Genomic DNA, 57671 nt, shown 5'->3' on the forward strand with positions numbered 1-57671 from the left:
CACTTTGGTTTCCAGCATCAGGTTGAATTTCTTACTGATGCGCTTGGTGAAGACTTTCACCACGTCTTTATCGGCAGCCGGGATAACCTGGTCGAACATTTCAACCACGTCAATCTCTGAACCCAGCGCATGGTATACGGTACCCATTTCCAGACCGATGATACCGCCGCCCATAACCAGCAGGCGTTTTGGTACGGTTTTCAGCTCCAGCGCATCGGTGGAGTCCCATACGCGCGGATCTTCATGCGGAATGAACGGCAGTTCGATCGGACGGGAGCCCGCCGCGATGATAGCGTTGTCGAAGTTGATGACGGTTTTACCGTTTTCGCCTTCCACTTCCAGGGTGTTAGCGCCGGTAAATTTACCCAGACCGTTAACCACCTTCACTTTACGCCCTTTGGCCATGCCAGCCAGACCGCCGGTCAGCTGAGTGATGACTTTTTCTTTCCAGGTGCGAATCTTGTCAATGTCAGTTTTCGGTTCACCGAAAACGATGCCGTGTTCGGCCAGCGCTTTCGCTTCTTCGATAACTTTAGCAACGTGCAGCAGTGCTTTAGAAGGGATACAGCCGACGTTCAGGCAAACACCGCCGAGGGTGCTGTAACGTTCTACGATGACGGTTTCCAGACCTAAATCAGCGCAACGGAAGGCAGCAGAATAACCTGCGGGGCCTGCCCCAAGTACCACGACCTGAGTTTTGATTTCAGTACTCATCATGACCTCTGTTATTTGTATCCGGCGGGTCTGACGCTATTGTTTTTACGCCCATGTCCACCGGGACGTTCTATCCGCAAGCATTTTACAAAATTGTTAACAATTTTGAAACAACAAACGGCAAACGATTTTGTCCTTTATTGCTGGTAACTTCAAAATGCAGAAGAGATTACCAGAAAAAAGCCGGCCGTCAGGCCGGCTTTTTGCTTACATCACCAGGCGGCGAATGTCGCTCAGCATATTGTTGATGATGGTGATAAAGCGCGCACCATCAGCACCGTCGATCACGCGGTGGTCGAAGGACAGAGAGATCGGCATCATCAGACGCGGCACGAACTCTTTGCCATTCCATACCGGCTCCATCGCGGACTTGGAGACGCCGAGGATAGCCACTTCCGGCGCGTTCACAATCGGTGCGAAGTGGGTGGTACCCAGGCCGCCGATGCTGGAGATAGTGAAGCAACCGCCCTGCATTTCGCCAGCGGTCAGCTTACCATCACGCGCTTTCTTGGAAATCACGGTCAGTTCACGAGACAGCTCGGTAATGCTCTTCTTGTTCACGTCTTTGAAGACCGGAACAACCAGACCATTCGGGGTATCAACCGCCACACCGATATTGATGTATTTCTTCAGCGTCAGACGCTGTGCATCTTCAGACAGGGAGCTGTTGAAGCGCGGCATCTGCTCAAGCGCCGCGGCAACGGCTTTCATGATGAAGACCACCGGAGTGAATTTCACGTCCAGCTTACGCTTCTCAGCTTCAGCGTTCTGCTGTTTACGGAACGCTTCCAGATCGGTGATATCGGTTTTGTCGAAGTGCGTAACGTGCGGGATCATCACCCAGTTACGGCTCAGGTTAGCACCAGAGATCTTCTGGATACGGCCCAGTTCAACTTCTTCCACTTCACCAAACTTGCTGAAGTCCACTTTCGGCCACGGCAGCATGCCCGGGATACCGCCACCGGTAGCAGCAGGCGCGGCTTCAGCGCGTTTAACCGCTTCTTTCACGTAGGCCTGAACGTCTTCGCGCAGGATACGGCCTTTACGACCAGTTCCTTTCACTTTCGCCAGGTTTACACCGAACTCGCGCGCCAGGCGACGAATCAGCGGGGTGGCGTGAACGTAAGCGTCGTTTTCAGCGAACTCAGATTTGCCTTCTGCTTTTGCAGCAGGTGCAGCTGGTTTAGCAGCCTGAGCCGGTGCAGCAGCTGGTGCCGGAGCAGCCGCGGCAGCCGGAGCTGCGGCAGGCGCAGCGCCTTCCACTTCGAAGACCATAATCAGGGAGCCGGTGGAGACTTTGTCGCCGGTGCTGATTTTGATCTCTTTCACGGTACCCGCGAACGGCGCAGGCACTTCCATGGAGGCTTTGTCGCCTTCAACGGTGATCAGTGACTGTTCAGCGGCGATTTTATCGCCCACTTTCACCATCACTTCAGTCACTTCAACTTCATCGCCGCCGATATCCGGCACGTGAACTTCTTTAGAACCTGAAGCTGCCGGTGCAGCAGCAGCCGGAGCGGCTTCCGCTTTCGCCGGCGCCGCGGCAGGCGCTGCGCCCGCCACTTCGAAGATCATGATCAGGGAACCCGTGGACACTTTGTCGCCGGTGTTAATCTTGATCTCTTTCACGGTACCGGCGAACGGCGCCGGCACTTCCATAGAGGCTTTATCGCCTTCTACGGTGATCAGGGATTGTTCAGCGGCGATGGTGTCGCCCACTTTTACCATGATTTCCGTGACTTCAACTTCATCACCGCCGATATCCGGTACATGAACTTCTTTCGCGCTGGCGGCGGCCGGTGCTGCGGCGGCCGGAGCGGCTTCTTTCTTCTCTTCCTGCGCAGGTGCAGCGGCTGCTGCACCATCGGCGGAATCGAAAATCATGATCAGTTTACCGGTCTCGGTTTTGTCGCCGACGGAGACTTTGATCTCTTTAACGACGCCAGCCTGCGGAGACGGGACTTCCATAGAGGCTTTGTCGCCTTCTACGGTGATCAGCGACTGTTCAGCTTCAACTTTGTCGCCCACTTTGACCAGAATCTCGGTGATTTCAACTTCATCAGCCCCGATGTCCGGTACTTTGATTTCGATAGCCATTATTCTTTTACCTCTTACGCCAGACGCGGGTTAACTTTATCTGCATCGATGTTGAATTTAGTGATGGCTTCCGCAACCACTTTCTTATCGATTTCGCCACGTTTAGCCAGTTCGCCCAGCGCTGCTACCACCACGTAGGAAGCGTCAACTTCGAAGTGGTGACGCAGGTTTTCACGGCTGTCAGAGCGACCGAAGCCGTCGGTACCCAGTACGCGGTAATCATCGGCCGGTACGTAAGTACGAACCTGCTCAGCGAACAGTTTCATATAGTCAGTAGATGCGACTGCCGGAGCGTCGTTCATCACCTGAGCGATGTACGGAACGCGCGGCGTTTCCAGCGGATGCAGCATGTTCCAGCGTTCACAATCCTGGCCATCGCGCGCCAGTTCGGTGAAGGAGGTGACGCTATAAACGTCAGAGCCTACGCCGTAGTCTTTAGCCAGGATCTGCGCTGCTTCACGGACGTGACGCAGGATAGAACCGGAGCCCAGCAGCTGAACTTTACCTTTGCTACCTTCAACGGTTTCGAGTTTGTAGATACCTTTACGGATACCTTCCTCGGCGCCTGCTGGCATTGCCGGCATGTGGTAGTTTTCGTTCAGCGTGGTGATGTAGTAGTAAACGTTCTCTTGTTTCTCACCGTACATACGCTCCAGACCATCGTGCATGATGACCGCAACTTCGTACGCGTAAGACGGATCGTAAGAGATACAGTTCGGGATAGTCAGAGACTGAATGTGGCTGTGGCCATCTTCGTGCTGCAGACCTTCGCCGTTCAGCGTGGTACGACCGGAAGTCCCGCCGATCAGGAAGCCGCGAGCCTGCTGGTCGCCGGCCTGCCAGCAAAGGTCACCGATACGCTGGAACCCGAACATGGAGTAGTAGATGTAGAACGGGATCATCGGCAGGTTGTTGGTGCTGTAGGAGGTCGCAGCAGCCAGCCAGGATGCACCGGCACCCAGTTCGTTGATACCTTCCTGCAGAATCTGGCCTTTCTCGTCTTCTTTGTAGTAAGCAACCTGCTCACGGTCCTGCGGAGTGTACTGCTGACCGTTCGGGCTGTAGATACCAATCTGACGGAACAGGCCTTCCATACCAAAGGTACGCGCTTCATCGGCGATGATCGGCACGAGGCGGTCTTTGATGGATTTGTTCTTCAGCATCACGTTCAGGGCACGAACGAACGCGATAGTGGTAGAAATCTCTTTATTCTGCTCTTCCAGCAGCGGACCGAAATCTTCCAGGGTCGGCAGCTCCAGCTTCTCATCGAAGTTTGGCTGACGGCTCGGCAGATAGCCGTGCAGTTTCTGACGCTGGGCGTGCAGATAGGTGTGCTCTTCAGAACCTTCCGGGAAGGTCACGTACGGCAGTTTTTCGATATCAGCATCGGCAACCGGCACGTTGAAACGATCGCGGACGTAGCGAACGCCGTCCATGTTCATTTTCTTAACCTGGTGAGCGATGTTTTTACCTTCAGCGGTGTCACCCATGCCGTAACCTTTAATGGTATGGGCGAGGATTACGGTGGCTTTGCCTTTGGTTTCCTGCGCTTTTTTCAGCGCAGCGTAGACTTTCTTCGGATCGTGACCGCCGCGGTTCAGGGCCCAGATCTGCTCGTCAGTCCAGTCGGCAACCAGCGCTGCGGTTTCCGGATATTTACCGAAGAAGTGCTCACGCACGTAAGCGCCGTCTTTGGATTTGAAGGTCTGGTAGTCACCGTCAACGGTCTCTTCCATCAGCTGGATCAGTTTACCGCTGGTATCTTTACGCAGCAGCTCATCCCAGCGTCCGCCCCAGATAACCTTGATAACGTTCCAGCCAGCACCGCCAAAGATGCCTTCCAGTTCGTTAATGATCTTGCCATTACCGGTAACCGGGCCGTCAAGGCGCTGCAGGTTACAGTTGATAACGAAGACCAGGTTGTCCAGCTTCTCACGGGTCGCGATGGTGATCGCGCCTTTGGATTCCGGCTCGTCCATCTCGCCGTCGCCGAGGAAAGCGTAAACGGTTTGTTTGGAAGTGTCTTTCAGGCCGCGGTGTTCCAGATACTTCAGGAACTTAGCCTGATAAATCGCACCGATTGGGCCCAGCCCCATAGAGACGGTCGGGAACTGCCAGAATTCCGGCATCAGTTTCGGGTGCGGATAAGAGGACAGACCTTTACCGTGAACTTCCTGACGGAAGTTGTTCATCTGCTCTTCAGTCAGACGACCTTCCAGGAAAGCACGCGCGTAGACGCCCGGAGAGATGTGGCCCTGGAAGTAAACCAGGTCGCCGCCGTCCTGCTCGTTGCGTGCGCGGAAGAAGTGGTTAAAGCACACTTCATAGAAGGTTGCGGAAGACTGGAAGGAAGCCATGTGGCCGCCCAGTTCGAGATCTTTTTTCGATGCGCGCAGAACGGTCATAATCGCGTTCCAGCGGATCGCAGAACGGATACGACGTTCCAGATCCAGATTACCCGGGTATTCCGGCTCATCTTCAACGGCAATAGTGTTCACGTAACCGCCGGTCGATGCGCCAGCAGCCACTTTCACCCCGCCTTTGCGGGCTTCAGAAAGGAGTTGGTCAATAAGATACTGAGCGCGCTCAACACCTTCTTCACGGATGACCGATTCGATCGCCTGTAGCCAGTCGCGAGTTTCGATCGGATCCACGTCATTTGGTAAACGTTCTGACATGGGGGGTATTCCTTATCTATCTAATCGTTGATTAATCTGGAACCTGTCCCATTGCGCTCTTTGTTCTTCATACTTCTGGCTGTCTCTTTGTTGGCTTCGCTTCCTCACCCCAGTCACATAGTTCACTATGCTCCCGGGGATTCGCGCGCTTGCCGCCGCGATACACCCAAAATTATTTTGAACAACTAAAAGTGCAATAAGACAGGTTCTGCGTTTAGTTGCCGCGCTCTAAAAATGGCGCTTAAGAACCGGAGTTCTCATCTTTTCGTTGCTGTAAACGACGCAGTGAGCGTTCACGACGGCTCTGCTCACGGCTACGATCCAGCAAAATTTCCTCAATGAACGCCAGGTGACGATGCGACGCTTCACGCGCCTGCTCCGGTTCCCCGGCGATTATCGCCTCAAAAATGCGAGTACGATGATTGCTGACCTGCGGGAGCATCTCCCGACGGGCGTACAACAATTCAAAATTCTGGCGAACGTTCTGGGCCAGCATCGGCTCCATACAGCGTAGTAGATGGAGCAGCACCACATTGTGCGCCGCTTCGGTGACGGCGATTTGATACTGGACGACGGCATCGGATTCGGCGTCGAGATCGCCGGACTGCTGAGCCCGCTCAATGGCCTGATGCAGCTCGCGAATGCGTTCGCGGTCTTCATCATTGCTGCGCAGCGCCGCGTAATAAGCCGCGATGCCTTCAAGCGCGTGACGGGTTTCCAGCAGATCAAATTGGGATTCAGGGTGGTCGGACAGTAGCTCTACCAGCGGGTCGCTGAAGCTCTGCCACAGGCGGCTTTGTACAAACGTTCCGCCCCCCTGGCGACGAAGCAACAAGCCCTTAGCTTCGAGGCGTTGAATAGCCTCACGGAGCGAGGGACGGGAAACGTCGAACTGTTTTGCCAGTTCACGTTCTGGCGGGAGTTTTTCACCGGGGCGCAACGTCCCCTCAAGGATTAAAAACTCCAGCTGCTGCTCTATCACATCGGATAGTTTTGGTTGGCGGATCTTGCTGTAGGCCATATTCCCTGTCTCTGCCATTAGCCCGGAGTCAATTGGTCTTACCAATTCATAGTTCGTATCGCTAAAGTAACAAAGTATTCACCTTCTGTCCATACAGGTTTTGATTGAAATCATTAAACCCGGCACGTTTTAACAACCTTACAGAAATAACATTTCAAAAATGTAACCTTGCACAAATGTTGTGTTTACTCACAAAGAGGTAGCGTTAACGTAATAGAAACGAAAAATTACGCTATCTGAACCGATTCAACGCCTTATTAAGTGAATATAAATTCAATAAATTTGCATGGATGACAAATAATGGGTAGGCACTGGCGCATGGGGGTGGAATTTACAAATGGCGTCTTTTTGCTCGCTTCGTCATCATCCCTTCATAAAGCAGGTGCATTCAGCGGCGCTTATCACTATTCTCCATGATACGAAAGGCCTTTTCATGAATTCCCTCTCCGCCTTGCGTAAAGAAATAAGTACATCTACGGAATTTGATAATTACACAAACACAACAATATGTGCGCTACATCACTCGGGGCAAAACGGGCCGCAGGCTCAGTGAAATTTCGCTGACTATGCTATCAGGCAGGGATGGACAGCGAAGAAGTCACCTGATGGATGACGCGGACAAACATAATAACCATAACCACACACGAGGTTTCATGATGGAAGGTCAACAGCATGGCGATCGGCTAAAGCGCGGCCTTAAAAACCGCCATATTCAGCTTATTGCGCTGGGAGGCGCTATCGGTACCGGTTTGTTTCTGGGTAGCGCATCCGTCATCCAAAACGCGGGTCCCGGTATTATTCTGGGCTACGCAATTGCCGGTTTTATTGCTTTCCTGATTATGCGTCAGCTGGGCGAGATGGTCGTCGAAGAGCCGGTAGCCGGTTCATTTAGTCATTTTGCCTACAAATACTGGGGCGGCTTTGCAGGCTTCGCTTCCGGCTGGAACTACTGGGTGCTTTACGTGCTGGTCGCAATGGCCGAGCTGACCGCGGTCGGGAAATACGTCCAGTTCTGGTGGCCGGAAATCCCTACCTGGGTTTCTGCGGCCGTTTTCTTTATCGCTATCAACGCCATCAACCTGACGAACGTCAAGGTGTTTGGCGAGATGGAGTTCTGGTTCGCGATCATCAAAGTCGTCGCCGTCGTGGCGATGATTCTGTTCGGCGGCTGGCTGCTGTTCAGCGGCAACGGCGGCCCGCAGGCCACCGTACGCAACCTGTGGGAGCAAGGCGGATTCCTGCCGCACGGCTTCACCGGGCTGGTAATGATGATGGCGATTATTATGTTCTCTTTCGGCGGGCTGGAGCTGGTCGGTATCACCGCAGCCGAAGCGGATAACCCGGAGCAGAGCATTCCGAAGGCCACCAACCAGGTCATCTACCGCATCCTGATTTTCTATGTGGGCTCGCTGGCCGTTCTGCTTTCGCTGCTGCCGTGGAGCCGCGTAACCGCCGATACCAGCCCGTTCGTCCTGATTTTCCACGAGCTGGGCGATACCTTCGTCGCGAATGCGCTGAATATCGTGGTATTAACCGCGGCGCTCTCCGTTTACAACAGCTGCGTATACTGCAACAGCCGGATGCTGTTCGGTCTGGCCCAGCAGGGTAACGCGCCAAAAGCGCTGATGAGCGTCGATAAACGCGGCGTGCCGGTTAACACCATCCTCGTCTCCGCGGTGGTCACCGCGCTGTGCGTACTGATTAACTACTTCGCGCCGGAATCCGCGTTTGGTCTGCTGATGGCGCTGGTGGTTTCAGCCCTGGTGATCAACTGGGCGATGATTAGCCTGGCGCACATGAAGTTCCGTCGCGCTAAGCAGCAGCAGGGCGTGGTCACCCGCTTCCCGGCGCTGCTTTATCCGCTGGGCAACTGGATCTGCCTGCTGTTTATGGCGGGAGTGCTGGTGATCATGCTGATGACCCCTGGCATGGCGATTTCCGTCTACCTTATCCCGGTATGGATTGCCGTTCTCGGCGTCGGCTACCTGTTTAAACAGAAAACCGCCAGCGCCATTAAAGCATAATCCTGTATCTCCACAAGCTGTGTCCGCCCGCCGCTGGGCGGACACAGCGCATTGTTATCTGCTTCACACTTTCCCCCTGATAACCGATTTATCCATATCGTTAACCCTATCCTGCAACGCATTAGTCCATTACCCGGCTAATAATTCTCTCCATACCGCCACGGGGAGATCGCTGCGATGAATGGCAATAAGCTTTCAGTTAAAGAAAAAATAGGCTACGGGATGGGTGATGCCGGATGCAATATCATATTCGGCGCCATCATGTTGTTTGTTAACTATTTTTATACGGATATTTTTGGTCTCGCGCCGGCGCTGGTGGGCGTTTTGCTGCTTTCCGTACGCGTTATTGATGCCGTCACCGATCCGATTATGGGGGCGATGGCCGACCGTACCCGCAGTAAATACGGGCGCTTTCGCCCATGGCTGCTGTGGATTGCCTTCCCGTACGCGCTGTTCAGCGTGCTGATGTTTACCACCCCGGAGTGGTCGTACAATAGCAAGGTTATCTATGCTTTCGTCACCTACTTCCTGCTCTCGCTGACCTACACCGCGATCAACATCCCCTACTGCTCCTTGGGTAGCGTGATTACGAATGACCCGAAGGAACGCGTGGCCTGCCAGTCCTATCGCTTCGTGATGGTCGGTATCGCCACGCTCCTGCTCTCCCTGACGCTGCTGCCGATGGCGGCCTGGTTCGGCGGTGAGGATAAAGCCAAAGGCTATCAGATGGCGATGACCGTGCTGGCGATTATCGGTATGTGCATGTTCCTGTTCTGCTTTGCCACCGTTCGTGAGCGCGTAAAACCCGCCGTCCAGACCAACGACGAACTGAAAAAAGATCTGAAAGACGTCTGGAAAAATGACCAGTGGGTTCGCATCCTGCTGCTAACGCTGTGCAACGTTTGCCCAGGCTTTATTCGCATGGCCGCCACCATGTACTACGTCACCTGGGTGATGCAGCAAAGCACCCACTTCGCCACGCTATTTATCAGCCTCGGGGTAGTCGGAATGATGATCGGCAGTATGCTGGCTAAACTCCTGACCGACCGCTGGTGCAAACTGCAGGTGTTTTTCTGGACCAACATCGTGCTGGCGATTTTCTCCTGCGCCTTCTACTTCTTCGACCCGCACGCCACCATGATGATTATGGTGCTCTACTTCCTGCTGAACATTCTGCATCAGATCCCCTCGCCGCTGCACTGGTCGCTAATGGCCGACGTGGATGACTACGGCGAATGGAAGACCGGCAAACGCATCACCGGCATCAGCTTCTCCGGCAACCTGTTCTTCCTGAAGGTCGGTCTGGCCATCGCCGGCGCGATGGTTGGCTTCCTGCTCTCCTGGTACGGCTACGATGCCGGTGCGAAGCAGCAAAGCGCCTCCGCGATTAACGGTATCGTATTGTTATTCAGCGTTATCCCCGGCATCGGCTATCTGATTACCGCGGGGGTGGTGCGTATGCTGAAGGTAAACCGCGAATTTATGCGGCTAATTCAGTCCGACCTCGAGAAACGCCGGGTCAACTACAGCGAGCTCAACGACTATCAGGTACTGAAAACCGGCGAACAGGTAAGGAAAGCGTAATGAAAAACTGGCCGAATCCATTTATTGAACAACGCGCGGACCCGTATATTCTGCGCCATCAGGATAGCTACTACTTTATTGCCTCGGTGCCGGAGTATGACCGTCTGGAAATCCGCCGCTCAGCAACCCTTGAAGGTTTACGCGACGCGCAGCCGGTGGTCGTCTGGCGTAAACCGGACAGCGGCCCGATGAGCCAGCTCATATGGGCCCCGGAGCTGCATGAGATTGACGGCACATGGTATATCTACTTTGCCGCCAGCCACACCCACGATCTGGATGCGCTGGGCATGTTCCAGCACCGCATGTTCGCCCTCGAATGCGCGGAGAGCGACCCGTTAACCGGGAAATGGCAGGAAAAAGGCCAGATTAAAACGCCGCTTGATACCTTTGCGCTGGATGCCACCACCTTCCACCATCAGGGTAAACGGTGGTACCTGTGGGCGCAAAAAGATCCGGAAATTAAGGGTAATACCAACCTCTATCTGGCTGAACTGGCAAATCCGTGGACGCTAAAAGGTCAGCCGGTCATGCTGAGTCAACCCGAGTTTGACTGGGAGTGCCGGGGTTTTCTGGTGAACGAAGGCCCGGCGGTCCTGTTCCACGGCGACAAGCTGTTCGTCAGCTACTCCGCCAGCGCCACCGACGAAAACTACTGCATGGGATTATTGTGGATAGACGTTAACGCCGACCCGCTGCGGCCGGAAAACTGGCATAAAGCGCCGCAGCCGGTGTTTCGTACCAGCTATGAGAATCGTCAGTATGGGCCCGGACACAATAGCTTTACGCAGACGCCGGAGGGAGAAGATGTGCTGGTGTACCACGCGCGCAACTACACCGAAATCGAAGGCGACCCGCTGTACGATCCGAATCGCCATACCCGCCTGAAGCTTGTCCGCTGGGACGAAAACGGGATGCCTGATTTTGGCATCCCGGCAGCAGATACGGATTAAAAGCGAAACCTGCCCGCCAGCGGGCAGGTGCTTAAATCAGCGTACCGTAAATCGTCAGCAGCGCCATAATCACCACCACCACCAGCGATGTTTTTTTCGCCATGGAGACCGCCGCCTTCGGCGTCGCCACTTTATCCACGTGCGGCTCGCGCGCCAGCGAATACTGCGCCAGGCGCGTCAGCACCTGATACTGCGAAGAGTGGCGGTCGCCCAGCGAGGCAAACCACGCAGGCAAAGCCTTTTCCCCGTGCCCAACCAGCGCGTACACCACGCCGACCAGACGTACCGGAACCCAGTCGATAACGTGCAGAATGCCGTCAATACCCGACTGTAAGCGATGACGCGGCGTCTGATAACGCGCCAGCCAGGTCTGCCAGGCCCGCAGCGTACAGTAGGCAATCAGGGTTAACGGTCCCCACGGCCCGCCGACAACGAACCAGAACAGCGGAGCGAGATAGTAGCGGTAGTTAATCCACAGCAGCGCGTTTTGCAGCTCGCTCAGATATTCACGCTGGTCGCAGCCGGGCGGCACGCCGTGGATTAGGGTGAGCTCGCTGGCCATGGCGTCGCAGGCGCGGCTATCATCGCGCGCCGCCGCCTTCAGGTAGGCGTGATAGTGCAGACGGACTTTGCCCGCGCCGATGCACAGCAGGCCCAGCAGGATCCAGAACACCAGCAGAGGAATGTTAAACAGCTGCCCCTGCAGCAGACGCTGAATAATAAACACGACCGCCGCCGCCGCGACCGTCATCAGTAGGGTGGTGAGCAGGGAATAATGCTTTACCCGGCGAAACAGCACTTCCAGCCGGTGATCGAGCTGCCAGTGCTCGCCCAGCTTAAACAAACGCTCGGCAATGAGGACTAACAGCGTAGTGAACAACGTCATGGCATCTCCTTATTCTGACGACGGGGTTAACAGACCGCGAAATTTGACCCAGTCAAAAGCCGGGCCGGGATCCGTTTTACGCACTGGCGCAATATCGCTATGGCCGGTGATATTGTCAGCTATCGCCGGATAGCGCGAGATAAGCTGACGGGTAACGGCAACCAGCTGCTGATACTGCGCGTCGGTATAAGCCAGCTCGTCGGTCCCTTCCAGCTCAATGCCTATCGAAAAATCATTACAGCGCTCGCGCCCGTGATAGCTGGAAACCCCCGCGTGCCAGGCGCGCTGGTCGAAAGGCACATACTGCACGATTTCACCGTCGCGGCGAATCAGACAGTGCGCCGAAACGCGAAGATGCGCGATTTCAGCAAAGAAAGGATGGGCATGGGGATCGAGCGTACCGGTGAACAGGGCATCAATCCATGGGCCGCCAAATTCGCCGGGCGGCAGGCTTATATTATGCACCACCAGCAAAGAGGGGGTTTCATTATCCGGGCGGCTATCGTGGTGCGGCGAAGGAACCCGACGCGCCTCTTCCAGCCATCCCCCGTTCAACTGCATGTTGAGTCTCCTTTTACTAGCTTATGCATTCGCGGCACCGTGACCAAACAATCCCCGGCATCATACCCACGCTTGCTCGGTTGGCTAACGCCAAAACTTCACGCTGGCGCCGCCGACGAAAGGACGCGGATGTGGTACAGAAACGTCGTTCAGGTTAGCATGTTTCCCACTTCTGAATCTTATCTATCTGGAGCTTTATCATGACGCCTCGTCGCTACAATCCCGACCGCCGCCGTGACGCGCTGCTGGAGCGTATTAATCTTGATATTACCGATGCCGTCTCTCAATCCCTGCGGGAAGATTTAGGCGGTGAAGTGGATGCGAACAACGATATTAGCGCGCAATTATTGCCGCAGGATGCGCGCTCGCATGCCGTCGTCATCACCCGTGAAGACGGCGTGTTTTGCGGTAAACGTTGGGTAGAAGAAGTCTTTATTCAGCTTGCGGGCGACGACGTTAACTTCACCTGGCACGTTGCCGATGGCGACGCGGTAAAAGCCAATCAGCCGCTATTCGAGCTGGAAGGCCCTTCGCGGATCCTGCTCACCGGAGAACGTACCGCACTCAATTTCGTGCAGACGCTCTCCGGGGTGGCCAGCGAAGTCCGCCGCTATGTCGACCTGCTGGCAGGCACCAAAACTCAACTGCTCGATACGCGCAAAACGCTGCCGGGCCTGCGCACGGCGCTGAAATATGCGGTCCTGTGCGGCGGCGGGGCCAATCATCGCCTGGGTCTCTCCGATGCCTTTCTGATTAAAGAGAACCATATTATCGCTTCCGGCTCGGTACGGCAGGCGGTTGAAAAAGCGTTCTGGCTGCACCCGGATGTGCCGGTTGAGGTGGAAGTCGAAACCCTTGAAGAGCTGGATGAAGCGCTGAAAGCCGGCGCTGACATCATTATGCTCGACAACTTCACTACCGACCTGATGCGCGAAGCGGTCAAACACACCAACGGCCAGGCGGCGCTGGAAGTCTCCGGCAACGTCACATTCGAGACTATTCGTGAATTTGCTGAAACCGGCGTCGATTACATCTCCGTTGGCGCGTTGACCAAGCACGTCCGCGCTCTCGATCTCTCTATGCGCTTCCGCTAATCCCCCTGCCCCGGTTCGTCGTTGATGCCGGGGCGCACTTTTGCGAGCCGGCTCGCACGCCAATAATCCCTCAATGCAACCCGCAAAAAAAGCCTGGAAGCGTGCTTCTCCAGGCGCGATCTGCCGCTCGTATCGCTAAACAAACCCCGGCAAAGTGCTCCCGAAGATAACAAGGAGCAACTTATGGACAAACAACGCGGCTTTACCCTCATCGAACTTATGGTGGTCATTGGGATCATCGCCATTCTCAGCGCAATCGGCATTCCGGCTTATCAGAACTATCTGCGAAAAGCGGCGCTTACCGATATGCTGCAAACCTTCGTCCCGTTCCGCACCGCCATTGAGCTGTGCGCGCTGGAGCACGGCGGATTAACCACCTGCGATGGCGGCAGCAACGGTATTCCCTCGCCCGCCACAACCCGCTACGTTTCGGCTATGACCGTCGCCACAGGCGTTGTCACGCTCACCGGGCAGGAAAGCCTTAATGGCTTAAGCGTCACGCTGACGCCGACCTGGGATAACGCTAACGGCATCACCGGCTGGCAGCGAGTGTGCAACATTACCGGCGATAGCGCACTCAAGCAGGCCTGTGAAGACGTGTTCCGTTTTAACTGAGGGCGCGGCAATGAAAACTGAACAATTGATACCTCTTTGCCAGCGCTATCAGGCCTTACTGCTCGATAGTAATGAACACACCATCGCTATCGCCGTGGTTGACGCCCCCGCCCCGGAGCTGCTGGAAGCGTTACGTTTCGCGACGCAGAAAAGGATTGATATCGAGTGCTGGAGCCAGGACCAGATGGATAAGCGGCTGCAGATGCCGGGAATATCAACCCTCACCCCGCCTGTTGAAGCCTCGGCCAGCATCGTTGAACAGGTAAATAGCCTTCTGGAACAGGCCCTGCGCCAGCGCGCATCGGATATTCATATTGAACCCGGTGACGATCGCCTGAGAATTCGCCTGCGGGTAGATGGCGTACTCCATTCTCTTGCGCCGCTTGCGCCGGAACTGGCCGCCCCCATCACCGCCCGACTTAAAGTGCTCAGCAATCTGGATATCGCTGAACACCGGGTACCGCAGGACGGTCAGTTTACCCTCACGCTCGCAGACCGCCCGATCTCGTTTCGGATCGCCACGCTTCCCTGCCGCGGCGGGGAAAAAATCGTCCTTCGCTTATTACACCAGGTCGAACAAGCGCTGGACCTCGAAGCGCTGGGGCTATCGTCTCAGCAGCTTGCCGCCTTTCGCTCGGCGCTTAACCAACCTCAGGGGCTGATGCTGGTCACCGGCCCGACGGGAAGTGGGAAAACCGTCACTTTGTACAGCGCGCTGCAGGCGCGGAATCGCGACGAGGTCAATATATGCAGCGTTGAAGATCCGCTGGAGATCCCCATCGTGGGGATGAATCAGACGCAGATTAATCCGCGGGCGGGCTTAACCTTTCACAGCGTACTGCGCGCCCTGCTACGCCAGGATCCCGATATCGTGATGGTCGGAGAGATACGCGATGCAGAAACCGCTGAAATTGCGATAAAAGCAGCGCAAACCGGGCACCTGGTTCTCTCAACGCTGCACACCAATTCAACCAGTGAAACGCTGGTTCGCCTGCAGCAGATGGGCGTTGCGCGCTGGATGATCTCATCCGCGCTTTCTCTGGTGGTTGCTCAACGCCTGGTACGCAAACTGTGCCCGCACTGCCGCCGGGAAACCGGCAGTTCGGCCGATGTTCCACACAGCCTGTGGCCGCGGGCGCTTCCTCGCTGGCAGGCTCCGGGCTGTCAGCACTGCTATCACGGCTACTACGGTCGCCTGGCGCTATTTGAGCTGCTCCCCGTCACCACCGCGTTACGGCAGGCGATTACTCAGGGTCTTAGCGCCGGAGAGATCGAGTCCCTGGCGCGCGAATCCGGCATGATGACGCTGTTTGAGAGCGGCTGTCTGGCCGTCGAACGTGGGATGACAAGTCTGGAAGAGGTCGTTCGCGTGTTGGGGATACCGCATGGCGACTAAACGACTGTGGCGCTGGCGCGGTCTCTCTCTCCAGGGCATTCCCTGCCAGGGAACGCTCTGGCAGGATAATCGCCCTGAGGCATTGCAGGCTCTGCAGCGGCAGCGAATTATCCCGCTGACGCTGCGCCGCTGTAGCGTGCAAAGCGCCCTCTGGCATCCGCGCTACAGTGGCGAAATCATCCGCCAGCTGGCCGCGCTTCTTCAGGCCGGTCTCCCCCTGGCCGAGGGGCTGGAACTGCTGGCGCAGCAGCAGCCCAATGCGCAATGGCAGGCGTTGCTGCAAACCCTGGCGGAGGATCTGGCGCAGGGCATTTCGCTTTCAGGCTCCCTGGAAAAATGGCCTGAGGCGTTCCCTCCGCTCTATCTGGCCATGATTCGCACCGGTGAACTTACCGGTAAACTGGAACTTTGCTGCGCTCAGTTGGCCAGGCAGCAGCGAGAGCAGCTGCTCCTCACCGAAAAAGTGAAAAAAGCGCTGCGCTACCCGTTGATTATCTTATCCCTGGCGCTGCTGGTGGTTATGGGAATGCTGTGCTTTGTCTTACCGGAGTTCGCCGCTATATATCAAACCTTCAACACCCCGCTGCCGTGGCTGACCCGCGCGGTAATAAGCATTGGCGAAGGGTTAACTCGCTGTTGGCCACTGCTCGCTGCTCTGGGTATTTTACCTGCAATACTCAACCGGCTTATTTGCCAGCGGCCAGGCTGGCTGCTGTACCGTCAGAAGCTGCTCCATACGCTGCCGGTGTTTGGCAAACTGCTATGCGGCCAGCGGCTTAGCCAGATTTTTACCGTACTCGCATTGACGCAAAGCGCCGGAATCAGCTTTCTGCAAGGCCTGCAAAGCGTGGAGGAAACCCTGAGCTGCCCGCTATGGCGGCAGAGGCTCCAGCAGGTTTGCCGGCAAATTACCCACGGCGATCCCATCTGGCAGGCGCTCGCCAACGGCGGAGGCTTTACGCCGCTTTGCCTACAACTGATCCGTACCGGTGAAGCCTCGGGTTCACTGGATACCATGCTGGACAATCTGGCTCGTCACCATAGTGAGCAGACGCATCAGCAGGCAGATAATCTGGCGACCTTGCTGGAACCGATGATGTTGGTAGTGACCGGAACGATTGTCGGCGTGCTGGTGGTGGCGATGTATTTACCCATTTTTCATCTGGGCGACGCCATTAGCGGAATGGGGGGATAACGCTGGCGCAAACGCGCCAGCGAACGGCATTACAGGCTGTTGAACACGCGGTTCTCTTGTTCCTGTACGCGAATAAAAGTCGTGCGTTTAGTCAGTTCTTTCAGCCGCGAAGCACCTACGTAGGTGCATGCGGAACGCAGACCGCCAAGAATATCGCGCGCGGTGTTTTCAACCGGGCCGCGCAGAGGCAGCTTAACAGTTTTGCCTTCAGCCGCACGGTACTGGGCTACGCCGCCAACGTGACGGGTCATCGCCGACTCCGAGCTCATGCCGTAGAACAGCATGAATTTTTCGCCGTTTTCTTCAACCACTGTACCGCCGCTCTCTTCGTGACCGGCCAGCATACCGCCAAGCATCACGAAATCCGCGCCGCCGCCGAAGGCTTTAGCCACATCGCCCGGCATAGTACATCCGCCGTCACTGATAATCTGCCCGCCCAGGCCGTGCGCCGCATCGGCACACTCAATCACTGCGGAAAGCTGCGGATAGCCGACGCCGGTTTTCACGCGGGTTGTACATACGGAGCCCGGACCGATACCCACCTTAACGATATCAGCCCCCGAAAGAATCAGCTCTTCGCACATTTCGCCGGTCACAACGTTGCCCGCAATAATGGTTTTCTGCGGCCAGGCTTCGCGGGCTTTCGCGACAAACTGCACGAAGTGCTCTGAATAGCCATTCGCCACGTCAATGCACACAAAGCTAAGCTGCGGATTTTGGATCAGAATCTGTTTTGTTTTTTCAAAATCCGCATCGGAGGTGCCGGTAGAGACCATGACGTGCTGCACGACATCTGCCGATACGCTCTGAACAAACGCCTGCCACTGTTCAACGCTGTAATGCTTATGTACGGCGGTCAAAACGCCAAATGAAGCCAGGGCTTTAGCCATGGCAAACGTGCCAACGGTGTCCATGTTAGCAGCAATGATCGGCACACCAGACCAGGTCTGGCCAGAATGTTTGAAAGTGAATTCACGTTCCAGCTGTACGTCAGAACGGCTTTTGAGGGTAGAACGTTTCGGGCGGATAAGAACGTCTTTAAAACCAAGCTTCAAATCTTCTTCAATACGCATGTGCGAATTCCTGGGGTTAATTGCATTATTGTGAGAGCACAACTCCAGTGACGTTATCATACGCACGAATCATGGCCGCGCAAGACTGCGATTTTCACTTTTTTTACGCTACAATCGTATAAATTTACCTGGTGAACAGCCAAAAGCGAATTTGCGATATCCCATCGCAGGCGTATCATTTTTAACCATTTGATTTACATGCGCAAAAAAAACCAGGGTACGTGGTGACAGCCATTTATTGGTTGATATCACGTCGATAAAACCACTGTCGCAGTGGCGTCGTCGCGTCGTAAATCACGGCTCTGTTATTGAAAAATGTGCATGTAGTCAGTTTCAGGATTGAGGTGTATGACATACACGGTAGCGTTAACAGGCGGTATCGGTAGCGGTAAAAGTACCGTAGCCGACGCATTCTCACACCTCGGGGTTAACGTTATTGATGCTGACATTATCGCGCGCCAGGTGGTCGAGCCCGGTACCCCGGGGCTAAACGCGATTGCTCAACGCTTCGGTCCGCAGATCCTGAATAAAGATGGCACCCTTAACCGTCGCGCTCTGCGTGAACATATTTTCGCTCATGCAGAGGATAAGAACTGGCTAAACGCGCTGCTGCACCCGCAAATTCAGCAGGAAACGCGTCGCCAGATGCAGCTTGCCACCTCGTCTTATATTCTCTGGGTTGTACCTTTACTGGTCGAAAACCGTTTGTCCGCCAAAGCCGATCGGGTTCTTGTTGTCGATGTGCCGAAAGAGACGCAAATAGCGCGCACGATGCTTCGCGATCGGGTCAGTCGGCAACATGCGGAACATATTCTTGCCGCTCAGGCAACGCGCGAACAGCGCCTTGCCATTGCGGATGATGTTATTGAAAATATGGGTTCACCTAATGCCATCGCATCAGCTGTCGCCCGCCTGCATGCAAAGTATCAACAGCTGGCAGCGCAGGCCGCCTCACAGGAAAAACCGTAATGTCTACCCCTGTTCTATTTGAACATCCGCTTAATGAAAAAATGCGCACCTGGCTGCGTATTGAGTTTTTGCTCCAGCAGCTGACCGTACATCCCGCCATTACCAGCCATGCGGATGCGCTGCATTTTTTCCGCAATATCGGCGATCTTTTAGATGTTTTTGAACGCGGTGAAGTACGTACCGATCTGATGAAAGAGCTGGATCGCCAGCAGAGGAAGCTGCAATCCTGGGCGGAAGTCCCTGGGGTCGATCAGGATCGTATCAACGAACTGCGTCAGCAGCTGAAGCAATCAGGCAGTACGTTAATGTCGGCGCCGCGTATCGGCCAGTACCTGCGAGAGGATCGCCTGATCGCCCTGGTACGCCAACGCCTGAGTATCCCGGGCGGCTGCTGTAGCTTCGATCTTCCGACGCTGCACATCTGGCTGCATATGCCGCAGGAATATCGCGATGAGCAGGTCGGTAAGTGGCTGGCCAGCCTGGAACCGCTGACGCAATCGCTGATGCTCATTCTCGATCTCATCCGTAACTCGGCCCCCTTCCGTAAGCAGACCAGCCTGAACGGTTTTTATCAGGACAACGGCGAAGATGCCGATCTGCTGCGTCTGCGGTTGGATCTTGCCAGCCAGCTCTACCCCCAAATATCAGGCCACAAGAGCCGCTTTGCCATCCGCTTTATGCCGCTGGACAGCGAGCACGGCATCGTGCCGGAGCGTTTTGATTTTGAACTGGCCTGCTGTTAAGGAGTCAATATGTCAGAAGAGATAACCGTCAACTGCCCAACCTGCGGCAAAATTGTAGTCTGGAATGAGCAGAGCCCGCATCGCCCGTTCTGCTCCAAACGCTGTCAGCTTATCGATTTAGGCGAATGGGCAGCGGAAGAGAAACGTATCCCAAGCAGCAGCGATCTGTCAGATAGCGACGGCTGGAGCGAAGAAAAAGAGTAACGGATTTCGGGCGGGCATGCGCAGGCCCGCCCTGATTTGCCGGATGCAGGCGCACCCTACCCGATCTGAGAACCTTGAATTAACTTCGTAATGACGGGTTCGTTTGCCGGCGGAAAATCCTCAGCAAAGAGCGCGCTCTGCGCAATCCAGCGGCCCGGCTGCCCTTCTTTCCCCCACGGCTCGCCTTCCCAGCTGTTCACCAGCCAGAACCACAGCGTGATATGGCGATCGGGAAACTGGTACTCCAGCTTATCAAACAGGCTGTAAGCTTTGGCTGTAATGCCGACCTCTTCCTGCAGCTCGCGTACTAAGGCCTGTTCGGACGACTCGCCCTCTTCAATTTTACCGCCCGGGAATTCAAGCTTGTTCGCCATATGCGCATCGGCGGCCCGCTGAGTGATAAAAATCTCCCCTTGCGAATTACGGATAATACCCACTGAAATTTGCAGCGTTTTCATTGTCTTCATTCCATAAAAAAGGCGCAGATATCTGCGCCCTGGTATTCAATATTGTAAAAGCTTAGCTCAGGCGACCGTGGCACTGCTTGTATTTTTTGCCAGAACCGCACGGGCAAGGATCGTTACGACCCACTTTACGCTCGCCGGTTTGTTCAGCCAGCGCGGCCGCGGCTGCGCTATCATCGTCCTGATGGCTCAGCTGCTGCATCTGCGCCAGACGCTCAGCTTCTTCACGACGCTGCTGCTCCATCGCCTCAACCTCTTCCGGCATCCGCACCTGAACTTTGCTCAGGGTACTGATCACTTCATATTTCAGGGATTCCAGCATTGAAGCGAACATGGAGAAAGATTCACGCTTATATTCCTGCTTCGGATCTTTCTGCGCATAGCCGCGCAGGTGGATCCCCTGACGCAGGTAGTCCATCGCCGCCAGGTGCTCTTTCCACAGGGAGTCCAGCGTTTGCAGCATGACGCCTTTTTCAAAGTGACGCATCATCTCAGCGCCAACCACTTCTTCCTTACGCTGATAGGTTTCAATGGCGCTCTGCAGAATGCGCTCACGCAGCGTTTCTTCATGAAGCTCCGGCTCTTTATCCAGCCACTCTTTGAGCGGCAGCTCGAGGTCGAAGTCATTTTTCAGACGCTCCTGCAGGCCTTCAATATCCCACATCTCTTCCAGAGACTGCGGAGGAATATGGGCATCGATGGTCGCTTTAAATACGTCTTCACGAATGCTGTTAATCGTCTCGCTCACGTCGGTCACGTCGAGCAGCTCATTACGCTGGGTGTAAATAGCGCGACGCTGATCGTTAGCCACATCGTCATATTCCAGCAGCTGCTTACGAATATCGAAGTTGCGGCTCTCGACTTTACGCTGCGCGTTGGCAATCGCTTTGGTCACCCACGGATGCTCGATAGCCTCACCCGGCTTCATACCCAGTTTACGCATCATGCCGGACACGCGGTCAGACGCGAAGATACGCATCAGGGCATCTTCCATCGACAGATAGAAACGGGAAGAACCGGCGTCCCCCTGACGGCCTGAACGACCGCGGAGCTGGTTATCAATACGGCGGGATTCATGGCGTTCGGTGCCGATGATATGCAAACCGCCCGCAGCCAGTACCGCATCGTGACGAACCTGCCAGTCGGCTTTGATCTGCGCAATCTGTTCTGGAGTCGGGTCTTCCAGCTGGGCGACCTCGGCCTGCCAGCTACCGCCAAGCATAATGTCGGTACCACGGCCGGCCATGTTGGTCGCAATGGTTACCGCAGACGGATAGCCCGCCTGCGCAACGATCTCCGCTTCGCTGGCGTGGAATTTCGCGTTCAGCACGTTGTGCTTGATGCCCGCCTTCGTTAATTCATTAGAGACCACTTCTGATTTTTCGATAGAAATGGTACCTACCAGCACCGGCTGACCCGCGGCGGTACGCTGCTTAATATCTTCGATAATGGCCTGAATTTTTTCCGCTTCGGTCATATAGACCAGGTCCGCCATGTCTTTACGAATCATCGGACGGTTGGTCGGAACCACAACGGTATCCAGCTTATAGATTGAGCTAAATTCAAACGCTTCGGTATCGGCGGTACCGGTCATCCCTGCCAGCTTCTCGTACAGGCGGAAATAGTTCTGGAAGGTAATTGAAGCCAGCGTCTGGTTCTCGTTCTGAATATCAACGCCTTCTTTCGCTTCAACGGCCTGGTGCAGGCCATCGGACCAGCGGCGCCCCTGCATCGTACGGCCGGTGTGTTCGTCGACGATGATCACTTCGCCATCTTTCACGATGTAATCAACATCGCGGGTGAACAGCACATGCGCGCGCAGCGCGGCGGTCACGTGGTGCATCAGCATGATATTGGTCGGTGAGTACAGCGACTCGCCTTCTTCCATAATACCTTCATTCACCAGCAGCTCTTCAATCAACACCAGGCCGCGTTCGGTCAGGTTTACCTGACGCGCTTTCTCATCGACGGAGAAGTGCCCTTCGCCGGTAAAGGTTTCGGAGTCTTCTTTATCCTGACGCACCAGGTGCGGAATGATCTTGTTCACCTTCTTATACATTTCCGAGCTGTCTTCAGCCGGGCCGGAAATAATAAGCGGGGTACGCGCTTCATCGATCAGAATGGAGTCGACTTCATCCACCAGCGCATAGTGCAGTTTGCGCTGTACGCGCTCTTCAGGACTGAAGGCCATATTGTCGCGCAGATAGTCAAAGCCGTATTCGTTGTTGGTACCGTAAGTAATATCGGCTGCGTAGGCTTCACGCTTGGCCGGCGCAGGCAGGCCGGACATGTTAATGCCAACGGTCATCCCCAGGAATTCAAACAGCGGGCGGTTGTTCTCGGCATCACGCTGCGCCAGATAGTCGTTGACGGTCACCACGTGAACGCCTTTACCGGTCAGCGCATTCAGATAGGCAGGCAGAGTTGCGGTCAGCGTTTTACCTTCACCGGTACGCATTTCTGCAATACAGCGGTCGTTGAGAACCATGCCGCCCAGCAGCTGAACGTCAAAGTGACGCATGCCGAAGACGCGTTTACTGGCTTCACGCACGACGGCAAAGGCTTCCGGGATCAGGCTCTCCAGGGCTTCGCCTTTTTCCAGGCGAGCGCGGAACTCAGCGGTTTTCCCTTTCAGTTCGTCGTCGGACAGTTTTTCCATGGACGGTTCCATGGCGTTGATCACGTTGACGGCTTTGCGCATACGACGCAGCGTACGGTCGTTACGACTACCGAATACTTTAGTTAATAATTTGATTAGCATAATAAAATCTCAAACGCCCCGCGGTGCGGAGTCACAAAAAAATAGAATGGTCCGTTTTTGGTTTAGCTGAGACGTTGAGGCCCTGCGCGTATGCCGGCCACCTGGCTAATCCAGGTACAGACGCGAAACGCACAGTGGGAAATAGAGGGGTTATATGCCGCCAGATGAACAATGGCCGGAGGTTTACTCTCCTGCGTCAACAGCGCGCTAAGCGTGTCGAGAAGGGCCAGATGCTGCGCCTGAAGCGGTGAAGACTCTTCCGCTACCGGCAGCGCCTGCGGGGCCATCGCAAAAGAGAGGTGGCGAATGACCGTACGAATGGCGTGCTGATGCCAGTAATCAACCGTGAAATTGGGCCGACGACTGGAAGATTCCAGCAGCGCTAGCTGAGAAAAATTAACTTTAGCAGGATTATGGTTGCTGGACGTCGTTTTAGCGGACGACGCGGTCTCATGCTCATGACCATTGCTAAGCGCAGGCAGGCCGAGGCTAGCCGCGACCATCCCCAACAGGAGATGCGGCCAGAAATACCGTCTGCCAAACTGTCGCCAGCGCGTCAGCAATCCACTCACTTACGTTACCTTTTGTTGGTAGCAACCCTAAGAAATATTTTGCGTCCAAATACTAACATTAATACGCCGTCACGGCAGCAGGAATGAGGTCTCAGGCGGGGGAAAAACGTTTAAAAAAGGAACGAACGCGCAAAAAATGCAGTTAAAAATCAAAGCAGGACGCAGCGGGAATATAAAAAAGAAAACGACTGGCTCCCTGGCCGGAGAGAGTACCAGGTTACCAGTCGAATTTACTGCCGGGTCTGACTTATGCCAGAACCAGCGTCGGGGCGCGGAACGCCAGCGGCATTTCTGCGTCGTCCTCGAAGGTCACATACTCCCAGGCTTCCTGTTTTGCCAGAACAGCCTGCAGCAGTTTGTTATTCAACGCGTGACCGGATTTGTACGCCGTAAATGCGCCGATAATGTTGTGACCACACATAAAGAGGTCGCCAATGGCATCCAGCATTTTGTGACGGACAAACTCATCTTCAAAGCGCAAACCGTCTTCGTTCAGTACGCGATAATCGTCAACAACGATGGCACAATCGAAGCTGCCGCCCAGGCACAGGCCGCGGGACTGCAGATATTCGATATCACGCATAAAACCGAAGGTACGCGCGCGGCTAATCTGGCGCATAAACGCATCAGCCGAGAAGTTCATTGCGTAGCGCTGGCTGCTGGAGTCAATCGCCGGATGGTTAAAATCAATGGTGAAGTCCAGTGAAAAACCATTATACGGTTTGAATTCGGCCCATTTATCGCCATCTTCAACGCGAACTGTCTCTTTGATACGCACAAATTTCTTAGCGCAGTTCAGTTCATCGATGCCGGCATCCAGCAACAGATAAACGAACGGAGCCGCACTACCGTCCATAATTGGGACTTCCGGCGCATCGACTTCAATAATAATGTTGTCGATACCCAAGCCAGCCAGCGCGGCATTGAGGTGCTCAACCGTCGATATCCGCACGTCATGCTCATTGACCAGGCAAGTACAGAGCATGGTATCACGCACAGATTTGGCATCAGCCGGAAAATCAACCGGTGGATTCAAGTCGGTGCGACGATAGATGACCCCGGTATTTGCCGGCGCAGGGCGTAACGTCAGGGTGACTTTCTTGCCGGTATGCAAACCGACGCCAGTCGCCTGAACGATACGTTTAAGAGTCCTTTGTTTGATCATCGTATAATCTCGCCAAGTTACCTATCCAACCGAAGTGTACTATACATTCGGCAGGCCAGTTTAGCACAAAGAGCGCAGATGCCCAACTTCCAGCCAATTCTTAATCGGCTTGCTTACGCAGGAAGGCTGGAATATCCAGATAATCTGGCTCTTTCGCGGCCTGCGGCGTATTGTCGTTGACCACTTTTGCGGCCGGTTTCTGCTCTTGCGTCAGTGGAGACATACCGTGCTGCTGGTAACGATCCATCACCGGCTGCTGCACCTGTTTGTTGGTGACCAGGGTGATTTCCGGACGTTTGTCCATACCGATACCGGTAGCAACGACGGTGACGCGCAGCTCGTCGTTCATATCCGGGTCCAGAGAGGTACCGATAACCACGGTGGCGTTATCCGAAGCAAATGCGCGGATAGTGTTACCTACGGTCTCGAACTCATCCAGACGCAGGTCGAAGCCCGCAGTGATGTTGACCAGAACGCCACGCGCGCCGGACAGATCGATATCTTCCAGCAGCGGAGAAGAGATCGCCATTTCAGCCGCTTCTTCCGCACGGTCTTCACCGCTCGCCACGCCGGAGCCCATCATGGCGTAGCCCATTTCAGACATCACGGTACGCACGTCCGCAAAGTCGACGTTCATCAGGCCTGGGCGGGTGATCAGCTCAGCGATACCCTGCACCGCGCCTTTCAGCACGTCGTTGGCCGCACCGAAAGCGTCGAGCAGAGAAATGCCGCGGCCGAGAACCTTCAGCAGCTTGTCGTTCGGGATGGTGATCAGCGAATCCACATGCTTGGACAGCTCGGTGATGCCCTGCTCAGCGAACGCCATGCGCTTCTTGCCTTCAAAATTGAACGGCTTAGTCACCACGGCAACGGTCAGGATACCTAAATCTTTTGCAACTTCAGCCACCACTGGCGCAGCACCGGTTCCGGTACCGCCGCCCATGCCGGCTGCGATAAATACCATGTCGGCGCCGTCAAGGGCGGCACGCAGCGCTTCACGGTCTTCATCCGCCGCGTTACGGCCGACTTCCGGGTTTGCGCCTGCGCCCAGACCTTTGGTAATACCGCTACCGATCTGGATAGTCTGGCCAACAGCCGTTTTGCGCAGAGCCTGCGCGTCGGTGTTCACCGCGAAAAATTCAACACCCTCAATGCGCTCGCGCACCATGTGCTCAACGGCGTTACCGCCGCCGCCGCCGACGCCGATGACTTTAATCACCGCGTCGTTGGTCAGTTCCATAGGTTCAAACATAATTTCTCTCTCCGTTGTGCCTGTCGCCTGAGAACGCTAATTTTCTGCGTTCTCTTAAAAAATTAAAACTCTTTTCGCAACCAACTGTTGAGTCGTTTGATCCACGACCCGACCGTTACGCGTTTTTCCACCTCTGCTTCACCACTGAGATGAGATTCCTTCCCGTAGTGCAGCAGCCCAACCGCCGTCGAGTAATACGGCTCCTGGGCATAATCCGTTAATCCGGTAATATTCAGCGGCGCGCCAATTCTCACCTGCGTATGGAATACGCGCTGCGCACAGGCGGCAAGTCCTTCAATTTGCGCCGCACCGCCGGTTAATACAATGCCAGCCGCCAGGTGGTGCTTCACACCTTGTTGACGGAGCTGTTCCTGCAGCTGCAGGATCTCTTCATTCACCAGGTTGAGCAATTCGGTATAACGTGGCTCAATCACCTCGGCCAGCGTCTGACGCTGCAGACTACGAGGCGGACGCCCGCCCACGCTGGGGACTTCCACGTTCTCGTCTTTACCAACGATGGAACCCAGCGCACAGCCGTGACGCACTTTAATGGCTTCTGCGTCGCTCGGCGGCGTACCGAAAGCGTAGGCAATATCGCTGGTCACCACGTTGCCCGCGTACGGGATCACTTTGGTATGACGCAGCGCGCCGCCGGTATAGACCGCAATATCCATTGTACCACCGCCGATATCCACCACGCAGACACCCAGTTCACGTTCGTCTTCCGTTAATACGGAATAGCTGGCGGCTAAACCGGCGAAAATAAGCTGGTCGACTTTCAGACCGCAACGTTCCACCGCTTTGACAATATTTTTTGCCATATCGTTATGGCAGGTAATCAAATGCACTTTCGCCTGCATGCGTACGCCAGACAGTCCTACGGGGTTTTTAATCCCCTCCTGGTAGTCGATGGCGTACTCCTGCGGGATAACGTGCAGAACGCGATGCTCGTCGCGCACGCGAACCGATTTCGCGGTATGTACCACGTTCTCTACGTCGTCCTGCGTCACTTCTTCTTCAGAAATCGGCACCATACCGATTTCATTTTGACAGCTGATATGTTTGCCTGAAAGCGCCAGATAGACTGACGAGATCTGGCAATCCGCCATCAGTTCGGCCTGGTCAATGGCGCGCTGTACGCATTTCACCACGGATTCCAGGTCGTTCACTCCGCCTTTATCCATACCACGCGATGGGCAACTGCCCACGCCAATGATATTAATCATACCGTCGGGCAGAACTTCCCCTACTAAAGCGGCAACCTTAGCGGTGCCAATCTCCAGTCCAACTACCAGTTTTCTGTCCGTCGCCTTGATCATTGTTGTTCTGCCTGTGCCTGATTCTGTTGTTGTTGAGTTTCCTCTACAGGAGCCGGTACCCAACCGACTGCCGCTCCCGAGTCATAACGCAAATCAACGTAGCTTATCCGTTTGCCGTCGGTCTGCGCCTGCTGCTGAAGAACCGGGTAGAGTTCCATAAAGCGCTGAAGCCGTTTCATGGTGTCACCCCGGCCAAGGTTGAGCTTAATGTCGTTATTAAGCGTCAACTGCCAGGAGCGACGCGCGGTCATTGCCGCTACTTTCAACGTGAATTTATCCTTTGCCAGCACCTGCCCCATGTCGCGGTATCCCTGAAGGACTTCGTTCTCACTGCCTTCCGGGCCGTACAACATCGGTAAATTCTGTTTACTGGTGCGATCTGACGGCACGCTGAAAGAATTTCCGTCCACGTCTACCATATGCTGATCATTCCAGCGCGCTATCGGCACATATTCAACCAGATGAATCTTCAATTCGTCCGGCCACTGCTTTCTGACGCTCGCCTGCTTAATCCACGGCAGACGTTCAATCTGGCTTTGAATAATGTTGACGTCCTGCGTCATAAAGGTGCCCGGCGACCCCAATGCCAGAATCGCCTGACGGATATCATCGTTGCGCGTGTAGTGACGCTCACCGGTGACCACCATCTTTGACAGCGGTAACCGCTGTGCATCTTCCATCCAGCCCAGAACCATCCATCCGCTGACCAGCACGGTACAGAGCACCGCCAGCAGGAAGAAGATACCCGCCAGACGAGAGCCATTACTTCGACGCGAAGAGGTTTCGTCTTCCTCTTCGTGGTTCCGCGTATTCAGCGCAGCCTGCGACATATCACCCCGCCAGGTCCAGAATTCGTACAACAAGCTGCGAGAAGCTCATCCCTGCCTGACGCGCCGCCATGGGCACCAGGCTATGACTGGTCATGCCAGGAGAGGTGTTTGCTTCCAGCAGATAAAACTGGCCATCGCTGTCCAGCATCACATCAATTCGCCCCCAGCCGTAACAGCCAAGACTATCCCAGGCTTTTTGCACCAGAGCCTGGATTTCTGCCTCGCGCGCGGAATCTTCCAGGCCAGGGCAGAAATATTGCGTTTCATCAGAGAGATACTTTGCTTCATAATCATAGAAGGTTCCAGCCGCCTGGATACGTATTGACGGTAAAATTTCTTCTCCGACGATAGCGACGGTAAATTCCGGCCCACTGAGCCATTTTTCAATCAGAACTTCGTCATCATGCTGAAAAGCCAGCGTCAATGCATTTTGTAATGCACAACTTTCGCTGACTTTGGACATACCGACGCTGGAACCTTCGCGACTGGGTTTAACAATCAACGGCAGTCCGAGGGCGGAAATCTGCTGTTCTACCTCAGCGGAAAGCCCCGCGGTAAACTGTTTACGCGTTAGCGCAACCCACGGCGCAACCGGCAGCCCGGCGCCCTGCCACAGCAGTTTGCTGCGCAGCTTATCCATTGAGATAGCGGAAGCCATCACGCCGCTGCCGGTATAGGGGAGTTGAATCAGCTCCAGCAGACCCTGCAACGTACCATCTTCACCGCCGCGACCGTGCAAGGCAATAAACGCTTTCTGAAAACCCATATTTTTCAATTGGGTAATATCCACGTCGCGCGGGTCGACCGGGTGCGCATCGACCCCGGCTTCGCGCAGGCCGGCGATCACCGCCGAACCTGAATTGAGAGAGACTTCACGTTCAGCGGAGGTTCCGCCAAAGAGGACCGCGATTTTATCAGCCATGGCGCTCCTCCTGCGATTTTTGCGGCTGCAATTTGATTTCCGCCAGGTGACGGGCGATTTTACCGATATTTCCCGCCCCCTGAACCAGCACCAGATCGTTGCCGGTCAATACTGAAGCCAGCATCTCTGCCGCCTGCGCCGGGTCGGAAACCAGAATCGGGTCGACTTTACCGCGGCCGCGAATCGTACGGCACAGCGAGCGGCTGTCGGCGCCAGGAATAGCGGCTTCGCCCGCGGAATAAACGTCCAGCATCAGCAGCGCGTCAACCTGAGTCAGCACGTTGGCGAAATCATCGTACAGATCGCGCGTACGGGTAAAACGGTGCGGCTGAAACAGCATCACCAGGTTTTTATCCGGCCAGCCCGCTCGCGCCGCTTTGATGGTGGCATCCACTTCCGTAGGATGATGACCATAATCATCGATCAGCATCGCGGTACCCTCTTTACCGTTAACTTCAGCTAAGGGGTATTCGCCAAGGAAATCAAAGCGACGGCCGGTGCCCTGGAAGCTTTCCAGCGCGCGCAAAATAGCGTCATCATCAATGCCCTCTTCCGTGGCAACGGCCACCGCCGCCGCCGCGTTCAGCGCGTTGTGGCGACCCGGTGCGTTCAGCGTCACCTGAATGACCTCTTTATCCTGGCGAACCAGACGGAAATGGCCCTGAGCGCCAACCTGACGATACTCTTCCACGCGAACGTCGGCATCATCGCTAAATCCGTAGGTGGTGAGCTGGCGGCCAACGCGCGGCAGCAGTTCACGAATCACCGGATCGTCCACGCACATCACCGCGCGTCCGTAGAACGGCAGGTTGTGCAGGAAGTTAATAAACGTCTGCTTCAGGTTTTCAAAGTCGCCGTGATAGGTATCCATATGATCGGCTTCGATATTGGTCACGATAGCGACCATCGGCTGTAAATGCAGGAACGAGGCGTCGCTTTCGTCCGCTTCGGCAATCAGGTAACGACTATGGCCAAGGCGCGCGTGCACGCCAGCGGCTTTGACCAGACCACCGTTCACGAAAGTAGGATCCAGCCCGGCTTCAGCGTAAATGCTCGAGACCATCGCCGTGGTTGTGGTCTTTCCGTGCGTGCCGGCAATGGCAATACCGTGGCGAAAACGCATCAGCTCCGCCAGCATCTCGGCGCGGCGAATAACCGGAATACGCGCTTCGTGGGCGGCGACGATTTCCGGGTTATCCGCAGAAATCGCGCTGGAAACCACGACAACGCTCGCATCGCGCACGTTTTCAGGGCGATGGTTGAAATAAATAGTGGCGCCAAGCTGAGTCAACTGCTGGGTCACCGGATTCGGCGCCAGGTCGGAGCCGCTAATCTGATAACCTTCGTTGGCCAGAACTTCGGCAATACCGCCCATGCCGGCACCGCCAATGCCAACAAAGTGAATGTGCCGGACGCGACGCATCTCGGGCACTATGGAACGCAGTTTTGCCAGATCTTGTGTATTCATTCTTTACGCCATCAACTTCTTTATTCGGACGGTGATCATCACCGCGATTAACGCGCCAGTGCTGCGGCGCTCACTTCTTCTGCTACCCGTTCGGTCGCGTCCGGAATCGAGGCTCTGCGCGCTCGCTCCGCCATATCCAGCAGCGTCTCGCGATCCCAACCCGCCAGGGTTTGCGCAACGGCCTCCACGGTAAACTGCGGCTGCTCAAGGATCTTCGCTGCCCCTGCCTTCTCTAACGGCAGCGCATTCCAGTACTGCTGACGATCTTTGTGCTGAAAAGGCACAAACAGCGCCGGTAAACCCGCGGCGGCAATTTCGCTCACCGTCAGCGCCCCGGAACGACATACGACAACATCAGCCCAGGCATAAGCCGCCGCCATGTCGTCAATAAATTCGGTGACTTTGTGCTGCGGCTGGCCGGCGTCGGAATAGGCCTGCTGTACGCTCTCCTGGCCCCCTTTACCGCTCTGGTGCCAGATGGTAACAGCAGAACCCAGCTTCGCCGCCACCTGCGGCATCGTCTGATTGAGCACGCGCGCGCCCTGCGAGCCGCCGACGACTAATACGCGAATCGGCCCCTGGCGCCCGACTAACCGCTGCTCCGGCAGCGGCAGCGCCAGCACATCGGTGCGAACCGGGTTGCCAACAACGTCGGCATGCGGGAAAGCGCCGGGAAATGCCTGCATGACCTTTTTGGCAATTTTCGCCAGCCATTTATTCGTCAGGCCGGCAATCCCGTTCTGTTCATGCAGGACAACCGGGATCCCCAGCGACCATGCCGCCAGACCGCCGGGTCCGGAAACATAGCCGCCCATGCCCAGCACCACGTCCGGCTGAAAACGCTGCATAATCGCTCGCGCCTGACGCCAGGCGTTGAAAATACGCACCGGCGCCAGCATCTGCGCCTTCAGGCCCTTGCCGCGCAGGCCGGATATCTGAATGAAATCAATTTCAATGCCGTGCTTCGGCACTAAATCCGCTTCCATACGATCCGCGGTACCCAGCCAGCGGACCTGCCAGCCCTGGTCCATTAAATGGTGCGCAACCGCCAGTCCCGGGAACACGTGTCCGCCGGTACCGCCTGCCATCACCATTAAGCGCTTTTCCTGACCGCTCATCGAACACCCCGTGTAAACGCCTGGGCTTTTTCCAGACGCGTTTCATAATCAATTCGTAACAGCAACATGATCGCCGTCGACATAATCAGCAGGCTCGAACCGCCGTAACTGATCAGCGGCAGCGTCAGGCCTTTGGTTGGTAGCATCCCCGCCGCCGCGCCGACGTTAACCAGCGCCTGAAAGCTAAACCAGATCCCAATGGCGCAGGCCAGAAATCCGGAGAAACGGTGGTCAATCTCCAGCGCTTTGCGGCCAATGGACATGGCGCGAAAAGCGACGAAGAATACCATTAAAAGTGCGAGTACCACACCGATATAACCGAGCTCTTCACCGATAATGGCGAAGATGAAATCGGTGTGCGCCTCGGGCAAATACTCCAGCTTCTGGACCGAATTGCCCAGGCCCTGCCCCCACATTTCGCCGCGACCAAAGGCCATCAGCGACTGGGTTAGCTGGTAGCCGCTGCCGAACGGATCTTCCCACGGGTTCCAGAAAGAGGTCACGCGGCGGATACGGTACGGTTCAGCCAGAATCAGCAGTACGACCGCCGAAAGCCCCATCCCGATAATGGCGATGAACTGCCACAGCTTGGCTCCCGCCAGGAACAGCATGGCCAGGGTGGTCACAAACAGCACGACGACGGTACCGAGGTCAGGCTGCGCCAGCAGTAAAATCGCCAGTACGAAAATCACGCCCATCGGCTTTAAGAAGCCGCGCAGGTTGTTACGCACTTCGTCGCCTTTACGCACGAGGTAGTTGGCGATGTAGCAGAACAGCGACAGCTTGGTAAACTCCGCAGGCTGGATACGCAGCGGCCCCAGCGCAATCCAGCGCGACGCCCCGTTAACCGAGCTGCCGACCACCAGAACAATCAGCAGCATGACGATAGAGGCGATCAGCATCGCGGTACTGTGGCGCTGCCAGAACTCCATCGGCAGGCGCAGCGTCACCATCGCCAGCCCTAGCGCCAGCAGAATGTATAAGCCATCGCGCTTGGCAAACAGAAACGGATCGTTCGCCAGACGCTGGCCTACCGGCATCGACGCCGAGGTCACCATAATGAAGCCTATTGCGGCCAGGCCAAAGGTCAGCCACAGCAGCATCCGGTCATACATCACCAGGCTATCGGTATCTTTTTGCCGCGAGCCCATCACCCAGCCTTTCAGCGCGGCGAACAGCCATGCGAAAATAAACATTCCCGGCAGACGCGGCAGTCTCAGCCGTGGCATTTTCAGGCGCGGGAGTGATAAACGCATCAACCTAACTCCTTCGCCAGGCGAGCAAAGATGTCGCCGCGTTGTTCAAAGTTTTTAAACTGATCGAGGCTGGCGCACGCGGGAGACAGCAGCACCATATCACCCGCGACAACCTGCGGCGCAATCTGGCGCATCGCCTGCTCCATGGTTTCCGTTTGCACGGCGACGTCCGGGCGAAGGGCCGCCAGCTGCGCGCCGTCGCGGCCGAAGCAGTACAGGCGAACGTTGTCGCCGGTCAGGTAACGGCTTAACGGCGTGAAATCAGCGGATTTCCCATCGCCGCCCAGCAGCAGATAGAGCGTTCCATCAAGATGCAGTCCATTGAGCGCCGCTTCAGTACTGCCGACGTTGGTGGCTTTAGAATCGTTGATCCAGCGCACGCCGTTGTGCTCCAGCACCAGTTGGAAACGATGCGCCAGCCCGGTGAATGTGGTCAGCGCTTTCAGGCTACTGGCGCGCGGCAGACCCGCCGCGTCCGCCAGAGCCAGGGCCGCAAGCGCGTTACTGTAGTTATGCTGGCCGCTAATCTTCATCTCTTTGACGTTGAGCACTTTCTCGCCTTTGACGCGCAGCCAGGTTTCTCCCTGCTGGCGGTTCAGGTGATAGTCGCCAACGTCAACGCCGAAGCTGATGCAGCGATCGTCAGCGCCGCGTACCGGCATGGTTAACGCATCGTCGGCATTGACGATACAGGCCCGGGCGTTCTCATAAACGCGCAGTTTGGCGGCGCGATACTGCTGAAGCCCCAGCGGATAGCGGTCCATATGATCTTCGGTGACGTTAAGGATCGTCGCCGCGGCCGCCCGCAGGCTGGAGGTGGTTTCCAGCTGGAAGCTGGAAAGCTCCAGGACATAGAGTTCGCGCTCAGGATCCAGCAGCATCAGCGCCGGCAGGCCAATATTGCCTCCGACGCCAACGTTCAACCCCGCCGCTTTCGCCATTTCTCCCACAAGGGAAGTCACGGTGCTTTTACCGTTGGAACCGGTGATCGCAATAATCGGCGCCTGCGCCTCGCGGCAGAACAGTTCAATATCGCCGACTATTTCTACCCCCGCATCCGCCGCGGCGCTCAGGGAAGGATGCGCCAGCGCGATGCCAGGGCTGGCGACAATCAGGTCCGCCGTCAACAGCCAGTCTTCGTTCAGACCGCCGACATAGCGCTCAACGGCTTCCGGCAGCTTGTCCAGCCCCGCCGGCGCAACGCGGGTATCCATCACCCGCGGCGTCACGCCGCGAGCCATTAAAAAGTCCACGCATGACAGGCCGGTCATACCCAGCCCAATAATGACGACTTTTTTACCCTGATAATCTGCCATGATTAACGTACCTTCAGCGTCGCCAGGCCAATCAGCACCAGCATCAGCGAAATAATCCAGAAACGCACGATAACGCGCGGTTCCGGCCAGCCTTTCAGTTCATAGTGATGGTGAATCGGCGCCATGCGGAAGATGCGCTGACCGCGCAGCTTGAAGGAGCCGACCTGCAGAATCACCGAGAGCGTTTCCACCACAAATACGCCGCCCATAATCACCAGCAGGAATTCCTGGCGCAGCAGCACGGCGATAATCCCCAGCGCGCCGCCGAGTGCCAGCGAACCCACATCGCCCATAAAGACCTGTGCCGGATAGGTGTTAAACCACAGGAAGCCCAGGCCCGCGCCGACAATCGCCGTACAGACGATCACCAGTTCACCGGCGTGACGCAAATAAGGGATATGCAGGTAGTTGGCGAAATTCATGTTCCCGGTCGCCCAGGCAACCAGCGCGAAGCCGGCGGCAACGAATACGGTTGGCATAATCGCCAGCCCATCAAGGCCGTCGGTCAGGTTGACCGCATTACCGGTCCCGACGATAACAAAATAGGCCAGCAGGACGTAGAACAGGCCCAGCTGCGGCATCACGTCTTTAAAGAACGGCACCACCAGCTGAGTCGCCGGCGTATCTTTACCCGCCATATACAGCGCAAAGGCGACGCCCAGCGCAATCACCGACATCCAGAAGTATTTCCAGCGGGCAATCAGGCCCTTGGTATCTTTGCGAACCACCTTACGGTAGTCATCAACGAAGCCGATGATGCCGTAGCCCACCAGTACCGTCAGCACGCACCAGACGTAGGGGTTAGATGGATAGGCCCACAGCAGAACGGAGACAACAATGGCGGTCAGGATCATGATCCCGCCCATGGTCGGCGTACCGCGCTTACTAAAGTGAGATTCCGGGCCATCGTTACGTACAACCTGGCCAAAGGAGAGTTTTTGCAGACGGGCGATCATGCGCGGGCCCATCCACAGAGAGATGAACAGCGCGGTCAGCAGGCTGACAATGGCGCGAAACGTCAGGTAGGAAAAGACGTTAAAGCCTGAATAATATTTGACCAAATGTTCGGCCAGCCATACTAACATGTTCCGTTCTCCTGTAATGCGCGTACTACCACTTCCATGGCGGCACTACGTGAACCCTTCACTAAAATGGTCATAATTTTATGTTCTGCGGTGAGCTCGCGCAGGCGGGTCACCAGCGCGGCCTTCTCGCTAAAATGTTCGCCAACGCCGCTGGCGCCGCTGATCTCTGCGCTCAACGTACCGACGCTCAGTACGCGATCGAGCCCGGCCGCTTTTGCCGCTTCGCCCACCTGACGATGGCACGCCTGGCTTTCCGCGCCGAGTTCGGCCATATCGCCGACGACCAGTACCCGGTAGCCCGGCATCTCAGACAGCACCTGTACCGCAGCGGTCAGCGAGCCGACGTTGGCGTTATAGGAATCATCCAGCAGCAGCTGGCTGTCGGTCAGCTGAATCGGGAATAACCGCCCCGGTACCGCTTTCAGATCTTTCAGACCCGCTTTGATCGCCTCATGCGTCGCCCCCACCGCCATTGACAGCGCCGCGGCAGCCAGCGCGTTGGCGATGTTATGGCGCCCCGGCAGCGGTAGCAGTACATCAACGCTGCCCGTTGGGGTCTGCAGAGTAAATTCAGTCCCGTGCGAGGTCACATGAACGCTGGTTGCCGTGAAATCGCTGTGGGCGGCGTTCGGCGAAAAACGCCAGGTTTTACGCTCGCCAATCACGCTTTGCCAGTTCAGCCAGTCATTATTGTCGGCGTTCATAATCGCGATGCCGTTGAGCGGCAGACCGGTGTAAATTTCGCCCTTGGCTTTCGCCACGCCTTCCAGAGAGCCAAATCCTTCCAGGTGCGCGGCGGCCAGGTTATTCACTAACGCGGCTTCGGGACGGGTCAGGCTAACGGTCCAGGCAATTTCCCCCTGGTGATTAGCGCCTAACTCGATGACCGCATAGTCATGTTCTTTGGTGAGACGCAGCAGCGTCATCGGCACGCCGATATCGTTGTTCAGGTTACCTGCGGTATACAGCGTATTGCCGCACTGGCTCAGAATCGCCGCGGTCATCTCTTTAACCGAGGTTTTTCCGGAAGATCCGGTCAGCGCGACCACGCGCGCCGGCACCTGCTGACGCACCCACGCGGCCAGTTCGCCAAACGCCAGACGCGTATCCTTCACCACCACCTGCGGTAGATCGCAGGCCAGATGACGGCTGACCAACAGCGCGCCCGCGCCGGCAGCTTTCGCCTGTTCGGCAAAGTCATGCGCATCAAAGCGCTCGCCTTTTAGCGCCACGAACAGGCAGCCCGCCGTGATTTTACGGGTATCGGAGGTGACGTCATCAATCGCCACATCGCGGCCGTGCAGCTCGCCATGCGTGATGCCGGCGAGCTGGCTGAGAGTCAAGCGAATCATGCTACCGCCCCCAGCAGACGCGCTACGGTGACGCGGTCAGAGTAATCGAGTCGGCGATTGCCGACGATTTGATAGTCCTCGTGGCCTTTGCCCGCCACCAGAACGACGTCGTTTTCTTTCGCCTGCATCACCGCATTAGTGACCGCTTCCGCACGACCTTCCACCGCCCTGGCATGGCCCGCGTCCAGCATGCCGGCCAGAATGTCGTTGATAATCGCCCGCGGCTCTTCGGTGCGCGGGTTGTCGTCGGTGACAACCACGATATCAGCAAACTCTTCGGCGATAGCGCCCATCAGCGGACGCTTGCCTTTGTCGCGATCCCCGCCGCAGCCAAATACGCACCACAGTTTACCGCGACAGTGCAGACGCGCCGCCTGCAGCGCTTTTTCCAGCGCATCAGGCGTGTGGGCATAATCAACGACCACGGTCGGTTTACCCGGCGCGGCGAACACTTCCATACGCCCGCATACCGGCTGCAGGCGCGCGGCGGTTTTCAGCAGATCGGCAAGCGGATAGCCTAGCGCCAGCAGGGTGGCTAAGGCCAGCAGCAGATTGCTGACGTTAAAGGCGCCCATCAGGCGGCTTTCGATCTCGCCATTCCCCCAGCTGGAGGCAAACTGAATGGTGGCGCCCCTATCGTGATAGCTCACGGCGGTCGCTTTGAGCCAGCGGCCCCGGCAGTTCGGGTTAATGTGATCTTCCATCGATACGGCAACCGCATCCGGCAGCTTCGCCAGCCAGCGGCGACCGACTTCATCGTCCGCATTAACAATCGCCTGCCCGCAATGGTGGGTTGAGTAGAGCAGCCATTTCGCCGCTTCGTAATGTTCCATATCACCGTGGTAATCGAGGTGATCGCGGCTCAGGTTGGTGAAGACCGAGGCGGCAAACTGCAGCGCGGCTACGCGATGCTGCACCAGCCCGTGGGAAGAGACTTCCATCGCGGCGAACGTCGCCCCCTGCCCTGCCAGGCCAGAGAGTACGTGTTGAACATCAACGGCCGAACCGGTGGTGTTTTCCGTTGGGATAACTTTCTCCAGCAGGCCATTGCCTACGGTTCCCATTACCGCGCTGGTTTCCCCCAGCAGCTGCGCCCACTGCGCCAGCAGCTGTGTCGTGGTGGTCTTACCGTTAGTCCCGGTGACGCCCACCAGGCGCAGTTGTTCCGAAGGCTGATGGTAAAAACGCCCGGCCAGCGCGGATAAGCGCTCGTTGAGTTGGCTCAGATAGATAACCGGCACACCGTGCATTTCACGGATTTCGCCGTCATGGGCCTCATCTTTGGCCTCAGCAATAATGGCAGCAACACCTTGCGCTATCGCCTGCGGGATATAACGACGCCCGTCCGCCTGATGACCTAAAACCGCGACAAAAAGATCGCCAGAAGCAGCCACCCGGCTGTCCAGCGTCATTTCTCGCAGAATTCGCTCCGGCGCATTTGGCACCCACGGAGCGAGAAGGTCGCGCAAATTACGATCTGCCACCTGTTCCCTCGCCTTGATTAATCACTAATTCACTTTTTTCAGCCGTTGCCAGCGCATCCGGTTCAATGTTCATGGTGCGCAGTACGCCGCCCATGATGGCACCGAAGACCGGCGCGGAAACGGCGCCGCCGTAGTATTTACCCGCCTGCGGATCGTTGATCACCACCACCAGCGCAAAGCGCGGATGGCTGGCGGGCGCAACGCCTGCGGTGTAAGCAATGTATTTGTTGATGTAGCGGCCGTCGGGCCCTACTTTTTTCGCCGTACCGGTTTTAATGGCGATGCGATAGCCTTTGATCGCCGCCTTCACGCCGCCGCCGCCGGGCAGCGCCACGCTTTCCATCATATGAACAACGGTACGAACGAGTGATTCCGGGAAGACGCGCTCGCCCGGAACCGGTGGATCAACTTTGGTAATCGACAGCGGGCGATATATGCCGTAGCTGCCGATCGTTGCGTAGACTCGCGCTAACTGTAACGGGGTTACCATTAGCCCATAGCCGAAAGAAAAGGTGGCCCTCTCTATGTCAGACCACCGTTGTTTTTGAGGGTATAAGCCACTGCGTTCTCCGACCAACCCCAAATTGGTCGCTTTTCCGAGTCCAAAACGTGAGTAAGTATCTACTAACGCTGAGGACGGCATCGCTAACGCCAGCTTAGAAACACCGACGTTACTCGACTTCTGTAGTACCCCGGTCAGGGTCAATTCGCTGTAGCGCGCCACGTCTTTGATTTCGTGGCCGTTAATTCGATAGGGAATGGTGTTCAGTACGGTATTTTCGTTAACAATGCCGCGCTGAAGCGCCGTCATCACCACCATCGGCTTCACCGTTGAGCCCGGCTCAAACACGTCGGTAATGGCGCGGTTACGCATCGTATCTTTGGAGGTACCCGCGAAATTATTCGGGTTGTACGACGGGCTGTTGGCCATCGCCAGCACTTCGCCGGTGTTAACGTCGACCAGAACCGCGGTACCTGACTCCGCTTTGTTGAATGCCACCGCATTATTCAGCTCGCGATACACCAGCGCCTGCAGGCGTTCGTCAATGCTCAGCGCCAGGTTATGCGCGGCCTGGCTATCGGTGGACGAAATATCTTCGATTACCCGACCATAGCGGTCTTTACGCACGATACGCTCGCCGGGCTGGCCGGTAAGCCACTTATCAAAGCTCTTCTCTACGCCCTCAATCCCCTGGCTATCGACGTTAGTGAAGCCAATGAGGTGAGCGGTTACTTCGCCAGACGGATAGTAGCGGCGGGACTCTTCCCGCAGATGAATCCCCGGCAGCTTCAATTTACGGATGTAGTCGGCCATATCAGGGTTCACCTGACGCGCCAGATAGATAAAACGCATCCGTGGATTGGTATTGATGCGCGATGCCAGCTGATCCAGCGGCATATTCAGCGCATCGGCCAGCGCCTTCCAGCGGTTGTCCAGGGTCACGCCCCCGGCTTCATGCAGCTCTTTCGGGTCAGCCCAGATAGCTTTTACCGGCACGCTCACCGCCAGCGGGCGGCCGGAACGATCGGTTATCATTCCGCGCGCGGTAGAGACTTCCTGCACGCGCAGAGAACGCATATCGCCCTGGCGTACCAGCATGTCCGGGCTAATCACCTGTAGCCAGGCCACGCGGCCCAGCAGGAAGCCCAGCGCCAGCAGAATACAGCCGCACAGCAACGCAAAACGCCAACTGATAAAGTTGGCCTGTTCTTCCTGACGTTTTGCTTTTGGCGTTTTCGGCGCTGCTTTCATGCGTCGCAATAATCCTTATTTCTGTACAACGATATTTTCTTGTGATGGATCGACGTGCTGCATCTGCAGCTTCTCGGTCGCGATCCGCTCAACCCGACTGTGATCGCCGAGAGCATTTTCTTCGAGGATCAGGTTGCGCCATTCAATATCCAGCGCGTCGCGTTCCAGCACCAGCTGTTCGCGCTGCGCGGTTAAGAGGCGAGTATGGTGCGCCGTTGTCACCACCGTAATCGCCGTAATAATGATGCAAATGAACAGGCAGAGTGGCAGCTTCCCAAACCGCAGAAGGTCGTCTCCGATCACGCCAGGCAAAGCATGGCGCTCGTTGCTTCCTATCGACCCTTTCACCTTGCTTAGGGCTTCTGTCACTCTGCCGATCATGCGTTCGTCCTCTCTGCAATACGCAGAACTGAACTACGGGCACGAGGATTTTCAGCTACCTCTTTTTCGCCCGGCATCAACTTGCCTAATGCTCTTAGCTCACGGCCGCCCAGTTTTTTAAGCTGCTCTTCGGTCATCGGTAACCCTGCCGGAACCTGCGGACCGCGGCTTTGCTCGCGCATAAAGCGCTTCACAATACGGTCTTCCAGCGAGTGGAAACTGATAATAGAGAGCCGCCCGCCCGGGGCCAGCACGCTGAGCGAGCTTTTTAGCGCCTGCTCTATCTCCTCCAGTTCACTGTTCACCCAAATGCGCACCGCCTGGAAGGTACGGGTCGCGGGATGTTTGAATTTATCTTTCACCGGCGTCGCCGCCGCAACGACCTCCGCCAGCTCTTTGGTACGCGTCATCGGTTCCACGCGGTTGCGTTCAACGATGGCGCGGGCAATGCGTTTACCAAAGCGCTCTTCGCCGAAGGTTTTGATGACCCAGGCGATATCGGCTTCGTCGGCGGTTTGTAGCCATTCAGCGGCTGACTGGCCGCGCGTCGGATCCATGCGCATATCCAGCGGACCATCGCGCATAAAAGAGAAGCCACGTTCAGCGTCATCCAGCTGCGGTGAGGAGACGCCAAGATCGAGCAGAATACCGTCGATCTTGCCGGTTAGATTGCGCTCGCCAACATAGTCGGCCAGCTGAGAAAAAGGACCATGAACGATGGAAAAGCGGGGATCATCGATAGTTTTCGCGACGGCAATAGCCTGCGGGTCGCGATCGATCGCCAGCAGGCGTCCCTCCGCTCCCAGCTGGGAGAGAATCAGGCGCGAGTGACCGCCGCGGCCAAAGGTACCATCAATGTAGATACCGTCAGGACGAATATTCAGGCCGTTAACGGCTTCATCCAGAAGTACCGTAGTGTGTTTATAATTTTCCATCATTTTACAAAGACAAATCCTGCAGGCGCTCCGACAGTTCCCCGGAAGCGGACTGCTCAGCGTCGATATCTTCCTTGACCCGTTGATACCAGGTCGTTTCGTCCCACAGCTCAAACTTATTGAACTGCCCGACCAGCATCACTTCTTTTGTCAGCCCGGCGTGTTGCCGCAGCACCGGGGCGATTAATAGCCTCCCGGCGCTATCCATCTGACATTCGCTGGCATGTCCCAGAAGCAAACGCTGTACGCGCCGCTCGGTGGGGTTCATGCTCGATAAACGCGATAATTTTTGCTCGATGATTTCCCATTCAGGCAAAGGGTAAAGCAGCAGGCACGGGTGATGGATGTCAATGGTGCATACCAATTGACCGGAAGCGTTCTCGATCAGCCCGTCGCGGTAGCGCGTCGGTACGGCCAGACGGCCTTTACTGTCGAGATTGACTAACGTTGCCCCACGGAACATGCCAGCCTCACCCCTTTTCGCCACTTTACCCCACAAATTCCCACAAGAAGGAGTTTACGGAGCGGAGGAAAAGCTTGTCAAGCCAGCACGGATGCCAACAGAGCTCAAAAACCCATTATTTACAGCCGATATTCGCCCTGAGGAAAAATCAACCAACAAACGAGGCAAATTAACGTTATGAATATCGGTAAGAAAACAACCAACAAACTTGTAACAGTTAAAGCAGCAAAATATCTTCGAAGGGAAAATATAAAGTGTCAGTTTGCGACGCGAGCGGCATTTTAGGCCATTCTGATGACCGTTAACAGCACCAGTTTTCACAGGAGAGGCACTCTTACTGCGGGGTACAGCGCTTATCGCTACCATAATAGCGAGGAAATGAGTGTTAATTCAGCAACTCACCCGCTGAATGTAACAAAATAATACAAATAAATACGCTAATCCTTTTATGGGCTAATTAAACCGTGGAATAAATGGCACGAAGAATAAAATTAAAAGAGATGTCAGGAAGATTAAGGATTTGTCTGAAAGATCCTTAACCCTGCAATTTTTACGTCATCTCAGCGGATTATCGCCAGACGCGTCTCCGTCTGGCGAATGCTCTACGAATAATCCTGGTCACGCGCTTAGCGGCGATTCAGGCTGCCGCGACGATAAAGATTGCGCCGGATACGGCTTAACCCTGGTTTCGGCTTACGCGGTTCATCAAGGCTGGCGAGCACGATCTCCAGCACACGCTCCGCCACGTCGCGGTGGCGCTGGGCCACGGCTAAAACGGGACACTGGAGGAAATCCAGCAGCTCATTATCGCCAAAAGTGGCAATAGCCAGCTCGGAAGGCAGCTTCCCTTCCCGGCGCAGCGTGACGTCCATCACGCCCTGCAGCAGCGGAAACGAAGTCGTAAACAGCGCCTGAGGCATTGGATGCGTTTCCAGCCACTTTTCAAAGAGCTGCGCCGCGGCTTCGCGCTCGTAGCTGTTTGCATAGAGGAAATGCACCTCTCGCGGATCGTCCTTCCATGCCGTACGGAATCCCTGCTCGCGCAGGAAGCTCACCGAAAGCTCCGGCAGCGCGCCAAGGTACAGCACCGTTTCAGCCGGAAACTTACGCAATTCCGCACCGAGCATTTCAGCATCGTCCTGATCGGCGCCCACCACGCTGGTGAAGTGCTCTCGATCGAGCGCGCGGTCGAGCGCGACAATCGGGAACGGATCGTTAGCCCAGCGCTGATAGAACGGATGTTCAGGCGGTAATGAGGTGGAAACGATTATCGCGTCGACCTGACGCTGCAGCAGATGCTCAATGCAGCGCATTTCGTTATCCGGCTGATCCTCGGAGCAGGCGATCAATAGCTGATAGCCGCGCTGGCGCGCCTGACGCTCCAGGTAATTAGCGATGCGCGTATAGCTGGTGTTTTCCAGGTCCGGGATAACCAGACCAATGGACCGCGTACGTCCTGCACGCAAGCCTGCAGCAACCGCATTCGGATGATAGTTGTGCTCACGAACCACCGCCATCACCTTTTCAACAGTTTTATCGCTAACGCGATACTGCTTCGCTTTCCCATTAATCACATAGCTAGCGGTCGTTCGCGAGACACCGGCCAGCCGGGCGATTTCATCCAGTTTCACAATTGCCCCTTGGGTAATAAGTACAGAACATAACCATTCTTCAGGTATGGATTCGTTTTTATAACATCTAAGCGCAGAAAAGTAAGCGCAGCAACCGCTTTAGTCCACAGTTCCCACCGATTTCGCAAAAAAATAGCCCGACAGGCTGTGTCGGGCTATTTTTACGTCAGTTTCAGCGGCTCAGCGCATGATTTTGTCGCCGCGCGACAATCCGACTACGCCCGAGCGGGCGACTTCAACAATTCGCGCCACGTCGCGCAGCGAAGCCAAAAACGCATCCAGCTTATCGCTGGTTCCCGCCAGCTGAACGGTATAGATAGACGGCGTGACGTCGATAATTTGCCCACGGAAGATTTCCGTATTGCGCTTGACCTCATCGCGTCCATAGCCGCTGGCCTGGACCTTTACCAGCATAATTTCACGCTCAACGTGCGCGCCTTGTCCAAGCTCGTTAACGCGCAGCACGTCGACCAGCTTGTGCAGCTGCTTTTCTATCTGCTCAATCGCTTTCTCATCGCCAACGGTTTGAATAGTCATTCTGGATAACGTCGGATCGTCCGTCGGCGCTACCGTCAGGCTTTCAATATTATAACCGCGCTGTGAAAAGAGGCCGATCACGCGGGATAGCGCGCCCGATTCGTTCTCCAGTAATACTGATAATATCCGGCGCATAATCAGGTCCTCTCCGTTTTGCTCAGCCACATCTCGTCCATACCGCCGCCGCGAATCTGCATGGGGTATACATGCTCACTGCCGTCAACCGTTACATCAACGAAAACCAGTCGATTATTACGCACCTGCTCCAGCGCCTCAGCGAGCTTCGCTTCCAGCTCCTGCGGGTCGCTGATACGAATCCCCACGTGGCCGTAGGCTTCCGCGACGCGAGCAAAATCAGGCAATGACTCCATATAGGATTGTGAATGACGGCCAGAGTAAAGCATATCCTGCCACTGCTTCACCATCCCGAGGTAGCGGTTATTGAGGTTCAGCACCAGCACCGGCAGCTCGTACTGCAGCGCGGTGGAGAGCTCCTGAATATTCATCTGGATGCTGCCATCGCCGGTCACGCAAATCACCGTTTCTTCCGGCAGCGCCATCTTCACGCCCAGCGCGGCGGGAAGGCCAAATCCCATCGTTCCCAGACCACCTGAGTTGATCCAACGCCGCGGTTTGTCGAAAGGATAATAAAGCGCCGCGAACATCTGATGCTGACCCACATCGGACGTCACGTACGCATCGCCGTGCGTCAGCCGCCAGATGGTCTCAATTACCGCCTGCGGTTTAATCTTGCCGCTTTGCGTGTCGTACTGCAGGCAATGACGCGCGCGCCACTGCTCAATCTGCTGCCACCAGTCGCGGATTTCATCCAGCGGCTGCTGCGTCTCTTCATGGTCGAGCAGTTCCAGCATCTGTTCCAGTACCAGGCGGGCGTCGCCAACGATAGGCACGTCGGCAGGAACGGTCTTGGATATCGAAGTGGGATCGATATCAATATGCAGCACCGTCGCGTTCGGACAGTACCGGGCCAGATTATTCGTTGTACGATCGTCGAAGCGCACGCCGACGGCGAAAATCACGTCGGAATGGTGCATGGTCATATTGGCTTCATAGGTCCCATGCATGCCCAGCATCCCTAACGCCTGCTGATGCGAGGCAGGGAAGGCGCCCAGCCCCATCAGCGAAGACGCCACCGGCAGCTTCAGTTTCTCAACCAGCGCAAATAGCTGCGGTTCACACTGCGCGTTTATTGCCCCGCCACCGACGTAAACCACCGGTTTTTTGGCCGCCACCAGCGTCTGCAGCGCACGTTTAATCTGCCCTTTATGACCCGACGTCGTCGGATTATAAGAGCGCATGCTGACCGTATCTGGCCAGGCGTACGGCAGTTTTTTCGCCGGATTGAGAATATCTTTCGGTAGATCCACGACGACCGGGCCGGGACGCCCGCTGGCCGCCAGCCAGAACGCTTTTTTCAGCACGCCGGGAATATCTTCGGTTTGCTTAACCAGAAAGCTGTGTTTTACCACCGGTCGGGAGATCCCCACCATGTCGCACTCCTGGAAAGCATCGTAGCCAATTAAGGACGTCGCGACCTGACCGGAAAGAATCACCAGCGGAATGGAATCCATATAAGCCGTCGCAATGCCGGTAATCGCGTTAGTCGCCCCCGGACCCGAGGTCACCAGGACTACCCCGACCTCGCCCGTTGCGCGCGCAAGGCCATCCGCCATATGCACGGCAGCTTGCTCATGGCGGACCAGTACGTGATCGATTCCGCCAAGGGTATGTAACGCATCATAGATATCGAGGACCGCGCCCCCGGGATAACCGAACACCTGCTTGACGCCCTGATCGACCAGCGACTGGACGACCATTTCGGCTCCTGACAACATCTCCATGGTTTGCCTCCCGGCTTATAGTTTTTAACGACAGCGGAATCCGATTTCCGCGCGCTCGCACAAGACGAAGCGCAAAAGCTTCGTCCTGAGGTGAATAGACTGCATGCCGTTACCATAACTGCTCGCTAACGGGCAGGCAATTGGCGACCGTCGGCACCTAAGAGGCATTAAAAGGATAAAAGAAAGGTTCGCAGCTAAAACACGGTGAAAAACTTCGGAGATAAGAAAATATGATAGTCAATGCTCGGGGAAAATAACCAACTACAGCAAATCATCCATTTTTTAACGGGCAGCGCCGGGGGCGGACAAGCGCAAACAGAATAAAATTCTACGTTTAGTGATTTTTGTCACACAAAGCAGGAGCCGAAGCCCCCGTTTGTATCGCGACCGTTTAGCGCTGGCAGATATTGACCAGCAATTCTTCCATCCACTGATGCCCTTTATCACGGCCCGCCGCTTCATGCCATGAAAGATAGCAGGTACGGCTATTCACTTTCAGCGGCAACGGTAATATTTGCAGATCCAGCTTATCGGCAAACTCGCTGGCTAACCAGCGCGGTGCGATAGCAACCATATTGGTCTGGGAAACCACATTTAATACGCTGACCATCGCGTTACCTTGATAAGCAATACGCGATTGTTTATCCGCGGTGTCATACCACGGCTGGCTAAATGAAGCGTAGCGATCGAGAGCGACAACCGCGTGCTCCTCCTGATAAATATCATTTTCCATCATTGGGCCAGAAATACGCGGATGTTTCCGGCTCGCCACCAGCACCATTTCATCTTTAAATAAAGGCACGCAGGCAAACTCAGGGCGACGAAACTCTTCATAACCAATAACGAATTCAATTTCCTGATAACGTAATTGATGTTCCGTGTTTTGATTCAATGCCGATTTAAAGACCAAATGAATGTTGGGCGCAATCTCGCCAACTTTATTGAAAATAACCGAAGTCAATGCATTATCCAGCGGGCTGCAAACACATAAATTAAAGACCCGCTCGCTGCTGAGCGGCTCGAAGCCCGAGCCCGGCAACTCGTTCTGCACTAATTGTAATGCCTGTCGTACAGAACCAAATAGCTGATAAGCACGCGCCGTTGGCTGGATGCCGCGCCCATAACGAACAAACAGCTCATCATTAAACATCACTTTCAGTCTTGATACGGCATTGCTGACCGCCGGCTGCGACATCCCCAGGGAATGTGCCGCACGGGTGATATTTTGTTCCTGCATTACCGCATCAAATACGGTTAACAGATTCAGGTCGACCATTCTCAGCTGAGGTTTTGCGTTTTCCACCTCTGAGTCCGGCTTATATTCAGTATTTTCTTTTAACATATTTAACTCCACTGTCACGCTAAATTCCCTTTGCCAAAGTGCAGTAATTAATTCTGAAAATATCATTTACCATGCATATGACATTTACAAAAGGGCAAAGATGAATTTTAGGAATATATTAAGGTTATGAGTGGCGACGAAAATTCTGCGGTTGAACGTACTCGCAACCCCCTAACCATATTGTTTACTTGATAAAACCAAGTGTACCCATAAATATCAAAAATAAACAATAACAGCAGCGGTTAACTATAATTTAAGCACTATTACAATATCGGTTTAAGCTGCCCTTAACATTCACATTTTATTATCATTGATAATTCCCCCTTACAAACATGGACACATTCAGCAAACAAATAAATTCAGCTATTTCATTAAGATATGATTCTGGCCAGGCGCGCTATCCTTGCGGCTCTCAGCGAAAATCAAAATTATCAAATAGTGAAAATATCTCAACATGCGCTGATGTCCTAAAAAGGATCATCGGCAAAAAAGCGCGATCGTCAGCACAATTAGCTAATTCTTCTCGCGGGTAAAAAGACCTTTTCTTCACCCAAGGGTTGACATCAAACCCCATATCCAGTAACTCTAAATGCATAACGATTTCATCTGGAGCATGACGCAATGATTCGCAGCATTCGCTTTCTCAGCCTACTACTACTAAACGCATCCATTTTGCGCGGTAGGCTGTTGGGCGACGTTCATCGTTAAGTCATCTTCCAGCAAGACTATAAAACCCGCGCCAATGCGCGGGTTTTTTTATGCTCGTAAGCAAGGCGCCAGGACACAGACCAAGGATCTAAACCATGAGCCAGCAAGTCATTATTTTCGATACGACCTTACGCGACGGTGAACAAGCGTTACAAGCCAGCCTGAGTGTGAAAGAGAAACTGCAGATTGCTATGGCCCTGGAGCGGATGGGCGTTGACGTCATGGAAGTGGGCTTCCCAGTCTCGTCTCCAGGCGACTTTGAATCCGTGCAAACCATCGCGCGCACGATCAAAAACAGCCGCGTTTGCGCCCTGGCCCGCTGCGTAGAAAAAGATATCGATGTTGCAGCAGAATCATTAAAAGTGGCGGAAGCGTTCCGTATTCACACTTTTATCGCCACCTCGCCGATGCATATCGCCACCAAGCTGCGCAGTAACCTGGATGAGGTTATTGAACGTGCCATCTATATGGTGAAGCGCGCACGCAACTACACTGACGATGTCGAGTTTTCCTGTGAAGACGCTGGCCGTACGCCGATTGCCGATCTGGCTCGCGTCGTTGAAGCCGCGATTAATGCAGGCGCAACAACCATCAATATTCCGGATACCGTCGGCTACACCATGCCGTTCGAATTCGCCAACATCATCACCGGTTTGTACGAACGCGTGCCTAACATCGACAAGGCCATTATCTCCGTCCATACCCATGACGACTTAGGCATCGCGGTCGGTAACGCCCTCGCAGCGGTCCACGCCGGCGCTCGCCAGGTCGAAGGCGCGATGAACGGTATCGGCGAACGCGCCGGCAACTGCTCGCTGGAAGAAGTGATCATGGCGATTAAAGTGCGCAAAGACATTATGAATGTGCACACCCGCATTAATCACCAGGAAATCTGGCGTACCAGCCAGACCGTCAGCCAGATTTGCAATATGCCGATCCCTGCCAACAAAGCTATCGTCGGAACCGGCGCCTTTGCCCACTCTTCCGGTATTCACCAGGACGGCGTGCTGAAGAATCGCGAAAACTACGAAATCATGACGCCGGAATCTATCGGCCTGAACCAGGTGCAGCTGAACCTGACCTCACGCTCCGGCCGCGCGGCGGTGAAACACCGCATGGAAGAGATGGGCTATAAAGACACCGACTACAACATGGACCATCTGTATGACGCATTCCTCAAGCTGGCGGATAAAAAGGGCCAGGTATTTGACTATGACCTGGAAGCGTTAGCCTTCATTAATAAACAGCAGGAAGAACCGGAGCATTTCCGCCTGGATTACTTCAGCGTGCAGTCCGGCTCCAGCGATATCGCAACCGCCTCCGTGAAGCTGGCATGCGGTGATGAAACAAAAGCTGAGGCCGCCAACGGTAACGGCCCGGTGGACGCCATTTATCAGGCCATTAACCGCATCACCGGCTATGAGATTGAGCTGGTCAAATATGATCTCAACGCCAAGGGTCAGGGTAAGGATGCGCTGGGCCAGGTGGACATCGTGGCGAACTACAACGGCCGCCGCTTCCACGGCGTGGGTCTGGCGACGGATATCGTGGAATCTTCCGCGAAAGCCATGGTTCACGTCCTGAACAATATCTGGCGCGCCGCTGAAGTCGAAAAAGAATTGCAACGCAAAGCTCAGAATAAAGAGAACAATAAGGAAACCGTGTAATGTCGAAGAATTACCATATTGCTGTTTTACCAGGTGATGGTATTGGCCCGGAAGTCATGAACCAGGCGATGAAAGTACTGGAAGCCGTTCGCCACCGTTTTGATATGCGCATTACCACCAGCCAGCACGACGTCGGCGGTGTCGCCATCGATCGTCAGGGCACTCCCCTGCCGCAGACTACCGTCGAAGGCTGCGAACAGGCCGACGCGATCCTGTTTGGCTCCGTTGGCGGACCGAAATGGGAGCACCTGCCGCCCGCGGAGCAGCCGGAGCGCGGTGCGCTGCTGCCCCTGCGTAAGCATTTCAAATTATTCAGCAACCTGCGCCCGGCTAAGCTGTACCAGGGCCTGGAAGAGTTTTGCCCGCTGCGCGCCGATATCGCCGCTAACGGCTTCGACATTTTATGCGTCCGCGAACTGACCGGCGGCATTTACTTCGGCCAGCCGAAAGGCCGTGAAGGCAGCGGCCAGCATGAGAAAGCGTTCGATACCGAGGTGTATCATCGCTTTGAGATTGAGCGTATCGCCCATATTGCGTTCGAGTCCGCCCGCAAGCGTCGCCACAAAGTGACCTCGATTGATAAAGCGAACGTGCTGCAGTCTTCTATTTTGTGGCGTGAAATCGTTAGTGAAGTCAGTAAGCAGTATCCTGACGTTGAGCTGTCGCATATGTATATCGACAACGCCACCATGCAGCTGATCAAAGATCCGTCCCAGTTTGACGTCCTGCTGTGCTCCAATCTTTTCGGCGACATCCTGTCTGACGAATGCGCCATGATTACCGGTTCAATGGGCATGCTGCCGTCCGCCAGCCTCAACGAGCAAGGCTTTGGTTTATATGAACCCGCAGGCGGCTCCGCGCCGGATATCGCCGGTAAAAACATCGCTAACCCCATCGCGCAGATCCTCTCCCTGGCGCTGCTGCTGCGCTATAGCCTGGATGCCGATAACGCGGCAACCGCGATTGAAAATGCGATCAACCGCGCATTAGAAGAAGGCGTACGTACCGGCGATTTAGCGCGCGGCGCGGCGGCGGTCAGTACCGATGAAATGGGCGATATCATTGCCCGCTATGTCGCTGAAGGGGTGTAATCATGGCGAAGACGTTATACGAAAAGTTGTTCGATGCTCACGTGGTTTATGAAGCGCAAAACGAAACCCCGCTGCTGTATATTGACCGCCATCTGGTTCACGAAGTGACCTCGCCGCAGGCGTTTGACGGTCTGCGCGCCCACAAGCGCCCGGTACGTCAGCCGGGCAAAACCTTCGCCACGATGGATCACAACGTTTCGACGCAGACGAAAGACATTAACGCGTCCGGCGAAATGGCGCGTATCCAGATGCAGGAGTTAATTAAAAACTGCAAAGAGTTCGGCGTGGAACTGTACGATCTGAACCACCCTTTCCAGGGCATCGTCCACGTGATGGGGCCGGAACAGGGCGTCACCCTGCCGGGTATGACCATCGTCTGCGGCGACTCACACACGGCAACCCATGGCGCATTCGGCGCGCTGGCCTTCGGTATCGGCACCTCTGAAGTCGAACACGTCCTGGCTACGCAGACGCTGAAGCAGGGCCGCGCTAAAACCATGAAGATCGAAGTTAAAGGTAAAGCGGCTCCAGGCATCACCGCCAAAGATATCGTTCTGGCGATCATCGGTAAAACCGGCAGCGCCGGCGGTACCGGGCACGTTGTTGAATTTTGCGGCGAAGCCATTCGCGATTTAAGCATGGAAGGCCGCATGACCCTGTGCAATATGGCTATCGAAATGGGCGCGAAAGCAGGCCTGGTGGCGCCGGACCAGACCACATTTGATTACGTGAAAGGCCGCCTGCACGCGCCGAAAGGCGAAGATTTTGCCGAAGCCGTCGCTTACTGGAAAACCCTGACCACCGATGATGGCGCGACCTTTGACAGCGTTGTCACCCTGCAGGCGGAAGAGATTGCCCCGCAGGTCACCTGGGGCACCAACCCAGGCCAGGTCATCTCCGTCACCGATATCATCCCGGACCCGGCATCATTCACCGACCCGGTAGAGCGCGCGAGCGCGGAAAAAGCGCTGGCCTATATGGGCCTGAAATCTGGCGTACCGTTAACCGACGTGGCGATTGATAAAGTCTTTATCGGCTCCTGCACCAACTCGCGTATCGAAGACTTACGCGCGGCGGCCGAGATCGCGAAAGGCCGTAAAGTGGCGCCGGGCGTTCAGGCGCTGGTCGTGCCAGGCTCTGGTCCGGTAAAAGCGCAGGCCGAAGCCGAAGGCCTGGATAAAATCTTTATTGAAGCCGGTTTTGAGTGGCGTTTACCCGGCTGCTCCATGTGCCTGGCGATGAACAACGACCGCCTGAACCCGGGCGAGCGCTGCGCCTCCACCAGCAACCGTAACTTTGAAGGCCGTCAGGGCCGCGGCGGACGCACTCACCTGGTCAGCCCGGCCATGGCAGCCGCGGCGGCCGTGACCGGTCATTTCGCCGATATCCGTAGCTTGAAATAAGGAAACCATCATGGCAGAGAAATTTACCCAACATACCGGCCTGGTGGTTCCGCTGGACGCCGCGAACGTCGATACCGATGCAATCATTCCAAAGCAGTTTCTGCAGAAAGTTACGCGTACCGGTTTTGGCGCCCATCTGTTTAACGACTGGCGCTTCCTGGACGACAAAGGCGAACAGCCTAACCCGGAATTCGTGCTGAACTTCCCGGAATATAAAGGCGCCTCTATCCTGCTGGCGCGGGAAAACTTCGGCTGCGGCTCTTCGCGCGAGCACGCGCCGTGGGCGCTGACCGATTACGGTTTTAAAGTCGTCATCGCGCCGAGCTTCGCCGATATCTTCTACGGCAACAGCTTTAACAATCAGCTGCTGCCGGTCACCCTGAGCGAAGCGCAGGTCGATGAGCTGTTTAAGCTGGTCCACTCTCAGCCGGGCATTAAGTTTGAAGTCGATCTGGAAGCCGAAGTGGTTAAAGCAGGCGATAAATCTTACAGCTTTAAAATTGACGCTTTCCGCCGCCACTGCATGCTGAACGGTCTGGACAGCATCGGCCTGACTTTGCAGCATGAAGAGGCGATCTCAGCCTATGAGAAAAAACAGCCGGCCTTTATGAATTAAGGCAGCCGCCATGTATATCTCAGCCCGGACCGCGATCCGGGCTTTTTTTCGCCGGTAAAAATGAGATCTGGCGCACATATATCAATATTCGTCGCTATAACGGGGCGACATTTTCGCCGCGATAAAAATAAATCATTATCAATTGGGCATCTATTCAATCATTCCCCTACTCTTTTTGTGTCATTCCACAAGTACAAGTAAAAAATCGATTGAAATATTTAAGGTAAAAACACTAATGTGTAAATAAATTGTTAATCCCATAGAATCACGCTATAGCTCCGCGCAAAAAAAAGCATTATTTTTCTATTAAACGCCTCGTTATCTTTCCCCACAGAGAAATATTAACTTTGGACAGGCCAGAATCGCCGTAAAAGGCCATCAGGCATCCAGTGGAGAGAGCATATGAGCCACTATCCCCATCTTTTTTCCCCGTTGACCATTAACGGAATGACAATAAAAAACCGCATCATCATGCCGCCAATGGGCACAAACCTGGCGAGCCTGAACGGGGAAGTCACGCAGGAGCAGATTGACTACTATGAGCTACGCGCGCGGGGCGGCACAGGACTCATCACTATCGAGAATATTTGCATCGATTTTCCTTTCGCCTCTAACGGCACTACGCAGCTGCGTATCGATAACGATCAATATATTCCGCGCCTGTTCAAATTAACCGAAACCTTACATAAACACGGCGCCTGCGTCAGTATTCAATTAAACCACGCCGGCGCGTCGGCCTATGCGTATCGCCTGAACGGCGAAATGCCGCTGTCTTCTTCCAGCACGCCGTCCAAAAAGAACGGGAATATTCCCCGCCCGATGACGCACGATGAGATATATCATGCCGTCGATAAATTTGGTGACGCGGCGGAGCGCGTTCGCCGCGCTGGATTCGACTGCGTGGAAATTCACGCCGGCCACTCTTATTTAATTAGCCAGTTTTTATCACCGCTGTTTAATAAGCGCACCGATGAATTTGGCGGCAGCGTAGAGAATCGCGCCAGAATATTAACCCTAATCGTCGATAAGGTACGGGCCTGCGTAGGCCCGCGTTTTCCGGTCAGCCTGCGTATTAGCGCCGATGACTTTCTGAAAGGTGGAAATACGCTCGAAGACTCCTTGCGGATCCTCGAACTGTGTCAGGAAAAAGTGGATATTATCAACGTCTCCGCCGCGCAAAACGACAACCTCAATTTCCAGATTGACCAGATGTCTCTGGAAGATGGCTGGAAGCGCTACCTCTCGCGCGCGGTACGCGAAAAATTCCACAAGCCCACGGTGATTGCCGGCAACATCCGTACCCCGAAAGTCGCCGAAGATATTATCGCCAGCGGCGATGCCGACCTGATTGCCATTGGCCGCGGCCTGATCGCCGAGCCGGAGTGGGTGCAAAAAGTTCAAAGCGGCAACGAACGTTTGATGCGGAAATGCATCTCCTGCAACATTGGCTGCGCGGATCACCGCATCGCCCGCTCCCGCCCTCTTCGCTGCTCGATCAACCCGGATATCATCCACGGCGACGCGTATAAGCAGCAGCGCGTGATCCGCGATACCAACGTCGTGGTCATCGGCGCGGGTACGGCGGGAATGGAAGCGGCCTGCACCGCGGCTGAAGTCGGCTGCCATACCTGGCTGCTGGAAGAGAAGCACAGCATCGGAGGACTGGCCAGCGAGATCTCCCTGCTGCCGGAGAAAAAGCGTATCGCTGATTTTCCGCAGTTTATGAAAAACCGTATCGCCTCGCTCGATAACCTGATGCTGCAGGTCGGCAGACGCGCCACCGTGGCGTCCGTTTCCGCTCTTCGCCCGGATTTAATCGTCAACGCCACCGGTTCAGTGCCCCTGCTGCCGCCCATTGAAGGACTGCGCGAGAACATCGATGTCGAAGGCGGGAACGTCTTCTCCATTACCAACATGATTCATCATCTGGACCAGTTTGCCGATGCTACAGGTAAACGCATCGCCGTCGTCGGCGCAGGCGCCGTGGGTCTGGACGTCATCGAGTACTTCTCCGCGCGCGGTGCCAGCGCCGTGCTTATCGAGATGCAGGACGCGCCGGGTCGCGATCTGGACATCATTACCAAAAACGCCATGTTGACCATGCTGGATGAACATCACGTGGAACAGCACATGCGCACGCAGCTGGTTGCCGTCACCCCAACGCATTTCACCGTTAAAAACGCGGATGGCACCTTCGACATTCCTTTCGATTACGGCTTCGTCTGCCTGGGAATGCGCGCCAACACCGCCGGTCTCACTGAGATTGAACAATGGGCCAGAGCCAATAACGTAAAAATAATGAACATCGGCGACAGCCTGATGGCCCGGCGAATCATTGATGGCGTGCGCGAAGGGCGCAACGTGCTGGACACCCTCGAAGATATGGGGGCTCTCGGCAACCGCGAATCGACAAAAATTCCATTTCTAACATATTGAGGATTTTATCATGGCAGAACGTATTACCGGACATACCGAGCTGATTGGCCTGATTGCGACTCCGATTCGCCACAGCATGTCGCCAACCATGCATAACGAAGCTTTTGCTCATCTGGGGCTGGACTATGTTTACCTGGCGTTCGAAGTCGGTAACGAAGAGCTGAAAGACGTGGTACAGGGCTTTCGCGCGTTAAAACTGCGCGGCTGTAACGTCTCCATGCCGAACAAAACGGAGATTTGCCAGTATCTGGACAAGCTCTCGCCGGCGGCAGAACTGGTTGGCGCGGTGAATACCGTGGTGAACGACAATGGCGTACTGACCGGCCACATTACCGATGGCACCGGCTATATGCGCGCGCTCAAAGAAGAGGGCATTGATATCATCGGCAAAAAAATGACCGTTCTGGGCGCAGGCGGCGCGGCAACCGCGCTCTGCGTTCAGGCCGCGCTCGATGGCGTCAAAGCGATCTCCATCTTTAACCGCAAAGATAAGTTCTTCGCCAATGCAGAACAGACCGTCGCCAAAATCCGTAATAACACCAACTGCGAGATCCACCTGTTCGATCTGGACGATCATGACAAACTGCGCGCGGAAATCGACAGCAGCGTCATTCTGACCAACGCCACCGGCGTGGGTATGAAACCGTTTGAAGGCCAGATGCTGCTGCCTGATGACAGCTTCCTGCGCCCGGATCTGATCGTTTCTGACGTGGTCTATAACCCGCGCAAAACTTATCTGCTGGAAGTGGCCGAGAAAAAAGGCTGCCGCACCATCAACGGTCTGGGGATGATGCTCTGGCAAGGCGCGCGCGCTTTTGAAATCTGGACGGGCAAAGAAATGCCGGTTGAACACGTCAAAAATATCCTGTTCTAAGGATGGGCGCGATGAAAAATCCATATGTCCCAACGGCGGCTGGGCTCTATCTTAACTACCTGATCCACGGCATGGGGGTTTTGTTAATCACCCTCAATATGGCGAATCTGCAGGAACAGTGGGGAACCGACGCTGCCGGCGTCTCCATCGTCATTTCGTCGCTCGGGATCGGTAAGCTCGCCACGATCGTCACAGGATTCCTGTCCGACCGTTTTGGCCGTAAACCTTTTATCTATCTCGGCATCGCCAGCTATCTGGTGTTTTTCCTCGGTATTTTACTGACGAAAAACATTTATATGGCCTACTTCTTCGGCATTATGGCCGGTCTGGCAAACAGCTTCCTCGATTCCGGAACCTATCCGGCGTTGATGGAGTCTTTCCCTAACTCCGCCAGCCGGGCAAATGTGCTGATCAAAGCCTTTGTCTCTGCCGGGCAGTTCCTGCTGCCGTTCATTATCGGTGCGCTGATTTGGGCGAATATGTGGTACGGATGGTCGTTTATCATCGCCGCTGTATTGATGATTATTAGCGCTATCTACCTGATAAAAATGCCTTTCCCGGACCATCGGGCGAAAAAGGAAACCGCAGAAAAATCGTCGGCCGCCGCCGTAGCCCCGCAGGCGAACGCCGGCAAGCTGGATATGGCCATCTTTACCCTGTACGGCTATATCGGTATGGCGACTTTTTATCTGGTCAGCCAGTGGTTAGCGCAGTACGGCGAGTTCGTTGCCGGCATCCCGCACGAGTCGGCCATTAAACTCCTGAGCGTCTATACTGCCGGTTCCCTGACGTGCGTGTTCGTCACCGCGGCCTTTGTCAAAGAGGTATTTAGCTCGGCCGTCGCCATGATCGTTTACACTTTCCTGTCGATGATGTCACTGCTGATCGTTTGCCTGTTCCCTACGCCGATGATAGTGACCGGCTTCGCCTTTATCATCGGCTTTGCCGCCGCCGGCGGCGTGCTGCAGATAGGCGCGACCATTATGGCCATGAGCTTCCCGAACGGAAAAGGCAAAGCCACCGGGATCTTTTATACCGCAGGAAGTCTGGCCAGCTTTACGATCCCGCTGATCACGGCAAAACTGTCGAAGATGGGTATCGCCAGCATTATGTGGTTCGATCTTCTGATCGCGATCGTCGGCTTTGTGATCGCCCTGTACATCGGTTATCGTCAGCTTCAGGTTCGCGCCGCTGCAAAAACATCCCGGGTTGCAGCAACCGCCTGATGGTCAATGACAAAAAGAATAATGGATACCAACATGACTCAAGCAGTAACAGTAAAAAACATCACCTTCCAGGAAGGGGAAACCTTAATCTGCGTACCGCTGATCGGCAAAACGCTCGCCGAGCTGCAGACTAACGCGCGCGCGCTGGCTACCGCCGGAGCCGATATTATCGAGTGGCGCGTCGATCACTTCACCCAGGTCAGAGAAACGGAGCAGGTACTACTGGCGCTGGGCGAGATTCGCCAGCTGCTGAAAGAGATCCCGCTGCTGTTCACCTTCCGCAGTAAAAAAGAGGGTGGCGAAACGGAAATCAGCGACGAAGCCTATTTTGAGCTGAATCGCCAGGCGGCCGTTAGCGGTCTGACCGACGTGATTGATATCGAGTTGTTCAACGACGAAGCGCAAATTCGCTCGCTGGTGAGCGATGCCCACGCTGCGGGCGTCAAAGTTATCATGAGCAATCATGATTTCCATAAAACGCCGGCTCAGGAAGATATCATCTACCGCCTGCGCCGCATGCAGGATCTTGGCGCCGATCTGCCGAAGATCGCGGTCATGCCGCAGTCGCCGCAGGATGT

The 57671-nt window shown here is 55.4% G+C and carries 49 protein-coding genes (2 of these 49 running past the window's edge); 19 read left to right on the forward strand and 30 right to left on the reverse strand.

The annotated features are described in order from the left end of the window. The 4 genes from lpdA to pdhR all read right to left on the reverse strand — a co-directional run. Positions 1 to 714 carry the 5' portion of a dihydrolipoyl dehydrogenase gene (gene lpdA, locus ACESQ2_RS17760; protein ID WP_004098637.1) on the reverse strand. Its footprint begins 711 nt before the window's first position, so 714 of the gene's 1425 nt are visible here — the first part of the coding sequence; the start codon lies at positions 712 to 714; the stop codon falls past the left edge of the window. A gap of 207 nt (positions 715 to 921) precedes the next feature. Further along, complete coding sequence (gene aceF / locus ACESQ2_RS17765; RefSeq protein WP_014227937.1) at positions 922 to 2811, reverse strand: pyruvate dehydrogenase complex dihydrolipoyllysine-residue acetyltransferase; 1890 nt, start codon at positions 2809 to 2811, stop codon at positions 922 to 924. 14 nt (positions 2812 to 2825) lie between these two features. After that, a complete protein-coding gene (gene aceE / locus ACESQ2_RS17770; RefSeq protein WP_004098634.1) occupies positions 2826 to 5489 on the reverse strand; it encodes a pyruvate dehydrogenase (acetyl-transferring), homodimeric type in 2664 nt (887 codons plus the stop codon). A 241-nt stretch (positions 5490 to 5730) separates the two neighbouring features. Beyond that, on the reverse strand, positions 5731 to 6510 hold the full coding sequence (pdhR, locus tag ACESQ2_RS17775; RefSeq protein ID WP_004098632.1) for a pyruvate dehydrogenase complex transcriptional repressor PdhR: 780 nt from the start codon (positions 6508 to 6510) through the stop codon (positions 5731 to 5733). A gap of 653 nt (positions 6511 to 7163) precedes the next feature. Between pdhR and aroP the strand changes: the two genes are divergently transcribed. The 3 genes from aroP (at position 7164) to ACESQ2_RS17790 (ending at position 11068) form a co-directional block, all read left to right on the forward strand. After that, positions 7164 to 8534, forward strand: a complete 1371-nt coding sequence (gene aroP, locus ACESQ2_RS17780) for an aromatic amino acid transporter AroP (RefSeq protein WP_086544283.1) — start codon at positions 7164 to 7166, stop codon at positions 8532 to 8534. A 177-nt stretch (positions 8535 to 8711) separates the two neighbouring features. Next, positions 8712 to 10118 carry a glycoside-pentoside-hexuronide (GPH):cation symporter gene (locus tag ACESQ2_RS17785; protein ID WP_373171028.1) on the forward strand — a complete coding sequence of 469 codons (1407 nt, stop codon included), beginning with the start codon at positions 8712 to 8714 and terminating at the stop codon, positions 10116 to 10118. After that, positions 10118 to 11068, forward strand: coding sequence for a family 43 glycosylhydrolase (locus tag ACESQ2_RS17790; protein ID WP_373171029.1), 951 nt, complete (start codon positions 10118 to 10120; stop codon positions 11066 to 11068). The genes ACESQ2_RS17785 and ACESQ2_RS17790 overlap by 1 nt, the downstream gene beginning before the upstream one ends. A gap of 31 nt (positions 11069 to 11099) precedes the next feature. Here ACESQ2_RS17790 and ampE read toward each other — a convergent pair whose 3' ends face one another. Both ampE and ampD read right to left on the reverse strand, forming a co-directional pair. After that, positions 11100 to 11954 carry a beta-lactamase regulator AmpE gene (ampE, locus tag ACESQ2_RS17795; RefSeq protein ID WP_046877797.1) on the reverse strand — a complete coding sequence of 285 codons (855 nt, stop codon included), beginning with the start codon at positions 11952 to 11954 and terminating at the stop codon, positions 11100 to 11102. Positions 11955 to 11963: 9 nt separating this feature from the next. Next, positions 11964 to 12515, reverse strand: coding sequence for a 1,6-anhydro-N-acetylmuramyl-L-alanine amidase AmpD (ampD, locus tag ACESQ2_RS17800; RefSeq protein ID WP_032747986.1), 552 nt, complete (start codon positions 12513 to 12515; stop codon positions 11964 to 11966). A 200-nt stretch (positions 12516 to 12715) separates the two neighbouring features. Here ampD and nadC point away from each other — a divergent pair, with 200 nt between their 5' ends. The 4 genes from nadC to hofC all read left to right on the forward strand — a co-directional run bounded on the left by nadC (position 12716) and on the right by hofC (position 16815). After that, positions 12716 to 13609 carry a carboxylating nicotinate-nucleotide diphosphorylase gene (gene nadC / locus ACESQ2_RS17805; RefSeq protein WP_025106498.1) on the forward strand — a complete coding sequence of 298 codons (894 nt, stop codon included), beginning with the start codon at positions 12716 to 12718 and terminating at the stop codon, positions 13607 to 13609. Positions 13610 to 13792: 183 nt separating this feature from the next. Next, positions 13793 to 14224 carry a prepilin peptidase-dependent pilin gene (gene ppdD / locus ACESQ2_RS17810; RefSeq protein ID WP_014227930.1) on the forward strand — a complete coding sequence of 144 codons (432 nt, stop codon included), beginning with the start codon at positions 13793 to 13795 and terminating at the stop codon, positions 14222 to 14224. A 10-nt stretch (positions 14225 to 14234) separates the two neighbouring features. Then, positions 14235 to 15620, forward strand: a complete 1386-nt coding sequence (gene gspE, locus ACESQ2_RS17815; protein ID WP_373171030.1) for a type II secretion system protein GspE — start codon at positions 14235 to 14237, stop codon at positions 15618 to 15620. Further along, positions 15610 to 16815 (forward strand): protein transport protein HofC, encoded by a 1206-nt coding sequence (gene hofC, locus ACESQ2_RS17820; RefSeq protein WP_122117010.1) that lies wholly within the window; start codon positions 15610 to 15612, stop codon positions 16813 to 16815. The genes gspE and hofC overlap by 11 nt, the downstream gene beginning before the upstream one ends. A gap of 29 nt (positions 16816 to 16844) precedes the next feature. Here the strand turns inward: hofC and ACESQ2_RS17825 are convergent, their stop codons facing one another. Further along, on the reverse strand, positions 16845 to 17888 hold the full coding sequence (locus ACESQ2_RS17825; protein WP_009654638.1) for a GMP reductase: 1044 nt from the start codon (positions 17886 to 17888) through the stop codon (positions 16845 to 16847). A gap of 348 nt (positions 17889 to 18236) precedes the next feature. On the opposite strand from ACESQ2_RS17825, the gene coaE reads away from it, so the two are divergent. From coaE to yacG, 3 genes are read left to right on the forward strand one after another with little or no spacing between them, the layout of a single operon-like run. After that, complete coding sequence (coaE, locus tag ACESQ2_RS17830) at positions 18237 to 18857, forward strand: dephospho-CoA kinase (protein ID WP_373171032.1); 621 nt, start codon at positions 18237 to 18239, stop codon at positions 18855 to 18857. Further along, positions 18857 to 19600 (forward strand): cell division protein ZapD, encoded by a 744-nt coding sequence (gene zapD / locus ACESQ2_RS17835; RefSeq protein WP_014227927.1) that lies wholly within the window; start codon positions 18857 to 18859, stop codon positions 19598 to 19600. Before coaE ends, zapD begins: the two co-directional genes overlap by 1 nt. Before the next feature lie 9 nt (positions 19601 to 19609). Beyond that, on the forward strand, positions 19610 to 19804 hold the full coding sequence (gene yacG, locus ACESQ2_RS17840; RefSeq protein ID WP_004098607.1) for a DNA gyrase inhibitor YacG: 195 nt from the start codon (positions 19610 to 19612) through the stop codon (positions 19802 to 19804). Positions 19805 to 19860: 56 nt separating this feature from the next. On the opposite strand, the gene mutT is transcribed toward yacG, so the two are convergent. From mutT to leuO, 23 genes are all read right to left on the reverse strand, one after another. Further along, the gene (gene mutT, locus ACESQ2_RS17845) at positions 19861 to 20262 is read right to left on the reverse strand and encodes an 8-oxo-dGTP diphosphatase MutT (RefSeq protein WP_368762617.1); all 402 of its coding nucleotides are present in this window, start codon (positions 20260 to 20262) and stop codon (positions 19861 to 19863) included. 61 nt (positions 20263 to 20323) lie between these two features. Then, a complete protein-coding gene (gene secA, locus ACESQ2_RS17850) occupies positions 20324 to 23029 on the reverse strand; it encodes a preprotein translocase subunit SecA (RefSeq protein ID WP_373171034.1) in 2706 nt (901 codons plus the stop codon). A gap of 62 nt (positions 23030 to 23091) precedes the next feature. Beyond that, positions 23092 to 23601, reverse strand: a complete 510-nt coding sequence (gene secM / locus ACESQ2_RS17855) for a secA translation cis-regulator SecM (protein ID WP_373171035.1) — start codon at positions 23599 to 23601, stop codon at positions 23092 to 23094. A gap of 247 nt (positions 23602 to 23848) precedes the next feature. Beyond that, positions 23849 to 24766, reverse strand: a complete 918-nt coding sequence (gene lpxC / locus ACESQ2_RS17860) for a UDP-3-O-acyl-N-acetylglucosamine deacetylase (RefSeq protein WP_004098599.1) — start codon at positions 24764 to 24766, stop codon at positions 23849 to 23851. A 100-nt stretch (positions 24767 to 24866) separates the two neighbouring features. Next, on the reverse strand, positions 24867 to 26018 hold the full coding sequence (ftsZ, locus tag ACESQ2_RS17865; protein ID WP_004098597.1) for a cell division protein FtsZ: 1152 nt from the start codon (positions 26016 to 26018) through the stop codon (positions 24867 to 24869). Between the two features lie 62 nt (positions 26019 to 26080). After that, positions 26081 to 27337, reverse strand: a complete 1257-nt coding sequence (ftsA, locus tag ACESQ2_RS17870) for a cell division protein FtsA (protein WP_004098594.1) — start codon at positions 27335 to 27337, stop codon at positions 26081 to 26083. Beyond that, positions 27334 to 28167, reverse strand: a complete 834-nt coding sequence (gene ftsQ / locus ACESQ2_RS17875; RefSeq protein ID WP_014227923.1) for a cell division protein FtsQ — start codon at positions 28165 to 28167, stop codon at positions 27334 to 27336. Before ftsQ ends, ftsA begins: the two co-directional genes overlap by 4 nt. Position 28168: 1 nt before the next feature. Further along, entirely contained in the window at positions 28169 to 29089 is a 921-nt protein-coding gene (locus ACESQ2_RS17880; protein WP_373171038.1) for a D-alanine--D-alanine ligase, read from the reverse strand. Further along, the gene (murC, locus tag ACESQ2_RS17885; RefSeq protein ID WP_014227921.1) at positions 29082 to 30557 is read right to left on the reverse strand and encodes a UDP-N-acetylmuramate--L-alanine ligase; all 1476 of its coding nucleotides are present in this window, start codon (positions 30555 to 30557) and stop codon (positions 29082 to 29084) included. The genes ACESQ2_RS17880 and murC overlap by 8 nt, the downstream gene beginning before the upstream one ends. 47 nt (positions 30558 to 30604) lie before the next feature. Next, the gene (gene murG / locus ACESQ2_RS17890) at positions 30605 to 31675 is read right to left on the reverse strand and encodes an undecaprenyldiphospho-muramoylpentapeptide beta-N-acetylglucosaminyltransferase (RefSeq protein ID WP_014837405.1); all 1071 of its coding nucleotides are present in this window, start codon (positions 31673 to 31675) and stop codon (positions 30605 to 30607) included. Then, positions 31672 to 32931 (reverse strand): cell division protein FtsW, encoded by a 1260-nt coding sequence (gene ftsW / locus ACESQ2_RS17895; RefSeq protein WP_004098587.1) that lies wholly within the window; start codon positions 32929 to 32931, stop codon positions 31672 to 31674. Before ftsW ends, murG begins: the two co-directional genes overlap by 4 nt. Beyond that, entirely contained in the window at positions 32931 to 34247 is a 1317-nt protein-coding gene (gene murD / locus ACESQ2_RS17900; protein WP_049069188.1) for a UDP-N-acetylmuramoyl-L-alanine--D-glutamate ligase, read from the reverse strand. The genes ftsW and murD overlap by 1 nt, the downstream gene beginning before the upstream one ends. 2 nt (positions 34248 to 34249) lie before the next feature. Continuing rightward, complete coding sequence (gene mraY, locus ACESQ2_RS17905; RefSeq protein WP_004098585.1) at positions 34250 to 35332, reverse strand: phospho-N-acetylmuramoyl-pentapeptide-transferase; 1083 nt, start codon at positions 35330 to 35332, stop codon at positions 34250 to 34252. Further along, on the reverse strand, positions 35326 to 36684 hold the full coding sequence (gene murF / locus ACESQ2_RS17910) for a UDP-N-acetylmuramoyl-tripeptide--D-alanyl-D-alanine ligase (protein WP_049069190.1): 1359 nt from the start codon (positions 36682 to 36684) through the stop codon (positions 35326 to 35328). The genes mraY and murF overlap by 7 nt, the downstream gene beginning before the upstream one ends. Continuing rightward, entirely contained in the window at positions 36681 to 38168 is a 1488-nt protein-coding gene (gene murE, locus ACESQ2_RS17915; RefSeq protein ID WP_368767675.1) for a UDP-N-acetylmuramoyl-L-alanyl-D-glutamate--2,6-diaminopimelate ligase, read from the reverse strand. The genes murF and murE overlap by 4 nt, the downstream gene beginning before the upstream one ends. Further along, the gene (locus ACESQ2_RS17920) at positions 38155 to 39921 is read right to left on the reverse strand and encodes a peptidoglycan glycosyltransferase FtsI (protein ID WP_004098582.1); all 1767 of its coding nucleotides are present in this window, start codon (positions 39919 to 39921) and stop codon (positions 38155 to 38157) included. Before ACESQ2_RS17920 ends, murE begins: the two co-directional genes overlap by 14 nt. A gap of 15 nt (positions 39922 to 39936) precedes the next feature. After that, positions 39937 to 40302 (reverse strand): cell division protein FtsL, encoded by a 366-nt coding sequence (gene ftsL / locus ACESQ2_RS17925; RefSeq protein ID WP_002888550.1) that lies wholly within the window; start codon positions 40300 to 40302, stop codon positions 39937 to 39939. Then, complete coding sequence (gene rsmH, locus ACESQ2_RS17930) at positions 40299 to 41240, reverse strand: 16S rRNA (cytosine(1402)-N(4))-methyltransferase RsmH (protein ID WP_004098579.1); 942 nt, start codon at positions 41238 to 41240, stop codon at positions 40299 to 40301. Before rsmH ends, ftsL begins: the two co-directional genes overlap by 4 nt. 1 nt (position 41241) lies before the next feature. Further along, a complete protein-coding gene (gene mraZ / locus ACESQ2_RS17935; protein ID WP_009654608.1) occupies positions 41242 to 41700 on the reverse strand; it encodes a division/cell wall cluster transcriptional repressor MraZ in 459 nt (152 codons plus the stop codon). Positions 41701 to 42326: 626 nt separating this feature from the next. Continuing rightward, the gene (cra, locus tag ACESQ2_RS17940) at positions 42327 to 43331 is read right to left on the reverse strand and encodes a catabolite repressor/activator (RefSeq protein ID WP_004098577.1); all 1005 of its coding nucleotides are present in this window, start codon (positions 43329 to 43331) and stop codon (positions 42327 to 42329) included. Positions 43332 to 43511: 180 nt separating this feature from the next. Further along, positions 43512 to 44003 carry an acetolactate synthase small subunit gene (ilvN, locus tag ACESQ2_RS17945; protein WP_004098573.1) on the reverse strand — a complete coding sequence of 164 codons (492 nt, stop codon included), beginning with the start codon at positions 44001 to 44003 and terminating at the stop codon, positions 43512 to 43514. Between the two features lie 2 nt (positions 44004 to 44005). Beyond that, on the reverse strand, positions 44006 to 45730 hold the full coding sequence (gene ilvI / locus ACESQ2_RS17950; protein WP_025106489.1) for an acetolactate synthase 3 large subunit: 1725 nt from the start codon (positions 45728 to 45730) through the stop codon (positions 44006 to 44008). Between the two features lie 391 nt (positions 45731 to 46121). After that, entirely contained in the window at positions 46122 to 47090 is a 969-nt protein-coding gene (gene leuO / locus ACESQ2_RS17955) for a transcriptional regulator LeuO (protein ID WP_086073947.1), read from the reverse strand. Positions 47091 to 47693: 603 nt separating this feature from the next. Here leuO and leuL point away from each other — a divergent pair. From leuL to aroD, 9 genes are all read left to right on the forward strand, one after another. After that, on the forward strand, positions 47694 to 47780 hold the full coding sequence (gene leuL, locus ACESQ2_RS17960; protein ID WP_009654551.1) for a leu operon leader peptide: 87 nt from the start codon (positions 47694 to 47696) through the stop codon (positions 47778 to 47780). Between the two features lie 95 nt (positions 47781 to 47875). Next, positions 47876 to 49447, forward strand: coding sequence for a 2-isopropylmalate synthase (gene leuA, locus ACESQ2_RS17965; RefSeq protein ID WP_004098567.1), 1572 nt, complete (start codon positions 47876 to 47878; stop codon positions 49445 to 49447). After that, on the forward strand, positions 49447 to 50538 hold the full coding sequence (gene leuB / locus ACESQ2_RS17970) for a 3-isopropylmalate dehydrogenase (protein ID WP_004098566.1): 1092 nt from the start codon (positions 49447 to 49449) through the stop codon (positions 50536 to 50538). The genes leuA and leuB overlap by 1 nt, the downstream gene beginning before the upstream one ends. 2 nt (positions 50539 to 50540) lie before the next feature. After that, the gene (gene leuC / locus ACESQ2_RS17975; RefSeq protein ID WP_373171042.1) at positions 50541 to 51941 is read left to right on the forward strand and encodes a 3-isopropylmalate dehydratase large subunit; all 1401 of its coding nucleotides are present in this window, start codon (positions 50541 to 50543) and stop codon (positions 51939 to 51941) included. Between the two features lie 10 nt (positions 51942 to 51951). Continuing rightward, positions 51952 to 52557, forward strand: coding sequence for a 3-isopropylmalate dehydratase small subunit (gene leuD / locus ACESQ2_RS17980; RefSeq protein ID WP_014227913.1), 606 nt, complete (start codon positions 51952 to 51954; stop codon positions 52555 to 52557). Positions 52558 to 52959: 402 nt separating this feature from the next. After that, positions 52960 to 54993 carry an FAD-dependent oxidoreductase gene (locus ACESQ2_RS17985; RefSeq protein WP_046877805.1) on the forward strand — a complete coding sequence of 678 codons (2034 nt, stop codon included), beginning with the start codon at positions 52960 to 52962 and terminating at the stop codon, positions 54991 to 54993. 10 nt (positions 54994 to 55003) lie between these two features. Next, positions 55004 to 55867, forward strand: a complete 864-nt coding sequence (locus tag ACESQ2_RS17990; RefSeq protein ID WP_004108154.1) for a shikimate dehydrogenase — start codon at positions 55004 to 55006, stop codon at positions 55865 to 55867. A gap of 11 nt (positions 55868 to 55878) precedes the next feature. After that, positions 55879 to 57093 (forward strand): MFS transporter, encoded by a 1215-nt coding sequence (locus tag ACESQ2_RS17995; RefSeq protein WP_064380143.1) that lies wholly within the window; start codon positions 55879 to 55881, stop codon positions 57091 to 57093. Positions 57094 to 57126: 33 nt separating this feature from the next. Then, on the forward strand, positions 57127 to 57671 hold the 5' portion of the coding sequence (gene aroD, locus ACESQ2_RS18000; protein WP_014837399.1) for a type I 3-dehydroquinate dehydratase. The gene runs 211 nt beyond the window's last position; the window shows 545 of its 756 coding nt (coding positions 1–545); the start codon lies at positions 57127 to 57129; its stop codon lies off the right edge, out of view.

It is taken from the genome of Klebsiella sp. Q11 (genome assembly GCF_964241505.1).
Taxonomy (GTDB): domain Bacteria; phylum Pseudomonadota; class Gammaproteobacteria; order Enterobacterales; family Enterobacteriaceae; genus Klebsiella; species Klebsiella michiganensis.

Excerpts from the sequence above, each read along its gene's own strand:
- aceF (WP_014227937.1), bottom strand. The coding sequence starts at position 2,811 with ATGGCTATCGAAATCAAAGTACCGGACATCGGGGCTGATGAAGTTGAA.
- aceE (WP_004098634.1), bottom strand. The coding sequence starts at position 5,489 with ATGTCAGAACGTTTACCAAATGACGTGGATCCGATCGAAACTCGCGAC.
- pdhR (WP_004098632.1), bottom strand. The coding sequence starts at position 6,510 with ATGGCCTACAGCAAGATCCGCCAACCAAAACTATCCGATGTGATAGAG.
- aroP (WP_086544283.1), top strand. The coding sequence starts at position 7,164 with ATGATGGAAGGTCAACAGCATGGCGATCGGCTAAAGCGCGGCCTTAAA.
- ACESQ2_RS17785 (WP_373171028.1), top strand. The coding sequence starts at position 8,712 with ATGAATGGCAATAAGCTTTCAGTTAAAGAAAAAATAGGCTACGGGATG.
- ACESQ2_RS17790 (WP_373171029.1), top strand. The coding sequence starts at position 10,118 with ATGAAAAACTGGCCGAATCCATTTATTGAACAACGCGCGGACCCGTAT.
- ampE (WP_046877797.1), bottom strand. The coding sequence starts at position 11,954 with ATGACGTTGTTCACTACGCTGTTAGTCCTCATTGCCGAGCGTTTGTTT.
- ampD (WP_032747986.1), bottom strand. The coding sequence starts at position 12,515 with ATGCAGTTGAACGGGGGATGGCTGGAAGAGGCGCGTCGGGTTCCTTCG.
- nadC (WP_025106498.1), top strand. The coding sequence starts at position 12,716 with ATGACGCCTCGTCGCTACAATCCCGACCGCCGCCGTGACGCGCTGCTG.
- ppdD (WP_014227930.1), top strand. The coding sequence starts at position 13,793 with ATGGACAAACAACGCGGCTTTACCCTCATCGAACTTATGGTGGTCATT.
- gspE (WP_373171030.1), top strand. The coding sequence starts at position 14,235 with ATGAAAACTGAACAATTGATACCTCTTTGCCAGCGCTATCAGGCCTTA.
- hofC (WP_122117010.1), top strand. The coding sequence starts at position 15,610 with ATGGCGACTAAACGACTGTGGCGCTGGCGCGGTCTCTCTCTCCAGGGC.
- ACESQ2_RS17825 (WP_009654638.1), bottom strand. The coding sequence starts at position 17,888 with ATGCGTATTGAAGAAGATTTGAAGCTTGGTTTTAAAGACGTTCTTATC.
- coaE (WP_373171032.1), top strand. The coding sequence starts at position 18,237 with ATGACATACACGGTAGCGTTAACAGGCGGTATCGGTAGCGGTAAAAGT.
- zapD (WP_014227927.1), top strand. The coding sequence starts at position 18,857 with ATGTCTACCCCTGTTCTATTTGAACATCCGCTTAATGAAAAAATGCGC.
- yacG (WP_004098607.1), top strand. The coding sequence starts at position 19,610 with ATGTCAGAAGAGATAACCGTCAACTGCCCAACCTGCGGCAAAATTGTA.
- mutT (WP_368762617.1), bottom strand. The coding sequence starts at position 20,262 with ATGAAAACGCTGCAAATTTCAGTGGGTATTATCCGTAATTCGCAAGGG.
- secA (WP_373171034.1), bottom strand. The coding sequence starts at position 23,029 with ATGCTAATCAAATTATTAACTAAAGTATTCGGTAGTCGTAACGACCGT.
- lpxC (WP_004098599.1), bottom strand. The coding sequence starts at position 24,766 with ATGATCAAACAAAGGACTCTTAAACGTATCGTTCAGGCGACTGGCGTC.
- ftsZ (WP_004098597.1), bottom strand. The coding sequence starts at position 26,018 with ATGTTTGAACCTATGGAACTGACCAACGACGCGGTGATTAAAGTCATC.
- ftsA (WP_004098594.1), bottom strand. The coding sequence starts at position 27,337 with ATGATCAAGGCGACGGACAGAAAACTGGTAGTTGGACTGGAGATTGGC.
- ftsQ (WP_014227923.1), bottom strand. The coding sequence starts at position 28,167 with ATGTCGCAGGCTGCGCTGAATACGCGGAACCACGAAGAGGAAGACGAA.
- ACESQ2_RS17880 (WP_373171038.1), bottom strand. The coding sequence starts at position 29,089 with ATGGCTGATAAAATCGCGGTCCTCTTTGGCGGAACCTCCGCTGAACGT.
- murC (WP_014227921.1), bottom strand. The coding sequence starts at position 30,557 with ATGAATACACAAGATCTGGCAAAACTGCGTTCCATAGTGCCCGAGATG.
- murG (WP_014837405.1), bottom strand. The coding sequence starts at position 31,675 with ATGAGCGGTCAGGAAAAGCGCTTAATGGTGATGGCAGGCGGTACCGGC.
- ftsW (WP_004098587.1), bottom strand. The coding sequence starts at position 32,931 with ATGCGTTTATCACTCCCGCGCCTGAAAATGCCACGGCTGAGACTGCCG.
- murD (WP_049069188.1), bottom strand. The coding sequence starts at position 34,247 with ATGGCAGATTATCAGGGTAAAAAAGTCGTCATTATTGGGCTGGGTATG.
- mraY (WP_004098585.1), bottom strand. The coding sequence starts at position 35,332 with ATGTTAGTATGGCTGGCCGAACATTTGGTCAAATATTATTCAGGCTTT.
- murF (WP_049069190.1), bottom strand. The coding sequence starts at position 36,684 with ATGATTCGCTTGACTCTCAGCCAGCTCGCCGGCATCACGCATGGCGAG.
- ACESQ2_RS17920 (WP_004098582.1), bottom strand. The coding sequence starts at position 39,921 with ATGAAAGCAGCGCCGAAAACGCCAAAAGCAAAACGTCAGGAAGAACAG.
- ftsL (WP_002888550.1), bottom strand. The coding sequence starts at position 40,302 with ATGATCGGCAGAGTGACAGAAGCCCTAAGCAAGGTGAAAGGGTCGATA.
- rsmH (WP_004098579.1), bottom strand. The coding sequence starts at position 41,240 with ATGATGGAAAATTATAAACACACTACGGTACTTCTGGATGAAGCCGTT.
- mraZ (WP_009654608.1), bottom strand. The coding sequence starts at position 41,700 with ATGTTCCGTGGGGCAACGTTAGTCAATCTCGACAGTAAAGGCCGTCTG.
- ilvN (WP_004098573.1), bottom strand. The coding sequence starts at position 44,003 with ATGCGCCGGATATTATCAGTATTACTGGAGAACGAATCGGGCGCGCTA.
- ilvI (WP_025106489.1), bottom strand. The coding sequence starts at position 45,730 with ATGGAGATGTTGTCAGGAGCCGAAATGGTCGTCCAGTCGCTGGTCGAT.
- leuL (WP_009654551.1), top strand. The coding sequence starts at position 47,694 with ATGATTCGCAGCATTCGCTTTCTCAGCCTACTACTACTAAACGCATCC.
- leuA (WP_004098567.1), top strand. The coding sequence starts at position 47,876 with ATGAGCCAGCAAGTCATTATTTTCGATACGACCTTACGCGACGGTGAA.
- leuB (WP_004098566.1), top strand. The coding sequence starts at position 49,447 with ATGTCGAAGAATTACCATATTGCTGTTTTACCAGGTGATGGTATTGGC.
- leuC (WP_373171042.1), top strand. The coding sequence starts at position 50,541 with ATGGCGAAGACGTTATACGAAAAGTTGTTCGATGCTCACGTGGTTTAT.
- leuD (WP_014227913.1), top strand. The coding sequence starts at position 51,952 with ATGGCAGAGAAATTTACCCAACATACCGGCCTGGTGGTTCCGCTGGAC.
- ACESQ2_RS17985 (WP_046877805.1), top strand. The coding sequence starts at position 52,960 with ATGAGCCACTATCCCCATCTTTTTTCCCCGTTGACCATTAACGGAATG.
- ACESQ2_RS17990 (WP_004108154.1), top strand. The coding sequence starts at position 55,004 with ATGGCAGAACGTATTACCGGACATACCGAGCTGATTGGCCTGATTGCG.
- ACESQ2_RS17995 (WP_064380143.1), top strand. The coding sequence starts at position 55,879 with ATGAAAAATCCATATGTCCCAACGGCGGCTGGGCTCTATCTTAACTAC.